Origin of the sequence: Streptomyces sp. NBC_01508 (genome assembly GCF_045040315.1) — a bacterium.
Lineage (GTDB): Bacteria > Actinomycetota > Actinomycetes > Streptomycetales > Streptomycetaceae > Streptomyces.
This window is the reverse complement of sequence record NZ_CP109419.1, coordinates 343332-401002: the sequence shown is the minus strand read 5'-3', so window position 1 is coordinate 401002 and position 57671 is coordinate 343332. Positions and strand designations below refer to the sequence as shown.

General features: G+C 71.9%; 47 protein-coding genes, 2 pseudogenes and 2 riboswitches (2 of these 51 cut by a window edge). Of the genes and pseudogenes, 32 read left to right on the top strand and 17 right to left on the bottom strand.

From position 1 onward, the window contains the following. Positions 1-704 carry the 3' portion of an NAD(P)/FAD-dependent oxidoreductase gene (locus OG700_RS01785; protein ID WP_405607789.1) on the top strand. 541 nt of this gene lie to the left of the window's left edge, so the window shows 704 of its 1245 coding nt (coding positions 542-1245); its start codon lies beyond the left edge, outside the window; its stop codon occupies positions 702-704. Between the two features lie 129 nt (positions 705-833). Here the strand turns inward: OG700_RS01785 and OG700_RS01780 are convergent, their stop codons facing one another. Continuing rightward, positions 834-2210, bottom strand: coding sequence for a cryptochrome/photolyase family protein (locus tag OG700_RS01780; protein WP_405607786.1), 1377 nt, complete (start codon positions 2208-2210; stop codon positions 834-836). A 342-nt stretch (positions 2211-2552) separates the two neighbouring features. On the opposite strand from OG700_RS01780, the gene OG700_RS01775 reads away from it, so the two are divergent. The 9 genes from OG700_RS01775 to OG700_RS01735 all read left to right on the top strand — a co-directional run bounded on the left by OG700_RS01775 (position 2553) and on the right by OG700_RS01735 (position 11302). Continuing rightward, positions 2553-3881 (top strand): polyprenyl synthetase family protein, encoded by a 1329-nt coding sequence (locus OG700_RS01775; protein WP_405607783.1) that lies wholly within the window; start codon positions 2553-2555, stop codon positions 3879-3881. Continuing rightward, entirely contained in the window at positions 3878-5461 is a 1584-nt protein-coding gene (gene crtI, locus OG700_RS01770) for a phytoene desaturase family protein (protein WP_405607780.1), read from the top strand. The genes OG700_RS01775 and crtI overlap by 4 nt, the downstream gene beginning before the upstream one ends. Then, positions 5458-6477, top strand: coding sequence for a phytoene/squalene synthase family protein (locus OG700_RS01765; protein WP_405607777.1), 1020 nt, complete (start codon positions 5458-5460; stop codon positions 6475-6477). The genes crtI and OG700_RS01765 overlap by 4 nt, the downstream gene beginning before the upstream one ends. Continuing rightward, entirely contained in the window at positions 6474-7523 is a 1050-nt protein-coding gene (locus OG700_RS01760) for a DUF5914 domain-containing protein (protein ID WP_405607774.1), read from the top strand. Before OG700_RS01765 ends, OG700_RS01760 begins: the two co-directional genes overlap by 4 nt. A 719-nt stretch (positions 7524-8242) precedes the next feature. After that, positions 8243-8800: an EF-hand domain-containing protein gene (locus OG700_RS01755; RefSeq protein WP_405607771.1), complete on the top strand. Its 558-nt coding sequence runs from the start codon at positions 8243-8245 to the stop codon at positions 8798-8800. A 139-nt stretch (positions 8801-8939) separates the two neighbouring features. Further along, positions 8940-9650 carry a TenA family transcriptional regulator gene (locus tag OG700_RS01750; protein ID WP_405607768.1) on the top strand — a complete coding sequence of 237 codons (711 nt, stop codon included), beginning with the start codon at positions 8940-8942 and terminating at the stop codon, positions 9648-9650. A 261-nt stretch (positions 9651-9911) separates the two neighbouring features. Further along, positions 9912-10034, top strand: coding sequence for a hypothetical protein (locus OG700_RS01745; protein ID WP_405607765.1), 123 nt, complete (start codon positions 9912-9914; stop codon positions 10032-10034). A 195-nt stretch (positions 10035-10229) separates the two neighbouring features. Next, positions 10230-10697: a MarR family transcriptional regulator gene (locus OG700_RS01740; RefSeq protein ID WP_405607762.1), complete on the top strand. Its 468-nt coding sequence runs from the start codon at positions 10230-10232 to the stop codon at positions 10695-10697. Positions 10698-10852: 155 nt separating this feature from the next. Then, positions 10853-11302, top strand: a complete 450-nt coding sequence (locus tag OG700_RS01735) for a DUF6234 family protein (RefSeq protein ID WP_405607759.1) — start codon at positions 10853-10855, stop codon at positions 11300-11302. Between the two features lie 4 nt (positions 11303-11306). Here OG700_RS01735 and OG700_RS01730 read toward each other — a convergent pair whose 3' ends face one another. From OG700_RS01730 to OG700_RS01690, 9 genes are all read right to left on the bottom strand, one after another. Then, complete coding sequence (locus tag OG700_RS01730) at positions 11307-12869, bottom strand: FAD-dependent oxidoreductase (protein WP_405607756.1); 1563 nt, start codon at positions 12867-12869, stop codon at positions 11307-11309. Beyond that, positions 12866-13573, bottom strand: coding sequence for a class I SAM-dependent methyltransferase (locus OG700_RS01725; RefSeq protein WP_405607753.1), 708 nt, complete (start codon positions 13571-13573; stop codon positions 12866-12868). The genes OG700_RS01730 and OG700_RS01725 overlap by 4 nt, the downstream gene beginning before the upstream one ends. An 82-nt stretch (positions 13574-13655) precedes the next feature. Further along, entirely contained in the window at positions 13656-14888 is a 1233-nt protein-coding gene (locus OG700_RS01720; RefSeq protein WP_405607750.1) for a lycopene cyclase family protein, read from the bottom strand. Positions 14889-15019: 131 nt separating this feature from the next. Then, positions 15020-16081 carry a hypothetical protein gene (locus tag OG700_RS01715; RefSeq protein WP_405607747.1) on the bottom strand — a complete coding sequence of 354 codons (1062 nt, stop codon included), beginning with the start codon at positions 16079-16081 and terminating at the stop codon, positions 15020-15022. A 10-nt stretch (positions 16082-16091) separates the two neighbouring features. Continuing rightward, positions 16092-16613 carry a membrane protein insertion efficiency factor YidD gene (gene yidD, locus OG700_RS01710; RefSeq protein WP_405607744.1) on the bottom strand — a complete coding sequence of 174 codons (522 nt, stop codon included), beginning with the start codon at positions 16611-16613 and terminating at the stop codon, positions 16092-16094. A 116-nt stretch (positions 16614-16729) separates the two neighbouring features. After that, complete coding sequence (locus OG700_RS01705; protein WP_405607741.1) at positions 16730-18316, bottom strand: ABC transporter substrate-binding protein; 1587 nt, start codon at positions 18314-18316, stop codon at positions 16730-16732. Between the two features lie 9 nt (positions 18317-18325). Continuing rightward, positions 18326-20413, bottom strand: coding sequence for an ATP-binding protein (locus OG700_RS01700; RefSeq protein ID WP_405607738.1), 2088 nt, complete (start codon positions 20411-20413; stop codon positions 18326-18328). Positions 20414-20674: 261 nt separating this feature from the next. After that, positions 20675-23896: an NACHT domain-containing protein gene (locus OG700_RS01695; RefSeq protein ID WP_405607735.1), complete on the bottom strand. Its 3222-nt coding sequence runs from the start codon at positions 23894-23896 to the stop codon at positions 20675-20677. Between the two features lie 342 nt (positions 23897-24238). Continuing rightward, positions 24239-25876 carry a hypothetical protein gene (locus OG700_RS01690; protein ID WP_405607732.1) on the bottom strand — a complete coding sequence of 546 codons (1638 nt, stop codon included), beginning with the start codon at positions 25874-25876 and terminating at the stop codon, positions 24239-24241. A gap of 301 nt (positions 25877-26177) precedes the next feature. On the opposite strand from OG700_RS01690, the gene OG700_RS01685 reads away from it, so the two are divergent. From OG700_RS01685 to OG700_RS01670, 4 genes are all read left to right on the top strand, one after another. Further along, positions 26178-26615 (top strand): hypothetical protein, encoded by a 438-nt coding sequence (locus OG700_RS01685; protein ID WP_405607729.1) that lies wholly within the window; start codon positions 26178-26180, stop codon positions 26613-26615. Between the two features lie 134 nt (positions 26616-26749). Continuing rightward, entirely contained in the window at positions 26750-29125 is a 2376-nt protein-coding gene (locus OG700_RS01680; RefSeq protein WP_405607726.1) for an APC family permease, read from the top strand. Between the two features lie 108 nt (positions 29126-29233). Further along, positions 29234-29989: a pyridoxal 5'-phosphate synthase gene (locus OG700_RS01675; RefSeq protein ID WP_405607723.1), complete on the top strand. Its 756-nt coding sequence runs from the start codon at positions 29234-29236 to the stop codon at positions 29987-29989. Between the two features lie 286 nt (positions 29990-30275). Further along, positions 30276-30686, top strand: coding sequence for an RNHCP domain-containing protein (locus OG700_RS01670; protein ID WP_405607720.1), 411 nt, complete (start codon positions 30276-30278; stop codon positions 30684-30686). An 84-nt stretch (positions 30687-30770) separates the two neighbouring features. On the opposite strand, the gene OG700_RS01665 is transcribed toward OG700_RS01670, so the two are convergent. Beyond that, positions 30771-33107: an ABC transporter permease gene (locus tag OG700_RS01665; RefSeq protein ID WP_405607717.1), complete on the bottom strand. Its 2337-nt coding sequence runs from the start codon at positions 33105-33107 to the stop codon at positions 30771-30773. Continuing rightward, positions 33104-33808: an ABC transporter ATP-binding protein gene (locus tag OG700_RS01660; protein ID WP_405607714.1), complete on the bottom strand. Its 705-nt coding sequence runs from the start codon at positions 33806-33808 to the stop codon at positions 33104-33106. The genes OG700_RS01665 and OG700_RS01660 overlap by 4 nt, the downstream gene beginning before the upstream one ends. Positions 33809-34023: 215 nt before the next feature. On the opposite strand from OG700_RS01660, the gene OG700_RS01655 reads away from it, so the two are divergent. From OG700_RS01655 to OG700_RS01640, 4 genes are all read left to right on the top strand, one after another. Then, positions 34024-35331, top strand: a complete 1308-nt coding sequence (locus OG700_RS01655) for a sensor histidine kinase (RefSeq protein WP_405607711.1) — start codon at positions 34024-34026, stop codon at positions 35329-35331. Further along, on the top strand, positions 35328-36026 hold the full coding sequence (locus tag OG700_RS01650) for a response regulator (protein WP_405607708.1): 699 nt from the start codon (positions 35328-35330) through the stop codon (positions 36024-36026). The genes OG700_RS01655 and OG700_RS01650 overlap by 4 nt, the downstream gene beginning before the upstream one ends. Positions 36027-36117: 91 nt before the next feature. Then, positions 36118-36513 carry a DUF1963 domain-containing protein gene (locus OG700_RS01645; RefSeq protein ID WP_405607705.1) on the top strand — a complete coding sequence of 132 codons (396 nt, stop codon included), beginning with the start codon at positions 36118-36120 and terminating at the stop codon, positions 36511-36513. Positions 36514-36730: 217 nt separating this feature from the next. Next, positions 36731-36859: a hypothetical protein gene (locus tag OG700_RS01640; protein ID WP_405607702.1), complete on the top strand. Its 129-nt coding sequence runs from the start codon at positions 36731-36733 to the stop codon at positions 36857-36859. A gap of 241 nt (positions 36860-37100) precedes the next feature. Here OG700_RS01640 and OG700_RS01635 read toward each other — a convergent pair whose 3' ends face one another. Both OG700_RS01635 and OG700_RS01630 read right to left on the bottom strand, forming a co-directional pair. Beyond that, positions 37101-37478, bottom strand: coding sequence for a DUF2255 family protein (locus tag OG700_RS01635; protein WP_405607699.1), 378 nt, complete (start codon positions 37476-37478; stop codon positions 37101-37103). A 299-nt stretch (positions 37479-37777) separates the two neighbouring features. Continuing rightward, positions 37778-37981: pseudogene (locus OG700_RS01630) on the bottom strand (MarR family transcriptional regulator); the annotation flags it as partial. On the opposite strand from OG700_RS01630, the pseudogene OG700_RS01625 reads away from it, so the two are divergent. Further along, positions 37916-38407: pseudogene (locus tag OG700_RS01625) on the top strand (MFS transporter); the annotation flags it as partial. The pseudogenes OG700_RS01630 and OG700_RS01625 sit on opposite strands and share 66 nt — an antisense overlap. A gap of 128 nt (positions 38408-38535) precedes the next feature. Here OG700_RS01625 and OG700_RS01620 read toward each other — a convergent pair. Together OG700_RS01620 and OG700_RS01615 are read right to left on the bottom strand one after the other, a co-directional pair. Then, positions 38536-39585 (bottom strand): hypothetical protein, encoded by a 1050-nt coding sequence (locus OG700_RS01620; RefSeq protein ID WP_405607696.1) that lies wholly within the window; start codon positions 39583-39585, stop codon positions 38536-38538. Next, the gene (locus OG700_RS01615; RefSeq protein WP_405607693.1) at positions 39582-40322 is read right to left on the bottom strand and encodes a YoaK family protein; all 741 of its coding nucleotides are present in this window, start codon (positions 40320-40322) and stop codon (positions 39582-39584) included. The genes OG700_RS01620 and OG700_RS01615 overlap by 4 nt, the downstream gene beginning before the upstream one ends. 185 nt (positions 40323-40507) lie before the next feature. Between OG700_RS01615 and OG700_RS01610 the strand changes: the two genes are divergently transcribed. Further along, positions 40508-41674 carry an IS701 family transposase gene (locus OG700_RS01610; protein WP_405621376.1) on the top strand — a complete coding sequence of 389 codons (1167 nt, stop codon included), beginning with the start codon at positions 40508-40510 and terminating at the stop codon, positions 41672-41674. Positions 41675-41857: 183 nt separating this feature from the next. Here OG700_RS01610 and OG700_RS01605 read toward each other — a convergent pair whose 3' ends face one another. Beyond that, positions 41858-43621: a serine/threonine protein kinase gene (locus OG700_RS01605; protein WP_405607690.1), complete on the bottom strand. Its 1764-nt coding sequence runs from the start codon at positions 43619-43621 to the stop codon at positions 41858-41860. Positions 43622-43821: 200 nt separating this feature from the next. Between OG700_RS01605 and OG700_RS01600 the strand changes: the two genes are divergently transcribed. The 12 genes from OG700_RS01600 to OG700_RS01545 all read left to right on the top strand — a co-directional run. After that, a complete protein-coding gene (locus tag OG700_RS01600) occupies positions 43822-43896 on the top strand; it encodes a putative leader peptide (protein WP_405621374.1) in 75 nt (24 codons plus the stop codon). Between the two features lie 571 nt (positions 43897-44467). Then, a complete protein-coding gene (locus OG700_RS01595) occupies positions 44468-45583 on the top strand; it encodes an LLM class flavin-dependent oxidoreductase (protein WP_405607687.1) in 1116 nt (371 codons plus the stop codon). Between the two features lie 146 nt (positions 45584-45729). Beyond that, positions 45730-46050, top strand: a complete 321-nt coding sequence (locus OG700_RS01590) for a small hydrophilic protein (protein WP_405607684.1) — start codon at positions 45730-45732, stop codon at positions 46048-46050. Continuing rightward, a complete protein-coding gene (locus tag OG700_RS01585) occupies positions 46022-47464 on the top strand; it encodes an ATP-binding protein (RefSeq protein ID WP_405607681.1) in 1443 nt (480 codons plus the stop codon). Before OG700_RS01590 ends, OG700_RS01585 begins: the two co-directional genes overlap by 29 nt. Continuing rightward, positions 47461-48120 (top strand): response regulator transcription factor, encoded by a 660-nt coding sequence (locus tag OG700_RS01580; protein ID WP_405607678.1) that lies wholly within the window; start codon positions 47461-47463, stop codon positions 48118-48120. Before OG700_RS01585 ends, OG700_RS01580 begins: the two co-directional genes overlap by 4 nt. 101 nt (positions 48121-48221) lie before the next feature. Then, entirely contained in the window at positions 48222-49700 is a 1479-nt protein-coding gene (locus OG700_RS01575) for an SLC13 family permease (RefSeq protein ID WP_405607675.1), read from the top strand. Further along, entirely contained in the window at positions 49697-50932 is a 1236-nt protein-coding gene (locus tag OG700_RS01570; RefSeq protein ID WP_405607672.1) for a glycerate kinase, read from the top strand. The genes OG700_RS01575 and OG700_RS01570 overlap by 4 nt, the downstream gene beginning before the upstream one ends. A gap of 117 nt (positions 50933-51049) precedes the next feature. Continuing rightward, a complete protein-coding gene (locus OG700_RS01565; protein ID WP_405607669.1) occupies positions 51050-51289 on the top strand; it encodes a hypothetical protein in 240 nt (79 codons plus the stop codon). 69 nt (positions 51290-51358) lie between these two features. Continuing rightward, positions 51359-51502: riboswitch (cobalamin riboswitch) on the bottom strand. Positions 51503-51549: 47 nt separating this feature from the next. Next, positions 51550-51694, top strand: a riboswitch (cobalamin riboswitch). Between the two features lie 131 nt (positions 51695-51825). Beyond that, positions 51826-54561: a prenyltransferase/squalene oxidase repeat-containing protein gene (locus OG700_RS01560; RefSeq protein ID WP_405607666.1), complete on the top strand. Its 2736-nt coding sequence runs from the start codon at positions 51826-51828 to the stop codon at positions 54559-54561. Then, the gene (locus tag OG700_RS01555; RefSeq protein ID WP_405607663.1) at positions 54558-55553 is read left to right on the top strand and encodes a hypothetical protein; all 996 of its coding nucleotides are present in this window, start codon (positions 54558-54560) and stop codon (positions 55551-55553) included. Before OG700_RS01560 ends, OG700_RS01555 begins: the two co-directional genes overlap by 4 nt. Before the next feature lie 145 nt (positions 55554-55698). Then, the gene (locus tag OG700_RS01550; RefSeq protein ID WP_405621372.1) at positions 55699-56856 is read left to right on the top strand and encodes a CbiQ family ECF transporter T component; all 1158 of its coding nucleotides are present in this window, start codon (positions 55699-55701) and stop codon (positions 56854-56856) included. After that, positions 56853-57671, top strand: the start of a protein-coding gene (locus tag OG700_RS01545) for an ABC transporter ATP-binding protein (protein ID WP_405607660.1). It continues 882 nt past the right edge of the window; 819 of the gene's 1701 nt are visible here — the first part of the coding sequence; its start codon is at positions 56853-56855; the stop codon falls past the right edge of the window. Before OG700_RS01550 ends, OG700_RS01545 begins: the two co-directional genes overlap by 4 nt.

The following is a 57671-nucleotide window of genomic DNA, read 5'->3' as shown; positions in this document are numbered from 1 at the left end:
AGACGTCCAGCCGCGTCTTCCACCTCGTGTGGCGCAGCATGCTGCGGGGCACGCTCTGCCTGCCGGCGGACGGGATCGGCGCCGTGCCGCGGCAGTTGGCCGACGCGCTGCCGGCGGACACCGTACGGTTCGAGTCCCCGGTCGACCGGCTCACCGACGACGGCGTCCTGCTCGCCGACGGCACGGAGACCGCCGCGGACATCGTCGTCGTCGCGACCGGACCGGGGCCTGCCGGTCAACTGCTGCCCGGCCTGGATCTGCCGCCGTACCGTGTCGTCACCACGTACTTCCACACGGCGCCGAAGCCGCCACTGACCGAGCCCACGCTGCTCACCGACACGCGGCTGCGCTTCCTGAACAGCTGCGTCCTGAGCGAGGTGGTGCCCGGATACGCGCCGGCCGGTTCCTCGCTGATCGCCACCTCCGTCCTCGGCGAGGACACGGAGGGCCGGGAGCGCGGGCTGCGGGACGCGCTCGCGCAGACGTACGGGACGGACACCGCCGGCTGGACCCTGCTGACGGCGCGCACCGTCCGCGACGCGCTGCCCGCGATGCCGCATCCTCAGCCGCTCACCCGCACCTCCCGCGTCGGTCCGGGCCGCTATGTGTGCGGTGACCACCGCACGACGGGGTCCGTCCAGGGCGCGCTGGCGTCCGGGGCGCGGGCGGCCCGCGAAATCCTGCGCGACCTCGGCCGGCCGTAGGTCCTGTCCGGCGGATCTTCGGGGATCAGCCCGGCGCGGCACCAGACCCCGCTCCCTCATCCGGCCTGATCCAAACGAAAGACCCTAGGCGGTGGCTTGCCCAGGGCGACGGCCGCCGGGCGGACCCCGTCAGTCGGTCAGGCCGCGTGCGCGCTGGAAGCGGTCGCGGCCCTCGGCCAGTTCGAGGAGCGGGTCCGGGTAGTCGTACCGGGACCGTTCCAGGCCGGGGAGCTTCCACGGCTCGTGGACGGCCGCGCCCGCCAGCCCGCTCAGCTCCGGTACCCAGCGGCGTACGTACCGCCCGTCCGGGTCGTAGCGCTTGCCCTGGGTCACGGGGTTGAGCACCCGGTTGGGGCGCGAGTCCGTGCCGGTACCGGCCATCCACTGCCAGTTGAGCTGGTTGTTGGCGATGTCGCCGTCCACCAGCAGCTCCAGGAAGTGGCGCGCGCCGATACGCCAGTCCACGTACAGCGTCTTCGTGAGGAAACTCGCGGTCAGCAGCCGGCCCCGGTTGTGCATCCACCCTTCGTGGCGCAGTTGACGCATGGCGGCGTCCACCACCGGATAGCCGGTGCGGCCCGCCCGCCAGGCCTCGATCTCCTCGCCGGCGGACTCAGCGGACCGCCAACGGTCGTGCTTGGTGCGGTAGTCGGCGACCGAGGCGTCGGGCCGGGCGGCCAGCACCTGGTGGTGGAAGTCCCGCCAGCACAACTGCCGTACGAACGCCTCGGAGCCCGTACCGCCCGCCCGGCGCGCCCGCCGCACCAGCTCGGTGGGGGAGAGGGTGCCGAAGTGCAGATGCGGCGAGAGCCGTGACGTGACGTCACCGGCCAGGTCGTCGTGGCCGGCCTCGTACGTCGCGAGTCCGTGGCGCTTCCAGTCGGCGAAGCGCTTGCGGCCCACCGTCTCGCCACCCGCGGCGAGACCGTCCGAGACGCCCGGCACGTCCGTGCGCGCCGGCACGCGGCCGGAGCCGACGCCGGCCGGTACCCGTACGGTCCGGGGTGCCGCGAGTACGTCGCGCAGGCGCTCCCGCGACCAGCGGCGGAAGTACGGGGTGAAGACCGCGAAGTGATCCGAACCGCCCGGCGTGACGGCGCCCGGCGGCAGCGCGGTGAGCGTGGCGTCGTGGACGTGCAGCCGGCGGCCGTCGGACTCCAGGGCGCGGCGCAGCCGTTCCTCGCGCCGCTGCGCGTAGCCGCTGACCCCGCCGGCGGTCCGCACCTCACCGGCTCCGGCCTCGGCGGCGACCTCGCGGGTCTCCTCCACCACGTCGCCGGCGCGTACGACGAGCCGGCCGCCGCGCTCGCGGAGCGCCGCGTCGAGATCGGTCAGACAGTCGGCGAGGAACGCCCGCCGGTTGGGCGTGGCGAACCCGGCCGACACGATGGCCTCGTCGAGGACGAACAGCGGCACCACCTCGTCGGCGCCCGTGACGGCGGCGTGCAGGGTGGGGTTGTCGTGCAGGCGCAGGTCGCTGGTGAACAGGACGACCGAGACGGTCATGGAGCCACTTCTCCTCAGGTGGATCACTCGTGCCCGGGGATTCTGTCCGTGCGGGGCGCGCGGATGCGGGAGCGTCGGCCGGGTTGCCCGGTTCGGCCCACCGCTTGGTGGCCCGGCGTTTGGTGGCCCGGCGCGCTCGGCCGAGGGCCGGGCGCCCGGTTCGGTCGGCAGCGCCGGTTCACCCGAATAGGCGCACCACTGACTCGGTTGCCCGGCGGGCGACCGACTGCCGTGGTGGACTGAGGGGCCATCAGAGCTTCGCCGGGGACAGCGCATCCGAACTCCCCGTCCGATCCGAATGAACGGTGAACTCAGCCGTCCGACGCGAGGAGAGGAAACGCGATGCGCCCCAGCGGGGCCGGGACACGACCCTCCGCAGGACGCCGGGACGCCCCGCGGCCGGACGGCGTGACACGCGACGCCGTCGACCGCGACGTGGCGGCGGCCGTCGAACGTGAACTCGCCCACGTGCTGCGGGACAGGGTCCGGGACGCGGCGGAGCTCGACGCGGTCTTCGCCCGCGACATCGCCGAACACGTCGCGGACTTCACGCTGCGCGGCGGCAGGCGCATCCGGTCGCAGTTCCTGTGGTGGGGCCTGCGCGCCTGCGGCGGGGGCGAGGCCGGGACGGGAGCCGTCCTGAGTATCGCCGCCGGGCTCGAACTCATCCAGACCTGCGCCCTCGTGCACGACGACGTGATGGACGGGTCCCCGCTGCGGCGTGGCCGGCCCGCCGTGCACACCGACTTCGCCGCGCGTCACGGCGCGATGACGAGCCCCGGCGCGGCCGCGGGTCCCGGCGCGCCGGCCAGCCCCGGCGCCGCCGTCCCCTTCGGTACGGCGGCCGCCGTCCTCGTCGGAGACCTGGCCCTGGCCTGGGCCGACGACACGGTGGCCGACGCGCTGGCCGACGCCGACCTCGCCCCCGAACGGCGGCGCCGGGTGCGCGAGGTGTGGCGGGCGATGCGTACGGAGATGGTCGCCGGCCAGTACCTCGACCTGCACAGCCAGGCGGCCGGCTCGCGCTCCGCGGTCCGGGCGATCCGCGCCGCGTGCCTGAAGACGGCCAGATACACCGTCGAGCGGCCCCTGGCCCTGGGCGCGGCGCTGGCCGGCGCGGACGAGGCCACCGTCGACGGGCTGTGCTCGGCGGGCCGCCGCGCCGGCCTCGCCTTCCAGCTCCGTGACGACCTCCTCGGCGTCTTCGGCGATCCCCGGCGCACCGGAAAGCCCAGCGGCGACGACATCCGGGAGGGCAAGCTCACCTACCTCGTCGCCGTGGCCCGCGCCCGCGCCGAGGCCCACGGCGACACGGCGTCCCGCACGCTCCTCGACGGCGCGCTCGGGGACCGGGGCCTGTCCGAAGGGGATCTGGACCGGGTCAGGGCCGTACTCACCGACACCGGCGCGAAGGATCTCGTGGTCGCCACGATCGACCGGCTCGCCGCGCAGAGCGTCCGTCATCTGGCAGACGTCACCGTCGATCCCACCGCGCGGGGGCGGCTCGGCGCACTCTTCCGCGCCGTCGCCGGCGTCGCCGCACCGGGCGAGTCCACGGGGGCCGACCCGTACGCGCCGTCCGGCCCACCGCAGCCGGCGGCGATGTCGGTGGACGCGGCGCCGGCACACGTGGCGCCGCTGCTCGACGCCGGCCGGGGGAGCGGCCGGTGAAGACACTCGACGGACCCACCGACCACGTCGTCGTGGTCGGTGCCGGACTCGCCGGCCTCTCCGCCGCCCTGCACCTCCTCGGCGCCGGACGCGCCGTCACCGTCGTGGAGCGCGGCACCCGGCCCGGCGGCCGGGCCGGCCGTGTCGAACGCGGCGGCTACCACATCGACACCGGCCCCACCGTCCTGACCATGCCCGACCTCGTCGAGGAGACCTTCGCCGCCGTCGGCGACACACTCGCCGACCGGCTCGACCTCGTTCCGCTGCACCCCGCCTACCGGGCGCGCTTCGCCGACGGCAGCGCACTCGACGTCCACACCGGCGCCGACGCCATGGCGGCGGAGGTCGAACGCTTCGCCGGAGCCCGCGAGGCGTACGGCTACCGGCGGCTGCGCCACTGGCTGGAGAAGCTGTACGCGGTCCAGATGCGCCGCTTCATCGACACCAACTTCGACTCACCGCTACGACTGCTCCACCCCGACCTGGCACGTCTCGCCGCACTCGGCGGCTTCGGCCGGCTCGACGCCCGTATCGGCGCGTTCATCTCGGACGAACGCCTGCGCCGGGTCTTCTCCTTCCAGGCTCTGTACGCCGGAATTCCGCCCGCCAAGGCCCTGGCCGCGTACGCCGTCATCGCGTACATGGACACCGTCGCCGGGGTCTACTTCCCGCGCGGCGGCATGTACGCCCTGCCCCGCGCCATGGCCGACGCGGCGGCGGACGCGGGCGCCGACTTCCGTTACGGCCACGACGTCACCCGGCTCGAACGGTCCGGCGGGGGATCCGTTGGCGGATCAGGCGGTGGCGCCGGCGACCGGATCACGGCCGTCATCACCGGCCGGGGCGACGACCAGGTACGCATCCCCTGCGACGCGGTCGTCCTCACCCCCGACCTGCCCGTCACCTACCGCCTGCTCGGCCGGGCGCCGCACCGCCCGGTACCGCTGCGGTTCTCGCCGTCCGCGGTGATCCTGCACGCGGGCACCGACCGCACCTGGCCGGGGCTGGGCCATCACACCATCTCGTTCGGACATGCCTGGAAGGGCACGTTCCGGGAACTGACGCACACCGGGAGCCTCATGAGCGACCCCTCCCTGCTCATCACCCGTCCCACGGCCACCGACCCGACGCTCGCACCGCCGGGCCGCCACCTCCACTACATCCTCGCTCCCTGCCCCAACACCCGTATCGGGCCCGGTGTCCAGGAGTGGGCGGACCTCGGCCCCCGCTACCGCGACAGCCTCCTCACCGAGCTGGAACGCCGGGGGCTGGCCGGACTCGGCGCCGCCATCGAGGAGGAGTGCCTGGTCACCCCCGCCGACTGGGCCGCCGAAGGGCACGCTGCGGGCACCCCGTTCGCCGCCGCCCACACGTTCGCGCAGACCGGCCCCTTCCGCCCGCGCAACCTGGTGCGCGGCACCGTGAACGCCGTGCTCGCAGGCTGCGGCACCACCCCCGGAGTCGGCGTCCCCACCGTCCTGATCTCCGGCAAGCTCGCCGCCGCCCGCGTCACCGGCCCCGGCGGCCCCGGCCCCGGCCTCCGTGCGACGGCCCGCGTACCCGGAGGACGGCGCACGTGACCGACCGCGAACTCGACGCCGCCGGCATCCGCGACCCCTACCTGCGCGCCGCCTACGCCCGGTGCCGCCGGCTCAACGCCCGCCACGGCAAGACCTACTTCCTCGCCACCCGCCTCCTGCCCGTCGAACGCCGCCCCGCCGTTCACGCCCTGTACGGCTTCGCCCGCTGGGCCGACGACATCGTCGACGATCTCGCATCACCCGCCACCCTTGTTGAGCGCGCCGACCAACTCGCCACCCTCCAGGAGCGGTTGGCGGCCGGGCTGTGCTCGGGCGTCAGCCGCGAACCGGTGATCAGGGCGCTCGCCCACACCGCGGCGGCCTACGGCATCGACCACCGGCTGTTCACCGACTTCATGGCCGCCATGCGCAGTGACCTGACAGTCACGGACTACGCCACCTACGACGACCTGTGCCGCTACACGCACGGCTCGGCCGCCGTGATCGGCCTCCAGATGCTGCCCGTGCTCGGCACCGTCGTCCCGCGCGAGGAGGCCGCCCCGCACGCCGCCGCGCTCGGTGTCGCCTTCCAACTGACCAACTTCGTACGCGATGTGGGCGAAGACCTCGACCGCGGCCGGGTCTATCTGCCCGCCGATCTGCTCGCCGCCCACGGAGTCGACCGCGAACTGCTGGAGTGGAGCCGCGCCACCGGCGCCCGGGACCGGCGGATCACCGCCGCGCTGAAGGCCGCCGTCGCCCTGACCCGTGGCGTCTACGGACGGGCGGCGCCCGGACTCGGCATGCTCGAACCGGTGTCCCGGCCGTGCATCCGCGCCGCGTTCGTCCTGTACGGCGGGATCCTCGACGCCGTCGCGGACGACGGGTACGCCGTGCTGCACCGCCGCGCCGTCGTGCCGCGCCGGCGGCGGGCCGCCGTCGCGGTCGACGGGCTGGTACGGGTGGTGGCGGCCCGGACCAGAGCCGCCGCGCGGGTATCCGGCACACCAGCCGCGACCAGTGCCGTACAACTGAAGCGGGCACGGCGGGACGCCGTGCGCGAGGAGGTGGCGTGAGCGCCCACGACGACGGTTCGCAGGCGCCTGGGGACGGCGGGTGGCGCGGGCGATACCCGCTGCGGCTGCGCCGCGACCCCGTCAACTGGGAACGCCAGCGGCCCAGTTGGCGCGAGGCCAGGCCGGCTCTCATCGACGCGGCGCTGCGGCGGGCGCTCGCCCGGCCGTCGGGCAACTGGTACGTGATCGGCGCCGCCCGTGATGTACGGTCAGGCCGCCCGCTCGGACGCACCGTCGCGGGCGTCGAACTCGTCGCGTGGCGCGACGAGTCGGGGCGCCTGGTGGCCGGCCCCGGCGCCTGCCCCCACCTCGGCGCGCCCCTCAAGGACGGCCGGGTGCACTGCGGCACACTCATCTGCCACTGGCACGGACTCGCCCTGGACGGCGGCCCGTTCGCGGGCTGGGAGCCGTTCCCGGCGTACGACGACGGGGTGTTGGCGTGGGTACGGCTCGACCGGGCCGGCGGCGAGCGGCCGTTGGACCGGCCGGTCCTGCCACCCCGGCCCGAGGCGGCCGACTCCGTCGACGCCGTGTACACCGGCTTCGGGGTGTGCGAGCCCGAGGACGTGGTGGCCAACCGGCTCGACCCCTGGCACGGCGCGTGGCTGCACCCGTACTCCTTCGCGGATCTCACGGTCCTGTCCACCCCGGAAGGCGACGCCGTGTCCGACGCCGGAGACGGCTTCGCCGTGGACGTCTCCTTCAAGGTGGCCGGGCGGGCCGTGGTGCCCGTCCGCGCGGTCTTCACGGCACCGGAGCCGCGCACGGTCGTCATGCGCATCACCGAGGGCGAGGGGCAGGGGTCCGTCGTGGAGACCCATGCCACCCCGCTCGGCGACGACGACCGCGGCCGGCCGCGAACCGCCGTCGTCGAGGCGGTCGTCGCCGCCTCCGACCGACCGGGCTTCGCCGCCGCCCGCGCCGTGGCCCCCGCCCTGCGCCCACTGATGCGCGCCGTCGCGGGCCGCCTGTGGCGCGACGACCTCGCCTACGCGGAACGCCGCTGGCACCTGCGCGCCACGGGCCGCTTCCCGGACCAGGGTTGACGGGTCCGAGTTGACGGGGCCGGTCCGCCCGGCGGCCGGTTCGTCCTCAAGCGCCGCACGGGCCGGGCGGGCTTGTCGTGCTTGTCGTTCGACGTCTGACCGATCCGACGCGGCGCTACGCAGCGTAGTCAACAGCGGGACATCTGCCATGCGTTCATGGCTGGCGCCGAGGTCCCGACGTCCCTGATCGCGTTGCGGCGTGCCGTCTATGCCGCTCGTTCGGCGTTGGCTGACCACGTCCGGTCGAACGGCCCGGTTTCGAGTTGGAACGAGGCGGCACGCGTGCGAGGCAACTGAGGCCGCGCTACGCGAAGCCATGGCGGATTGTGGCTTGGAGCGTGAGCATGGCCGGAGGAGACTACGCCTTGCGCTCATGGCGGCCGTTGCCCCGGGACCCGTGCTACTGGTCGAGACCGTCTGTAAAGCCGGGCAGGACCGGGCGATATCGGCGGGGCTGACGCCGTGTCGCTCGGGCTGGGTGGGGCCGCCTCGTGGATGTCGGGACGCTGTGGCCCGGACGCCGGCGGGCAGTCGGCGCCACGCCCTTGAACCGGGCTGAAACTGCCGAGCCAAGTTACTCACTCGAATGAGTGATGAAGCTTTGGTGCCGGCGTCCGGGAAGGGAATCGCTGCCATCCTGAGCGACGAGTCATTGCTCGTGCACCGGGTCGCGGTGGGTATTCGATTCGCCACCGCACAAGGGAAATCGAGGTCTTCGCATGCCGGAAAAGTCCATCATCCACAGCAAGGCCCGGCATTACTACAACGTGTTCCATCGCGAGCGCGACGGGTGGGTCAGCGAAACCGACGTGCACGCGTGGGTGGCACGGACGACCAGGGAGTTCGGACTCGCGCCAGGAACCGCCCCCGCCGACGCGCTGCAGAGATCAATTCTGGAGTACTGGAAGAGATTGCTCGTCCCTATGGACACGGACGGGGACGGCGTCGTATCACGCGATGAATTCCTGGCTGGGTTTGTCAGCCTGGAGAACAAGCTGGATGACTACGCGCGGATTGTCACGCCGTCCGCCAAGGTCTTCGTCGCCACCGCTGACGTCGACGGAGACGGCGAACTGGACAAGTCCGAGTTCAGACGCCTGTTTCAGTCCTCCTTCGCGCTGAGCGACGAAGACATCGATGTGTCGTTCACCGACATCGACACCGACAGTTCCGGCTCCATCTCAACTGACGAGCTGAGAGCGGCCATTCGCGTGTTCCACAGCAGTACTGATCCGAACGACCGAGGTCACCGCCTCCTCGGAGCCCTGCGTTCTTGAGCCGACAGAACCGGACGGCGTCCTCTCGTCCGGAGCCCCGCACCGCCGGTGGCTGATTCCACTCGGCAGCGGCGATCGGAGGGGCTCCGCCGGTCCCGCGTCGAGCCGCGCTCGGGAACAACACGCCAGGAGGGCGACCGTGACCACCCATCCACAGCCGACCGGGGCCCCACGGGTGACAGCGCACGCCAAGGACATCGTGGCCAAGACCGGTGTCCTGGACAATCCGTACTTCCGAACGCTGGTGGACGGAAGTATGTCGTTGGAGGACTTCCGCACAAGCCAGGAGCAACTAGGTTTCGCCGTCACCTACTTCGCCCGTCCGATGGCTGCGCTGGTGTCCCGGATCGAGCATCCGGCGGACCGCATCGGAATCCTGGGCAATGTAGTGGAGGAACACGGCGGATTCCGCTCTCAGGAATTCCATCACGAGACCTTCCGCCGATTTCTGGCCAGCATCGGCAGCGATACCGTACGGCTGAACGACCTGAAAATGATGCCGGCCGTCCACGCGTACAACAGCGTTCTCAGCGCGGTGTGCACGTTGGAGGACCTGCAAGTAGGAATTGGCTGCATGGGCGCGATCGAGTATGCCTTCGCCTCCGTGTCCGCCATCACGGGCGACGCGGCCGTGAACCGCGGCTGGGTCGCTCAGGCCGACCTGACGCATTACGGCCTCCACTCAGAAATCGACGAACAACACGCGGAGGACTTCTTCCTGCTGCTGGAACCCCACCACAGGGACCCAGCCGCACGACGCCGAATCGACCAGGGCCTCGGTCTGGGCGCATACGCGCTGAACCGCCTCTACGGCGATCTGTTCGAACTGGGCCGTTCACAGCAAAACTGATCACGGCGCCGCCGCCCCTCTGCCCGTGGGTACGGCTCCGCCGACATGTCGAACCGGTCCTGCGGAGTCCTCGCCGACGACTACCTTCCGCTGTATCGACCTGCGATGTTCCGTCAGGCGTCATGACAGAGCAGACACTGTTCATCCTGGCGGCCTCATCGGTGATGAGCGCCACGGATGCGGGGTCGTTCGCGAGACCGTGTCGCTCGTGCGGGGCGGTGTGCCGACCGGATCACGTCGTGGTCGATCCGTCGTCGCGCGGTGGCCGGCGCGCACCGCGCCCGCGCGATCGCCGTGTCCGCGCTTCCGGCCGCCGGCAGTCTTGAGGAATCGGGCCCGGAGATCACCGAAGGCGTCATGGAGCGGCTGCGCGACAGCGACTGATCGTCGTCCGGTGGATGCCCACGAGCCATCCCAGGATCGTTCCACCAGATCGGTCACGCCTCGCACCTGCCTCGGCTCGGGGCCCGGGTCACTTGCTTGCCCTCAACCGCACTTGAGGTCCTACGTTCTCCGTATGCCCCGCACAGAGTGCACAGCGTGCGGGCTCCGCACCGAAATGCCAGGAGGGGACTTCTCATGACGACCCAGCAGATCGCCGACGCCGAACTCGCCGGACAGCCCGCCGCGTACTGGACCGGCGTCGCGTACGAGGCGCTCATCGCGTACACCCGGGCCCAGCAGGCGGAGAAGGGCTACACCCAGCCCCAGTTCTGGCTTCTGCGCAACCTGTCGGCGAACGACATCTCCCCGGACGGGGAGGGGATGAGCCTGGCCGAGCTACAGGCAGCCATGACCTCCTACATCCGCCCCGAGGACGATCTGGCGGCGGAGGCCGGGGTTCTCGTGGAGCGTGGCTGGCTGACCCGGGACGCCGAGCACCGGCTGTGGCTGACCGAGGAGGGGGAGCGGGCCCGCGTCGACCTCGCGCGCAACGCGCCCGCGATCCGCGCCACTTTGCACGAGGGCGTCGACGACGCGGACTACGTCACCACGCTGAAGGTGCTCCAGCGGTTGATCCGCAACGCGGGCGGGCCGGTCGCCTGACAGACCACCGGACCCTCCGACTCGCCCCCGTACGGCAGTCGCCGCGACCTCATTTCGAACACGGCCCAGTGCCGCGACCGGCAATAGGTATCCGTGACCGGCAATAGGTATCCGTACTCATGTCCCCCGGCAGCCGAACCGGCAGGGTGTTCGATATGAGTGAGTTGCCCGTCGCGCCCCCGGCGTTCGACTCCCCGGTGAAGCCCCGCCCCGCAGGAGGCCCCGATGTGGGAGTCTCCTGCGCGCTGGTGGCCCTTGAGGTGATCGCGCTGGCCGTGATCGTCGCCCTGTGGCCGTTCTTCGACCATTTCGACCTGGACCCGGCCACGACCATCGAGCGGGCCTCCCTCTGGCGCTATCTTCCCGCCCTCGGTGGCGTCGGCGTGCTGGCGTGCGTGGCCGCCGTGATCGCCGCGCGTGGGCGAGCCACCGTGACCGCGGTGAGCCAAGGGTCGATGGCCGTGCTCATCACCCTCGCCTTCTTCGCCGGTGCGGCGCTGCAATCCCATCGGGACGAGAAGGACCGCCCCGCCCCCGCGCCGACGGGGCCCGTGGGCTGCCGCAGCGGCGGCGACAGCAGTGAGTGCGCGCGGTACGGCGGTTGACCCGTCAGGGGCGGCGGCTCCGTGTCAGCCGCACCAGTGCGCGCGCCGCGGCCGACCGCCCCTTGTCCGGTACGGTCCACAGTGTCTGACCGCGTACACCCCACCGCTCCAGCAGCGTGTTGGCGGCCAGGAAGCCCGTGGTCGCCGCGCGTTCCATGAGCGCCACCGGCAGATCCGTACGGACGAGGTCGCCCGCCACCACGACGCCCGGATCGGGTGTGCGGACGGTGGGGCGGTCGCCGTAACCGCCCACCGGGAACAGCGGGCAGTCCGACCGCCATTCGTGCCGCGCGTCGACGGTCCTCGCGTCCCGTGTCTCCGGATACACCCGGTGCAACTGCTCGACCAGCAGCCGCTGTCGGGCGGCCCGGTCGGCGCCGGGGGCGACGGCGTACGCGTGCAGCTCGATCACCGAGCCGCCGGTCCGCGCCGCCCACCGCGCCGCCTCGCCCTCCCAGCGGTCCAGCACACTCACGTTGTCGAGCCCGCCGAAGCCGCTGGTCCCGAGGAAGCCCGGCCGGTCGGCGGCCACCGGGCGGTCCAGCCACAGCCGCGAGACCAGGAACGGCGGTGCGTTACGCAGCCGGGCGATCCGCGCCCGCCACCGCGCGTCGCACAACTGGACCGAGTCCGCGACCACTTGACGCAGCCCACCGCTGTCCAGCGCGAGCACCACCGCGTCGTGGCGCCGGGGCCGCCCGCCCGCCGTCACCGTCAGACCCCCGCCGCCGGCCACCGGTGCCACCTCGTCCACCGCCGTACCGGTACGCAACTCGACGCCGTGGCCGGTGAGATACGACCCCAGCGGCTCCCACAGGGCCGCCGGGAAAGGCTCGTCCGGTACGTCGAAGAGCAACCCCTCGCTCGATCCCAGGAAGTAGATGTGGAACATCAACACCAGTTCGGCGGCGGACAGTTCGGCAGGATCGGAGAAGAAGCTGCGGGAGAACACCTCGAACGCCAGATGCCGCGCCGCCTCGGGAAAGCGGATCCCGGACAGGAAGTCCTGGGCACTGGCCTTGTCCAGTTCCTCGTACACCCCGGGCACCCGCACGTCCAGGAGTGGCAGCGCGGCCACCGGATCCATCCGGGCCAGATCACGCAGGCCGAAGGTGGGGCTGAGCGCGGCGAATCCCAGGGCGCTCCACGGCGGCGTACGGGGGACCCGCGCGAAGCTGTCGTACAGGCCCCCGCTGTGCAGCAGCGGGTAGTCCGGCAGACCACCGAGCATGCCGAGGCCGGGATCGGCCCGCCGGAGCAGCCCCCGGAGGTTGTAGTACTGCCGGAAGAAGGCGTGAAAGCCCCTGCTCATGGTGGCCGTCGAACCGTCGGTCAGCGTGACGGGCCAGCCGGCCAGCCGCCCGCCGAGGCCCTGTTCACGCTCGTACAGCGTGACGCCCACCCCGCGCTCCGCGAGCGCGGTCGCGGCGGCGAGCCCCGCGATGCCGCCCCCGACGACGGCGACGTCCGGCGCGTCACCGGCGCCGAACCGCCGCCGCCCCGGCGCCGCTCGGACCACCCGGGCGCGGCGGTCCCGGCCCCGGCGCGGGGCGGTTCGGCCGGTCACCGCGAGCGCCCCACGAAGGTGTGCGTGATGCCCGTCTGCCGGCCCGGCATCGGCAGCACCCGCACATCCGAGAATCCGGCGCGCCGCAGCCGGCCGCCGAAGGCCGACGCCGTGTCGAACTCGACCACGCCGCGCCACAGATGGCGGTAGAGGTCCGCGTCCCCGGCGAGCCGCCCGGCCGGCGGCACGATGCCCTTGCACACGGCCGTCCAGACCGCCCGGTCCACGGCGCGCCCGCCGAGCGCGTACTCGTGCGCACCGATCCGGCCACCCGGCGCGAGCAGGGACCGTACGAGAGCCAGTGTCCGGTCCGGGTCGGTGACGTTGCGGAAGAGGTACGCGGCGAAGGACCCGTCGAACGGACCGGCGACGCCCGCCTCGGCCAGCCGCTCCACGGGCGCGTGGACGAACGAGACACCCGCCGGCCACGACTTGGCGGCCGCGCGCTCCAGCATCCCGGCCGACGCGTCCACGGCGACGATCTCGGCGTGCGGGGCGGCGGCCAGCAGCGCGGCCGTCGAGGCGCCCGTCCCGCAGCCCAGGTCGAGCAGACGCAGCCCGGCGCCGCCACGGGACAGCCGCAGGCGGCGCGCGGAGCGCCTGAGGTGCGCGTGGTAGCCGGGGTTGACGGCGACCAGCCGGTCGTAGGTGAGTGCGGCGTGGCCGGACGCGGCGGAGAGTTCCGCGTCGTGCAGGAGCGTCATCTGACGTCGATTCCCTTCGGTCCCATCGGGCTCATCGGTCTCAGCGGTCCCTGGTCGGTCTCATCGGTCTCACAGGTCGTCCTCATCGGTCGCGGGTCTGCCGTCTGGGCAGCCACGGCAGTTCGGCGACGGTGCGCAGCATCGGCCCGACCGGGGTGCGCAGGCCGATCGCGAAGTCCTCGTACGGGCGGGTGTCGCCGTCCAGGAAGCGGAGCAGCCGCTCCATCGGTACGCGTCGGAACAGCCCCTCGAAGAACGCGGCACCGCCGACCCGGCCGCTGTCCAGCCCCCGCAGCAGCACCGCGTCCATCGCCCTGGCCCGCGCCGTGTAGGCGGGCGGCGGCTCGGGCACCCGTCCCGCGTGGTACGCGGCGGCGACGGCCCGTGCCTGCCGCTGGACGGCGGCGAAGGTGTAGCCGGTCGACGGGCGGGTGGCGCCCCCGGCGGTCCCGATACGGAACACCGAACGGCCGGCGCGGCGCGGGAAGCGGCCGTCCGTCATCGGGATGACGCCCTGCTCGGTGGCCGTCACCTGGAAGGCACCCAGCCCGAGCACCTGTTCGGTGTAGTGCCCGAGTGCCCGGTCGTAGCCCGTGTCGTCCAGCACCGTGCGGGAGAACTCGGTGTACTCGACCAGCGCCTCGTGGGCTGTCATCGGGAGGACGTATCCGAACGACAGCCCGTGCGCGGGCTGCGGAGTCCGGAAGTCCATCAGATCGGCGACCCGGGGATCGAACACGGGCCGCTCGGTGCGGACGAACCAGCCGCGGAAGTGCTGGAGCAGCGTAGTCCGCGCGGGCGGCAGGGCGCGGGGCGGACGCGAGTCGAACACCCAGCGGGACCGCAGCGTCAGCGGACTCCCGTCGGCGGCGACGCCCGTCACCTCGGCGCCGGCCTCCGCGCCGTGCGCGCCGTATGCGACATCCTTGATCCCGTCGATCCGGGCCGTCACGCGGCGCGGTGCCCCCGGCCGCCCGTCGAGCCGGCCGGTCAGCAGCGCCTCGAAGGCGCCGGACCGCAGCATCTTGTAGCGGAACGGCGCGGGCCGCCCCACGCTCGCGGCCCCGTCCCGCCCCCGTACGCGCAGCGAGTCCCACGAGGCGGTCAGCGCCCCGTCGAAGTCGCCGGCGGCGGCCTCCCAGAAACACCAGGTCCGCTCCGGGGGCCTCAGCGGCCCGGCGGGGGCGTCGACCAGCGTCACGTCGGGGATCGGCCGGCCAGGGGGCGGGGTGCACAGCCGGTACGCGAGAGAGAGCCCGGCCGCGCCCGCGCCGACGACGATCACGTCCGTGCTCAGGCCCGCCTCTCGCACCACCGCACCGCACCTCGTCTCCGCCTGCCGGTGTTCCGCCTGCCGGTGTCCCGGCCGTTCGTCAGCATTCCGCATCGGCGGCCGACTTGGACGCAGGCGGCGCGGACGGAGACGGAACGGCGCGACGGGAGCCGCTACGACGAGGCGGGCGGCAACGTCAGGTCGGTGCAGCCGTGTTGCTCCGCCCTGCGTTCGGCGAACACGGCCAGAGCCTTCTCGGCGAAGGCGTCCGCCGACTTGTCGATGTGGGCGAACTCGGTGGGATCGACCCTGAAGACGGCTCGCGGGCCGTCGCCGGGGCATCGGGCGGTCGCCCAGTAGGAGCCTTCGGAGCCGCCCGCGTCGCGCTTGAACCTGTCGCCCACGGGATCGTCCGTGTGCAGGCGCTTCGCGAAGGGACCGAACGCCGCCTCGAACTCGAACAGGGTCACCGCGTCGGCCTTCGTCTCACCCAGCACGCAGCGCTCCAGTGGGGCCGTCCCGCTCGCCGGGGAGTCCATGATCCAGTGCACGTAGTCCTGGTCACGCAGCGGAATCCCCTCGCACGTCCCCGTCGCGTCGAAACGCGACGAACGCTCCGCCACGGCGGCGGGACGCGGGATCCGCTCGCCGGCCTTCGCGTCGCAGTCCCAGTCGTCGGCCGCCTTGACCGCCGTGGCGGCGACGAGTTCGGCGACGCCGCGGGCCCGCTCCGTGTCCCGCGCGTCGTACGTGTCGTCGCTGTCGTCCACGCTCCCGTCGCCGGCCGTCACGACGACAGCTCCTGGCTTGTTGTCACAGGCGAGAACGACAGCCGTGTTGTCGAGGTCGGTGTAGCCGCGCCACCCGCCGCCGAGCGGCAGGGGCGGAGCGTCCCCCGGCACCTCGTCCAGCCGTTCGAAGATGTCGGGGGAGTCGCCGTTGGGCGCGGTGTCGAGGACCCGGCCGATCGAGAGGTCGAGGCTCGCGACCGCGCACATGTCGAAGTCGCCCTCGAATTGGCTCGCCCGGTGCTCCCGCGACAGGCGCCCGTCGTCCTTCCCGGTGAACCCGGCGGACTCCTCGTACGGGATCAGCCCGCCGCAGAACGTCTCAAGTCTCTCCTCGTACCGCCAGCCCTTGCCGGTGTCGCTCATGCGGTACCACCCGTAGCCCGCGGCGACCGCGAGCGCCAACGACAGTGCCACGTAGGGGGCCCAGCGGCGTATGACCCTCACTGGCTGACCCTCATCTCTGTGTTCCCTCCGTGCTCGATGGCGAATTGACCCGGTCCGGGACCGGATCCCGGAAGCCCCGGCGGCGGGCCGCCCCCGGCCGGCAGCGCAGCAGCCGCCCCACCACCAGGCGCCCGCCACGCAGCGCGCCGTGCCGGTGCAGGGCCTTGACCGCGTACGTGGAACAACTCGGCGTGTAGGGGCAGCACGGCGGCCGGTCCGGGCTGATCTCCGCCCGGTAGTGGCGCACGGCGCCGTACAGCGCACCGGCCGTCCGTCCGGCGGGGCGAGGCGCCGCCGGGTCCCGGCCGGCCGAGGGGCGCAGGAAGGCGAAGAACACGGCCGGGAGCGCGCTCAGCCACATCTGGGGGCAGCACTGGCGGCACATGACACAACTGTCGGCGGCCTTTTCGAGGCAGCCCGTGTCGTCGTTGTCGTCGTCGCGTGGACCGTCGTCCCCGCTCTCGTACCGCCCCTGCCGTCTGTGCCGTGCCTGCCGTTCGCGGGCCCGATCGGCCCTCCTCGACGTCGCCACCACGCCCCTCCCGTTTCTCGCGGGATGATACGTGTGCTCCCCCGGCCTCCCCGAACTCGCCCCGGTGGATGCCCGAATCGTCGCCGACGCCTGGGAATCCGCCGTTACCGCCGGCGTCAGGAGGGGCAGGCGTCCGGGTCCGCGCCCCGGTAGGTGCGGTAGACGGGCGACGGGTCCGGGCCGCCCGGTCGCGGCGGGTACTCGACCACGGGCACGGGCTTGCAGGCGGCCCACTGGTCGTTCGCGTCCGGACCCTCGAAGCCGTACGTCCCGGCGGCGCCCACCAGACACGAACTGCACGTGCTGCCGGAGATGCTGGGAAAGACCAGCGTGTGGTAGACGTCGTCCTTCGACGGCAGATACCGGGCCGCCCCCGGCGTCCGGGTGTCGTTCTCGTTGATCTCCGTGAACGTACGGTCCACGGCGTCGGCGAGCAGGGTGAACGCGTCGTGATACATCACGGCGTAACCGTCGTCCAGCGGCTTGACGCCCAGCGTGTGATCGTCCTTGACTTCGTTGAAGCCGTCGAGAAACCGGCCGAGCGCCTTCTTCGGCTCGGTCCCCTCGGCCCACCACGCGGGATCGACCGCGGAGGCGTCGACGATCCTGGCCTCCGCCTCCTCCAGCCACCGTGTGGGCGCCTTGGCGGTGAGGGTGGGTTCCAGCCCTATGCCGACCTTCAGGATGCGCAGCTCCGAGGTACGCCCGCAGGTGCCTTCCTGCGCGAGGCGTGCGACGAAGGCGGGCAGGTCCTGGTCGCGGCCGGCGAAGAAGACCGTGTCGGACTTCTCGTTGCAGATCTTCTGCACGGCGTCGGTGAACCGCTGCGGAATGCCCTCGGCGGTTCCCGACGAGCCCATGAAGGGGGAGCTGTGGCTCGACAGGTCGTACGTGTCGTTGAAGTGCCGCTCGAAGACGCCGCGCAGATTCTTCGAGTACACGTCCTCGTCGCGGTTGTCCCAGACCAGGAAGCCCTTGCGGTCCGCCGGGTTCCTGTCCAGATACAGCTTCAGCGCGCGGGTGAACTGGTCGTTGTTCGGCGAGGTCTTGAAGAAGTAGGTCGAGTTCATGTCGGCGGAGGTGATGACCGGCCCGACGGTGGGGATCTTGAGCTTGCTCAGCGCCGCGATCGTGTCCCGTGTCTCCGGTGTACTGCTCGGGATCCCGGTCACGCCCACCAGCGGCGCGCTTCTGTCCTTGGCGAGTTCCGCGAGCCGGTCGACGACGGGCTCCCACTGGTCGAGGTTGCGGCCGTCGGGCGCGAGCAGCAACTGGTAGTGCGGTCCGCCGAAGCTGTTGGCCTGCCGCTGCGCCGTCAGCGCGCCGGCAAGTCCCCGGCGGATCATGTCCGTTGTCATCGCACTGTGCTCGTCCGCGGTGAACGGCATCATCAACGCGATCCGTACGTACGGGATTTTCGGCCCGCTCGACGGCGACTCCCAGCCCTCGCGCACCCGGGCGTTCTCGTCGGCGACCGCCTGGATGAGGGTCGCGATCTGCGGGTCGGCCTCGAAGGCGCCCTCGGTGACACCGACGCAGTCGCCGCCGATCTCCTCCAGGTCGCCGCCGCACGGGCCGGGTCCCCGTACGAGAAGAACGAGGGCGGTGATCACGGCGGCGGCCAGTGCCCCGATGCCGAGAACGACGAGCCATTCGACCGGACCCCACTCGCGGGGATGACGACGGAACAGACGGACCAGCATGCTTCCTCCTCACTCACCGGGGATGGGCAACGGGCGCTTCTTGCGTGCCGCGACGGGCCAGCCGCGGGCGGCCTGGCCCAGCACGGCGTGCCAGGACCGGTGCCGTGGCGAGAGGTACGCCAACTCCTCGCCGACCGCCTTGCACATGTCGGGGTCCGGTTCGGCGTGCGGCTCCGACACGTGCCACAGGGCGTGCAGCAGCCGGTTGACGCAGCGCTCGATCTCGTCCAGCTCCGCGTACCGGCCGTCGTGCGCGCCGAGTGCGACCTGCGTCCGTTCGTCGATCCAGTCCCCGGCGGGCGGCGTCGGCGGTGTCGGTGCCGTCGCCGCGTACCGCAGACACAACACCCAGTGTGCGGCGGCCTGTTCGTCCTGCTCCGACTGGAACTCCTCGGCCAGCGCCGCGACGACCGTCTCGGCGTTCCCAGCCGCGAGCGTGTGCCGCAGGGCGTCCGCCTCGCCGCTCTCGCCGCGCTGGGCGTGGTGTATCCGCAGGAAGCGGTGGATCTCCTGCCAGCCGCGGCCGTCGTCGGCCCCGCGCGAGGTGCGCCGCGCCTCGTGCACGAGCAGGGTCTGCAACAGCGGGTCGGCGACCAACGGCTCGTCCGGGCTGGTGAGTCGCTGCCACTGCTGGTCTTCCAGGTAGTCGGTGGCCGAGTTGGCGGGAAGCTGATCGGGCCCCTGGAAACGCAGATGCGCCGCCAGGGCCTCCGCCGCCGTGCTGTCGCGGGCGAGGGAGAGCAGGGTCAGCCGGTCGCGCTGACGCCGGTCCGGAAGCAGCCGCTCAAGCAGCACCTCGGTGACCGCGCGGCCGTCCCCCGCGGTCAGTTCGAGCAGCCCGCGCGGCTCCACGCCCTCGCCCTTCCCCGTGGCGTCCAGGACCGCCGCGCACAGCGCGGTGGTCGCCGCGGGATGCCCGCCGGTCAGCGAGTGCACGGCGGAGGCCAGATACGGGTGGAGCGGCCGGGCCGGCCGGGCCGGCACCAGCAGGGGCAGGATGTCGTCCCGGCTCAGCGGGGCGAGCGGCACGGCGAGCAGACCGGCGGACGGGGCGCGGCCCCGGCGCGTCCAGCCGGACGATTTCACCAGGTCGGCCAGATCGCGCCGGATCGCCGCTGGGTCCTCCCCCTCGTCGTCCTCGTCGCCTTCCGGCAGCTCGCCGAGCCGGCCGGCCACGACGACCAGCTCCTCGTGGTCCGGGCGTTCGGGCAGCGCGCGGTTCTTGAGGAGCAGATCCAGGAAGGTCCGGCCCGCCGGGCGGTGGGCGTCGTCGAGCAGCACCAGCGGCCAGGGCTCACGGTTCCACCGCTGGAGCCTTCCGTAGGACGCGGCGACATCGTGGAGGAAGGCCGCCATCAGGCTCTGCTCGGCGAAGTCCCGGTAGTCGCCGCCCTGATGGAACCACTCGCCGAGCAGCGGCAGCGGATCCTGGCCGTCCGCGCCGGGCGGGAAGCGGCGCCCGTACCACTCGCGGGCCGCGCCCGGCTCGTACCGGGCGGTGTACTCCGCCACCACGGCTGCGGTGACCGCCTCCCGGTCGCGCTGCGCGTCGTCGGTCGCCGGACCCGCCAGCCGCCCCTCGACGGCGGTGGCCCAGGTGTGCCGCAGCGTGTCCTCGTCGCCGTCCGCGAGACGGCAGGCCAGCAGCAGCCGGGCGTGCAGCAGGCATGTCGCGTCCCGCTGCTCGGAGTTGTCGCGGTCCCAGCCGGAGACGGCGAACAGACCGGGCGTCAGGACCGGGAAGCGGCGCCGCAGTTCGGGTCCGAGGCCGCAGACCAGCTCCGCCAGAATCCCGACGAGGGTCGACGCGGTGGCGGCCGTGCCGTCGGCGGGGGCGTACGGCAGCGCCCCCGATTCGCCCGGCACCACCCGCACATGGGCCAGCGGGAGCCGGCTCCGGTAGTGCGCCGCCAGGTCCGCGAGGACGGCGCTGCGCCCCATGCCGTGATGCCCCGTCACCAGGACGACGGGCAGGTCGCCTTGGTGTTCCCGGGGCGTACGGGACCTCTCGTCGTACGTGAGTCCGGTGAGCCGGGGGACGAGTGAGCGCAGCAGCGGATCCCGGCCGTGGAGCGGTGACGTGTCCGGTGGGCGCATCTGGTCCCCTCACGCACCCTTCGTCCGTCGCCGACCGGCCACGTGCCCGGAGGCGGGCGGCACCGCTTCCCCGAGACACAACCGCTGATATCCATACCAATGAAGCCTGGAAACAGAGAACCTACTCGCCGGGTAAGCGCTCTCGCCAGGCCGACACCACACTCTGTCACCCGGTTGTGACAGGTGGGACACGGCGGCGCACGCGTTCAGGGACCGCGTGGGAACCCTCAGGACCGCATCGAGAACCCCTGGGGACCGGCGTCAGGGATGCGGATGGATGTCGAGTTCGACGCTCTCCGGAAGCGCGTCCGCCCCCCGGATCTCACCCGTGTACGAGAGCCGCACCAGGCGCAGCCGGCGCAGCCCGGCCAGGGAGCCGAGATCGAGCTCCGAGCCCTGCGACAGATGAATCTCCTCAAGTCCCGGAAGACGCCGGGCGATCCGCCGCAGCGGCACCGCCGCACCCGCCCTGGCCCGTACCGTCAGATGGGTGACCTGCGGGATCTCCGTACGCGGTGCGAACAGCAGCATGCTGAGCTGCTGCGGCGAGAGCGTCAGCCGCCGCAGATTCGGCAACTCGCCGAGGAGCGAGCCCCATTCGTCGGGCGTCACGCGATCGCTCGCGTCCTGGAGGCGCAGCTCCTCAAGTCCCCGGCAGTGCACGATCCCCGCGAGCTGTGCGGCTGCCGGCGGCAGGGACAGCAGCCGCAGTTCGGCGGCGCGCGGCAGGTCGGTCAGGCCGCGCCACGGCACTTCCGGCCCCACCAGCAGCCCGTCGAGCGTCGGGCAGTCCGACAACTTCAACAGCGGCTCGAACTGGGGGAGATCCCGCAGCTCCAGCCGCCGCAGGCGCGGCAGCCGGGTCAGTGGCGCGGGGTCCTTCACGTTCCGGCACCCCTGGAGCGCGAGCGTCTCCAGCTCGGGATAGACGGACAGCAGGTCCAGATCGTCCAGTTGGAGCGTGTTGTGCAGCCGCAGCTCGCGCAGACTGCGCGGGTTGAGCGCGGTGCGGATCTCCTCCGGGTCGAAGTCGCCGTGCAGCCCTACGCGTTGATAGCCGGACATGGTGCGCAGGGCGTCCAGCTCGGCGTGCGAGCGGACGGTGACGGTCTCGTCGGGCGCGGTCTCCAGAAGCGGCCGTACGATCTCCTCGGCGTACACCAGGGTGTCGAACCGGTCCCAGTGGTCAAGGAGTTGAGCCCGTACGGCGGACTGGCCGGTGCCCAGGAACTCGCGGAGCCGGGGGATCGCGGCGTCCCCGCCGATCTGGCATATGGCGTGGACGGTGGCCAGCTCCTCGTCGTCCTGGAGATCCTTCGCCCGAGGCAGCAGACCGAGGAGCAGCGGGCCGGTCTGGGCCAGCGATCTCGCCTCGCGCAGACTGCGCGGCGGGAGCATCCGCGCGGCCCGGTCCTCGATCGCCTCGCGCACCGTCGGCTCCAGCCGGGTGGCCTGTTCGAGGGAGGCGAGGGCGAGGAGCCGCAGCCGCGCCTGCACCGCCGCGTCCTTCTCGCGGTCGCCCCGCTCCCGCAGACGGGTCAGCAGGTCGGCGCGTTCCTGGTGTCGTGCCTGTGCGACGGCCATCTGAACCACGTCCTCCCACTGGTCCAAGTGTGCGTTGTTCACCAGCATGCCCATGTCGCGCTCCTCCAGCACCGCACGGGCACCCAGGAAGTCCTGAAAGGTCCGGTGGATGAAGCTCACCGCACCGGTGGCGGGCTCCCGCAGCAACCCCGAGCGCTCCAGCAGCAGTTGCAGGGCCTCTTCCGGTGTGCCGACCTCCGCCAGGCGCGGTACGGAGGGCTGGAGCCGGCGCACCACGTCCACCGCGTCCGCCAGCTCCAGCTGGGTCCGCTCGTTGCGCAGCAGCCAGTACGCGAGGCGCTGGAGCGGTTCCGTCGCCGACTTCTGGTCCAACTCCGGCCGGTGGCCCCGGCCGTACACCTCACGCTCCAGGTCGCGCCGCTCCAGCAGCATGGACAGTGCCGCCTCGTACAGCGAGGCGCGGCCCTGCGGCAGGAAGCCGCGGCGCTCCCGGTGCAGGGCGCACATCAGCGCGCACATCAGCGGGTTGGTCGCCAGCCGGCTCAACTCGGGGCTGCTGCGCAGCGACAGTGTCAGCGACTCGCCCAGCTCCTCGGTGGCCCTGGCAGCCGTGTGCCAGCGGCGGATGAACTGCCGCATGTCGGCGGGGCGCATCGCGGAGAGCGTGTACTCCTGGAAGTCCTCGCGGGCCAGCCAGTCCCGGTCGAGGGCCGAGGGGCGGGAGGTGAGCAGCCACAGATTGCCCGGGAAGACGGCGATCAGCTTCTTGAGCCAGGTCCTGGCGCGGGCCCGCTCGCCCTTGGGGATCTCGTCGGCACCGTCGATCAGGAGCACGCCGCGCCCGTGCTGCAACACCCGAGCCGCCCATCCGTCGGGTTCGGTGCCCACCAGCGGGCAGCCGATCCAGCGCAGGAAGTCGTCGGGCATGGGCAGTTCGGCGTCCTTACGTACCAGGGCGCGCAGCGGCAGCACGAACGGCACACGCCCGTACAGCTGCGGCAGGCCGCCCGGTACCCGGTCCTGCTGCGCCGTGGTGAGGGCCAGCCACTGGACGAGGGTCGTCTTGCCGGTGCCGGCGACGCCGCGCAGCAGCACCCGCTCATGGCTGGCGAGAAGCGCCTCGGCCGGGCCGCCGGCGCGCTCGGTCTCGCTGTCCCGGTCGCCGCCCGGCTCACCGCTCACCACGGGGACCGGATCGGTGGCGCCGCGGTACGGCATGGCCTCCAGGCTCAGATACGCGGACTCCAGCGGCCAGTCCTGGCCGTCCGGTTCGCGCAGGTCGACGCCGTAGATCGTGAGCCGGCCGTGGCAGTCGACGACGTAGCGCGCGTACGCCTCCTCGAACGCGGTGTCCTGGCGGCTGATGTCGGGCAGCCGCTCCAGCAGCCGGTCCAACTTGACGCTCTGCTCCCGCAGTTCGCGGCTCTGCTCGATCTGGGCGCGGGCCGCGAAGCCCGCCTGCTGGCTGAAGAGGCGCACCAGATGCACGCAGGCCGTCTCCAGCAGACGGTCGTGGAAGCGGGCGGCGTCGTCGCTGAGGAGCCGCCGGGTGTCGGGGCCCGCGCGCCTGGACAGCTCGGCGGCCAGCCGCTCGGGGCCGAGCGCGAAGGCGTGCACATCGTCCATGTCGAGATCGCCGAGGGCGTGCAGCGTACGGGTCAGGGCCTGGCCGACGGCGTCGTGCTCGTCGGCGCCGACGGGCGGATCGTGCGGCCCGGCGGCCCGTACGGCGCGGCGCACCAACTCCCGTGCCAGCTTGTGCAGATCGTCCTCGGTGAGGGTGCGGTGCTCCTTGGTGAAGGCCACCAGCCGGCGGATCGGGATCGGGCGGTCGCCGAACTCCGCCCCCGGCACCTTGTTGGCCGGCAGTAACAGCCGTTTGAGTACCGGCACGAGCACCGCGGACGCGATCCGCAGCCCCACCACACCGCCGTCCACAGCAGCCCCTTCTCTGAGAACCTGTCGGGTGACCTCTGATCGGGAAGGGTCCGCGGACTCGTACCCCCTACCCCCGTACCCTGCCTCAGAGTAGCGGCGGGAGACCCGCCCGGGTCAGGGCTCACAGAGGTCGCGCGGTGACCGTGCGCCGTCGCACTCCCCGCGCGAACAGCGGTCGCACTCCCCGCCGGTGCGGGCCGGTCGGGCGACACGGCGGGTGGATGGTGCCCCGGGGCCGACATGCCGGCCCCGGGGCACCGGGGGTGTCGCGGGCGCCGGCCGGTGTACGAGGGGGGTACCGGCGCCCGCGACGGCTCATGGTCCGCCTTTTCGGTCGGAGAATCAGGTTATGGGTGTCGTCCGGGTGCAGTTCTTCCATTCGACCCAGGGTCGGGCGCCGCCGTTCTTGGGTCCGGTGGCGTAGGTGGGGTCGCCGGTGATGGTCTGGTTCTTCTCTTCGTGGGTGATGTCGATGCCGAAGAGCTTGAAGCCGAGGGTGACTTGCCCTGCGGAGATGCCGAAGCCGATGCCGAGGGAGGCGTTCCACCAGTCGGTGTTGGCGTTGTAGTCGAGGCGGGAGAGTTTGCCTTTGTCGTGCATCAGGCGTTGCAGTGGTCCGGCGTCGCTGCCGGGTACTTCCGCGGCGTCGGAGGGGGTGGGGAGGGCGTCGGTGGCGGGGAAGTCGCCGCGGCCGCGCAGCCAGTCCTCGACCATTTTGCTGTCGTTGTCGTTGTCGAGGACCATTTCCGCGGACTCGGTGTGGATTTTGGAGTTGATGGTGCCGCCTCCGCCACCGACGTCGATGGTCACGGGTGTGCCGGGGACGTTGGCGCCGGCTCCCGCCTGGACGCCGGCGCCTTCGCCGTTCTCCTGGCTGGTGGTGATCACGAGTTTTTCGGGGCGGTGTTCCTTGCCGTCCTTCTCTTCCTGGTCGAAGGTGGCGGCGTCGTAGGTGACGGAGACCTGTTGCATGCGGGTGGCTTTGCCCTGGGCGATTTCGCCGCCTTTGGCGTCGACGCCGAAGGTGTAGACGAAGGTGATTTTTCCGGCGTCGGGGCCGGTGTTGGCGCGCATGACGACGACGTCCTCGGTCATGGTGCCGGTGCCGAACTCGCCGGAGATGCTGCCGAGGTCGGTCGGTTTGCCGTTCTTGTCCTTGCCGCCCTTGCCTTTTTTGAAGGACTTGCCGAAGCTCACCCCGCCCGACACCTCGGTGCTGGTCTTGGTGATGTCCACGTCCGGCGCCCGCTCCGGCGGCAGGTCGGGCTTCTTCTTGCCGGCGTGATAGCCGCAGATCATCTGGAGTTCGGAGCGTCCGGTGCGCGAGTTGCAGTCGTCCTGCGCCTTCAGGTACTCCGTGAACTTCTTCGCGTCCTCCAGATTCAGCTCCAGGTCCTTCTGCGGGTCGCCGGTCTTGTTGCCGTTGAACAGCCACTGGCCGCCGCTGCCGCTGCCCTTCATATAGCTGCCGCTCAGCGAGGCGCTGCCACCCCACTCCTTCAGTCCGGGGATACCGGCCGAGATGCTGGCCGTGACCCCGCCGCCGCTCTCGGTCAGCCGCTCCAGGGTGACGGTGCCGTCGGACCACTGCTGGAGCTTGACCTGCTCGGAGCCGCTGATCTTGATGAAAAGGATCTGGACGACGACCGTGGTCTTGGTCTGATCCTGGGCCAGCAGGCACTTCGCGGGCTGGAAGGGATCGTCGGGCGGGACCTCGGGCGCCCCGTCGCCACCGCCACCGCCCCCGTCTCCGCCGTCCCCGCCACCCTCGCCGGAGTCGCAGCCCTCCCCGCCGTCGCCCGCGTTGACGATGCGGCACACCGCGTCTTCCAGGGCCACGGATGTGTCGTCGGGGACGGTCAGCGCCAGGATCGCGGCGATGATCGTGGCGACCACACCGGTCAACGCGACGTATTCGGCGGCACCTTGACCGGCGTCACCGCGCCCGCGCGCTTTTCGGCGGTAGCCAGTGCCGTTCATCCGAGCTCCTCGCCCACGTCGACCCGTTCATCCGATGGGGCTGGAGAGTAGGCAGTGGTCCGGGCCCAGTCGCAGGGCCCCAGGACCCACTCGCGGGCCCAGCGGACGAAAGGCCCCCCGACCGGGCGGCTCAGCGCACCGATACGGGCGTGGGAGGTGTGGGAACGGGCGCGGGGCGGAGGGTCGCTGACGATCCGCGTACCGCCCCCGTGAGCGGTACCGTGGAGAACACGAGGGTTGCCGGACACCCCCACAGGGACGCCCGGCCCCCGGGAACGCCGTAGGTGAAGAGGTGCCCCGTATGGACTCGGATCGCGCTGAGCGGCTGACCGCGGAGCTGCGCTCCCGCGGTGTCATGGCACATCTGGTGCACGCGGGTGTCTACGAATTCGGCATCAGGGTCGTCCTCGACGACACGATCGAGGCCCTCTGGGACATGGACGGGGCGGCGGGCCTCGACGCGGAGATCGTCAACGAGGGGGCCCTGATCGGGTTCGTCCCGCACGTGCCCGGGTCGGAGGAGTTCACCGAGGAGCAGCTCGTGAACTGCATCGCCACCACGGACTACGCCCTGGACACCCTCCAGCGGCCCGCCGACCGCGCGGAGGGCCGGGATGTGTCCGTACCGCCCGTACCGCCAGTTCCGCCCGTAGGGTCGCCGGACCAGTCACCGCACGCGACACGGCCGACCCTGCGGCGACAGCGTCGAGCGCACTGGATCCGGCGCGGCAGGCGGTGACGTGGGCACTGACGTAAGCGCTGACGTAAGCGCTGAGGTGGGCCGCGACGCGGGCGGGCTGACGTGGGCGGCGCCGCCGGAACCCCGCAGCGTCACTCCCACCCCGAAGGGGAACATTCCGCCAGACTTGCGGCATGTCGGGCACTCACGGTAATACCTCGAACGCCAAGCGCACACGCAGTGCGGCGGTACCGGGCAGCATCCCCCTGCGCGCACTCGACGCCCAGCAACTGCGCGTGCTGCGCAGTGTGGGACGCGAATGGCGGCGGGTGTCGGCGGGGCCGGACGTATGGCGGCGCGCGCTGCCGGTCGATCCGGACCTGGGGAGCTTCCCCGCGCCGGCGCAGATCAGGCCCGCCCGTTTCGGACGGGTCGTCCCGGTGGCCCCGTTCGGTCCCACCGCCGCGGGGGCCGCGGCACTCCCGCCCGCCCCCGCCGGCCCGGCGGACGAGGGTCCACCGGCACCCGTCGACCAGCCCCGGGCCGTCTATCGGCTGCGACGCCTGTTGCTGGGGCCCGCGCTGGCCAGTACCGCCATCGCCCGTGAGCGGATGCGCAAACTGGTCGCCCTGCCCGTCCTGTCCGCCGACGCGCTCTCCTCCGTCGCGTACGGGCCGGAGGCGATGCTCGCCGTCCTGGTCCTCGCGGGCGCCGCCGGACTCGGGTACTCGATCCCCATCGCGGCCACCATCGTGCTCCTGATGCTGTCCATCGGCGTCTCGTACCGGCAGACCATCCGCGCCTATCCGCACGGTGGTGGCTCCTACATCGTCGCCAGCGACAACCTGGGGCGCGTGCCGGGGCTCATGGCCGCCGCCGGGCTGATGACCGACTACATCCTCACCGTGGCGGTCTCCATCGCCGCCGGCGTCGCCGCCATCACCTCGGCCGTGCCGTCACTCGAACCCTCCACCGTGCTGATCGGCGTCCTCGCCATGGTCATGCTCCTCGCCGGCAATCTGCGCGGGATCCGGCAGGCCGGCGCGATCTTCGCCGCGCCGACGTACGCCTTCGTCGTCGCGATGCTGGCGCTGATCGCCGTCGGCCTCGCCGACGCGGCAGGCCGGGACTTCCACCCCGTGCCCCACCCGCCGATGAACGCCACCGAAGGGCTCGGCATCCTTCTCGTGATGCGGGCCTTCGCCTCGGGGTCGACGGCGATGACCGGCATCGAGGCGATCTCGAACGCGGTGCCGGCGTTCAAACCCGTCGAGTGGCGCAACGCCCGCACCACGCTGACCTGGATGGTGAGCCTGCTCGTCGTCCTGTTCGGCGGGATCATCGCCATCGTCCACTACAGCGGGATCCTGCCGCGGTCCCAGGAGACGGTGCTGTCCCAACTCGCCCACCTCAGTTACGGCTCGGGCCCGATGTACGTCTTCACGCAGGCGGCCACCGCGGCCGTCCTGCTCCTGGCGGCCAACACCGCCTACAACGACTTCCCCCGGGTCCTGTCCCTGCTGGCCCGCGACGACCACGCGCCCCGCCTCTTCGCGCGGATGGGCGACCGCCTCGCCTTCAGCAACGGCATCATCCTGCTGTCGGTCGCGGCGGGGTTCGTGTATGTGGCGTTCGACGGCCGCACCGCGGCTCTCATTCCGCTGTACGCGGTCGGCGTCTTCCTCGCCTTCACCCTGTCGCAGGCCGGAATGGTGGTCCACTGGTGGCGCCTGAGGGACCGTCACTGGCGCAAGAGCCTGCTGTTCAACGCCACCGGCAGCCTGCTCTCCGCGATCGTCCTCGTCACGGCGGGCATCACCAAGTTCACCGAAGGCGCGTGGGTCGCGCTCGTGGCGGTCGGGTTGTTCCTGCTCGTCACGACGCGTATCCGTCGCCACTACGACACCGTGGCCGAGGCGCTACGGCTCCAACGGCACTCGATCGAAATCCCGCGTCTCGTCATCGCTCCCCGCGTCGAGGTACCGCCCCAGGCGGCCGAGGGAGTGGAAGAGGCGGAAGAGATGAAAGAGGCGGAAGAGATGAAAGAGGTGGATGAGGCAGAGGAGGCGGAGGAGATGGAGGAGGCCGATGAGGCCGATGAGGCCGATGAGGCCGACGATGTCGACGAGGTCGAGAGGGTGCCGGAGGAGGCCGAGGAAGTGCCCGAAGAGGTGCGGCACCTCTCCCTCGTACCGATCGAGACGCTGGACCGCGCAGGCATGCGCGCGCTGGCGTACGCCGCCTCGCTCCAGCAGCCCGTCCTCGTCATCCACGTCAGTACCGGCGTCGATGAGGCCGAACGCTTCCGCGACCAGTGGCGGCTGTGGGGCGACCATCTGCCCCTCCAGGAACTGGTCTCCCCGTACCGTGCAGTCATCGCGCCCCTGGTCAACTACATCGAGTCACTGCACCACCAGCGGCCCGACCTCACTCTCACCGTGATCCTCCCGGAGATCGTGATGTGCCAGCGGCGCTACAGCGCACTTCACAGCCGGACCGCCGCCCGCCTGCGCCGGGCACTGCGCCCCCTGCACAAGGTCGTTGTCACCACGGTGCCGTTCCATGTCTGACGCCGGTAATATGTTCCTGACATGAACAAAGGGGGCGAGGTGGCGACGAGTGCTTTCCCGTGTCCGGGCGATCCCGTCGTAACCGTCAGCCATGGCTCGGGAGTTGAGATGACCACGAAGTGGAACGCGAACCAGAGCGCGAACCAGAACGCGGATGACGGTGGCCGGAGCATCCGGGAACTGCTGCGGGGGCTGGAGGTGTTCGCCGGTACGCTGCCCGATTTCGACCCGGCGGCGGTGCCGGCCGAGCCGGTCGCCCTGTTCGTCTCGTGGCTCTCGGAGGCGCTGGCCGCCGGGGTGCGGGAGCCGCACGCCATGACCCTCTCGACGGTGGACGAGGCCGGTGAGCCGCAGGCCCGGGTGCTGATCCTGAAGAACGTCGACGCGTCGGGCTGGCAGTTCGCCGCCCACGGAGGCAGCCCCAAGGGCCGCCAGGTGGCGGCGCGGCCGAGCGCGGCGCTCACCTTCTACTGGCCGCTCCAGGGACGCCAGATCCGGGTACGGGGTGCGGTTGCGGCGGAGAGCGCCGAACGCTCCGCGGCCGACTTCCTGGCCCGTTCCCCCCGTGCCCGTGCCGAGGCGCTGCTCGGCCGGCAGAGCCGGCACCTCGCGGACCCGGCGGAGCGCGATCTCGCGATGGCCGCGTCTCTCGAACGCGTGGACAGGCAACCGGACTTGGTCGCCGAGGAGTGGCGGCTGTACACGCTCGTGCCCACCGACGTGGAGTTCTGGCAGGGCGACAAGGGGCGCAGCCATACCCGGCTGCGTTACGAACGTACCGAGTCGGGGTCCGGGGTGGGTTCGGTGGCGGATGCGGCGCCGGCGTCGCATCCGCGGTGGCGGAAGCGTCTGCTGTGGCCGTGAGGCCGTTCGCGGAACCCTCAACCGGCAGCCGGTACGGCCGCTCCGTCGGATATTCGGTTGCCCCGCGCCCGGCGGGCGGTTTTCATGGCTCAGGACAGAGCGCAATACGACAGAGGCGGTGTGCACCGGATGGGTACGGCCCGGCTGGAACCGATCTCGTGATCGAGGTGGGTTCATCTCGGAGCTGATCTCGATCAGCTCCGAGCGATACGAGCTCCCTCGAACGCGAGAACGGACGTGAGACCCAGTCGTCCTTTCCCGCGTCACCCGAGGAGTCGTACACACGATGTCCCGCGACAACATGTCCCGCGTCAAGAGATCCGGATCTCGCAACACCTCACGGCGTGCGCGCACCGAAGCGCGCGCCGAGTCCTTCCGGTGTCTCCAGTGCGGGCTCGATGTCCCCATGAGCGCGCCCGGTACCGATCACCGCAACCACTGTCCGAACTGCCTGTGGAGCCGTCATCTCGACGACACCCCCGGCGACCGGCAGGCGGACTGCGGTGCCCGGATGGAACCGCTCGCCATCTCCGTGCGTGGCGACGGTGAGTGGATTCTCGTCCACCGCTGCACGCACTGCTCAGTGATTCACGCCAACCGCACGGCGGGCGACGACAACGTCCTGCCGCTGACCCGGCTGGCCGTGCGTCCACTGGCCCAACCGCCGTTCCCGTTCGAACGGTTGAGCGGCCTGTAACCCCGTACGCGCCGGACGGGCCGATGAAGCCCGTCCGGCGCGTGCGGTCAGGACACGCCCCCCGCGAACGCCCCGCCCCTACCCCTACTCCGTACGCAGCGCGGTCACCGTACGCGTCCTGGCCGCCCAGCCGGCCGGCAGGAGCGCGCCCACGATCGCGATGAGCACGCCGCCGAGTCCGAGCGCGAGCAACGCGGGCGCGTCGTAGACGGCGACCACGGATTCGGGCAGTGCGAGGCCGGCACTGTGCCCCATGGCCGGCAACACCTCGGCGTGCAGGGCCATTCCGGCCGGTACCCCCAGGGCGCCGCCGACCAGCCCGGACAGCACGACCGAGGTGAGAACCATCCCCACGATCTGCCGGGGCGTCATGCCGAGTGCCTTGTGGATGCCGAGATCACGCACACGTTCGTGGGTGTCGAGCACGACACCGTTGAGTACACCGAGCCCGGCGACGGTCACGAGCAGCAGTGTCAGGATCGCGGTCAGCGTGTTGATGACGACGACCTGGTCACCGCCGTCGTTGGCCTCCCTGCTCTGCGCGGTGACGCCCAACGGCTCCAGCCGGTCGTTCAGCGCGTCGATGTAGCCGGCCACGTCCGTGCCTGACGTCACCGCGATGTGGTGGCCGGTCAGCGCCAGGTCCGGGACCGCCTTCTTGAGCGTCGCCGTGCTGGTGAACACCTGCATGCCGTCGAACCGGGGGTCCAGGACCTCCCCGACGATCCGGACGGCGACCGTCGAGCCCTCGGCGTCGAGAGTGATCTCGTCCCCGGCCTTCGCTCCGGTGGACGCCAGGAACTGCGTCGGAACCACCGCCTCGCCCGCCCCCTCGATCCAGCGCCCCGAGACCATCCGGTAGCCGCCCCACGAGGCGTCGCCGCTGAACGCGGTGACGGTGGTGGAGCCGTTGGCCCCGGCGACGGTCGCGTCCGTCTTGGCGGTCCCGTAGTACTTCGCGGTGCCCGGCTGCGCCTCGATCGCCGCCGTGACCGCCGCCGGATCCGGCGCGTCCGGCCGCCCGCCCGCCGGACCGCCGGGTCCTGGCCGCATGCCGGACACGCCGATCGTGACGTCGGCCGCGTTGTGGTTCCTGGCGCTCATCACCTCGTTGAGCGACGAGCCCAGACCGACCGCGAAGGTGACCGCCGTGGCGCCGAACAGGACCGCCGCGACCACCGCCGCCGCCCGCGCCGGACGGGCGAACGGCCGGGCCAGCCCCAGGCTGATCGCCCGTGGCAACGGGAGCCGGGCGGCCCGCCGGGCCGCCCACCGGCCCCGGCCCGCCGGTGGGACGCGTCCGACGGCGAGCGCGTCGACGGTACGCAGCCGTCCGGCCCGCCACGCGCTCGCCCACGCGGTCACGACGACCACACCCAGCACCCCGGCGCTCACGGCCATGTCGATCCACGGGGTGACGGACAGCCCGGTCGTACCGTAGGCGGCCTCGGTCTCGGACAGCACGGGGACGGCGAGCAGGTGGCCCGCCACGAGGCCCAGCCCGCTGCCGACCGCCGCCGGGACCAGCGCCTGCGCCAGGTGGGCGCGTACGACCTGGGACGGTGTGAAGCCGACCGCCTTGAGGATGCCGATCCGCCGCAGTCCCGTGCCCACCGTGCCGGCGACCACATTGCCCACGATGAGCACCGACATGACCAGACCAAGTACGCCGAACGCGATCAGGAACGGGACGAACAGCGCCGTGTCGCGGGCCGCGATCTTCTTGGTGGTGAGCCACGACTGCGCGCCGGCGAGCGCGCCCTCGGGCACCGACGCGGTCACCGCGGCGCGCCCCGCACGGACCTGGGCGGTGGTCGCGGCACGGTCGAACCGGTAGAGCATCTGGTACGCGCCGACCGTGCCGGACGGCGTCAACGCGGCGACCTGGGACGGTGCCACCCAGGCGTCCGCCGTACGGCTGGCCGACCGGGCCGTACCGACGACCTTCAGCGACGGACTGCCGGGCAGATCGGGGAAGTCGAACTCCATACCGAGGGGACCGTCGTCGGCCAGCACGATCTCGCCCGGCCCGGTGGCCCAACTGCCCGATACCAGCGTGACGTTGTCGACCGGGCCGTCGGCGTCCTTCCGGCCGGCGACCGTCATCGGCGGCAGCCGCATGCCCTCGATCTGCGGGGTGATCGACGCGGTGGGGAAGGGACCGGACGCCGCGTCGACGCCCGCCGTACGCCCCGATGCCGACAGCCGCGCGGCCGTGGCCCTGTCCGCGTCGAACTGCGCGGTGAGATGCGCGCCGTGCTGTCCGGCGAACGCGTCGTCGAAGGGCGCGCTCGACGCCATGAGCAGGGAACCGCCCAGGACGGACGCCGTCACCGCCATCAGCGTGGCCAGCCCGATCACGAGCGTCTGCACCCGGCGGCGGCCCACACCCGAGCGCACCACTCGGCCCAGGGCGCTCATCGGGCCGGCTCCGCCACGGTTGCCGACGCGAGGTCGGCGGTGATCCGGCCGTCGGCCAGCTGGATCGTCCGGGTGGTGCACGACCGTGCCAGGGCGAGATCGTGGGTGACCACGACGACGGTCTGACCGTCGGCGTTGAGTTCCCTGAGCAGCCGGCTGACGTCGTCGCCGGAGGCCGAGTCCAGCGCACCGGTCGGTTCGTCGGCCAGCAGCAGCGGCGGGCGGTTCATCAACGCCCGTGCCACCGCGACGCGTTGCCGCTCCCCACCGGAGAGCCGGCCGGGAAAGGCGTCGGCGTGCCGGCCGATGCCGAGCGAGTCCAGCAACTCGGCCGCGCGACGCCGCGCCGCACGGCGCCCCGTGCCCGCCAGCCGAGCCGGAAGGACGACGTTGTCGGCGACGCTCAGATCGTCCAGCAGGTTGAAGAACTGGAAGACCATGCCGATCTTCGCCCGGCGGTAGCGCGCCGAACCCGCCTCACCCAGCAGGTCGACGCGCACCCCGTCGACGGTCACCGTCCCGGTGTCGGGCCGGTCCAGACCCGCGATCAGGTTGAGCAGCGTGGACTTGCCGCTGCCGGACGGCCCGAGGACCGCGACGGCGTCGCCGGCCCGCACCGTCAGCGACGCGTCGACCAGCGCCGGTGGCCCCTCGTCGTACCTGCGGCTCACATCGCGTAGCTCGATCACCGGTGTGGTCATGGCGCGTCTCCTCGGTCGTCATATCTGGCGCGACCGACGCTAGGAGCGGCCCCGGCCGGGGCACGACGGCCGCTGGAGGTAACTCCCGTACCGCGCCGGGACGATGCCGAGGGGTGTCATCCCTGAGAGGTAGTCCACGGAGGTAACGGGATGGTCCGACCCGGTCATTGGGGCTGACGCCGTCACTACCGGTCGCGCGGGAGAATGAGCCGGTGATGAACGCACCCGTGGTGGACCGCCTCCGGGACGGCTTCGGGCGGCTGATCGGGTCGCCGGCCTGGCCGACCGGCCCGGTGCCGCGCCTCACGTGGCGCAGCCGGCTCTTCGACGCGGGGCTGGCGCTCGTCGTCGGCGTCGCCATGACCCATTACGTCATGGACAACCTGACGGGAATGGCCCACCAGTTCACGGACATCCCCCCACTCGAACAGCCGTCAGGGGTGGACGACTGGGTCCTCCTGATGAGCCTGGCGTTCATCGTCTCGGTGCCCCTGGCACTGCGGCGCCAGTTCCCGCTCACCGTGCTGTGGATCGTGATCGGCGCGACGGTGGTGACACCGCCGTACGCCGCGCGGCTCACCTTCTACTCGTGCGTCATCGCCGCCTACACGGCCGCCGCCTACAGCCGGCACCGGTTGCCGACCCTCGTGAGCCTGCCGGCGGCGGTGCTCCTGGTCAGCAGGGTGCGGGACGGGGTGGCGCCCACCGTCCCCGACCAGTACGTTCCGCTGCTGATCTCGGCACCGATCGTGGTGGCGGCCATCGGGCTCCGTACGTGGAAACTCCGGGCCGACGAGGGCCGCGTCCGGCTCTCCGCGCTGGAACGCGAGCAGGCTGACGCGCTGCGCAGGGCGGTCGAGCACGAACGGGGCAGAATCGCCCGCGAGTTGCACGACGTGGTGACGCACAACGTCAGCGTGATGGTCATCCAGGCCGGTGCCGCCCGCAAGGTCATGGCAGCGTCTCCCGACGAGGCCCGCGAGGCGCTGCTCACGGTCGAGGCGGGCGGCCGGGCGGCGATGAGTGAACTGCGGCATGTCATGGGGCTGTTGACGATGGACACGGAGGGGTCGGCCGGGCCGGACGGCGCGGGCGGCGCGGGCGAGCTGGCGCCGCAGCCGGGCCTGGATCAGTTGGAGACCCTGGTCGGACGGGTGCGGGACACCGGGGTGCCGGTCGAGGTCACCGTCGCAGGCCCGGCGCGTCCGCTGCCGGCCGGTGTCGAACTGACCGCGTACCGGGTCGTACAGGAGGCGTTGACCAACATGGTGAAGCACGCGGCCGGCGCGACGGCGGCGGTGGCGGTCGAGTACGGGGCGGACCACCTCCGGGTCGAGGTCACCGACACCGGCGGGACGCCGGGCCACTCCGGGGCCACCGGGGCCACCGCGACGACGGGCAACGGCCGCGGCCTGATCGGCCTTCATGAACGCCTCGCCGTCTACGGTGGAACCCTCCACGCGGGACCCCGTCCCCTCGGCGGATACCGCGTCCAGGCACTGATACCCGTGGAGACAACGTGAACGAGCCGACGCGCGTGGTGGTCGCCGACGACCAGGCGCTGGTCCGCACCGGCTTCAGGATGATCCTCAAGGCCGACGGCATCGACGTGGTCGCCGAGGTGGTCAACGGCTTCGAAGCCGTCGACGCGGTACGGCGTACCCGCCCCGACGTGGTCCTGATGGACATCCGGATGCCGGAGATGGACGGCCTGGAGGCCACCCGGCGCATCCTCACGGAGGGATCGACCCCGTGCCCGCGCGTGGTCATGCTGACCACGTTCGACCTCGACCACTACGTCTACGCGGCGCTCTCCGCCGGCGCCAGCGGCTTCCTGCTCAAGGACGTCACCCCCGAACACCTGGTGGCCGCCGTCCACACGGTCCGCACCGGTGACGCACTGCTGGCACCGACGATCACCCGCCGCCTGGTCGAGCGCTTCGCCCGCCGCGACGCCGAGACGGTCACCCTCCACCGCGACCTGGCGGCGCTGACCCCACGCGAACTCGAAGTCCTGCGCCTGCTGGCCGGGGGCCTGAGCAACGCCGAACTCGCCGCCCGCCTCCAGCTGTCCGAGGCGACCGTCAAGACCCATGTCTCGCGCATTTTGGGCAAACTCGCCCTCCGCGATCGGGCCCAGGCCGTAATCGTCGCCTACGAGACGGGGCTGATCAGCCCCAGCGCCCAGCGGCCCCGGACAGGGGCGGCTGACCGGTGATCCGTACGCGTCGAGTGCACGGGGCCAGACCTGCGGTGTCAGTGTCAGGTGCTGTAACTCGGGTGTGGATTTCGATGAAGGATCACGCGGAGTGCGGGAGTTGTGCGTAGCGGAGTTGGGGGAGGCCGAGGGGGAGAAGCTGGCCGCCATGGCCCTGCCCGGTTTTCGGCTGACGCCCGCGAGGCCGGTAAAGCCGGCAGCGGGCCTGTCCCGCCGGGGTGGCCCGGCGCTGCTCGATCCTGGGACGCCGCGGCCGCAGTGCGATGGGATACCGCTGAGTCTGTTCGCCGTCCTGGACACGGAGGTGCTCGCGCCGTGGCTCGGCGACGTCCTGCCCCACCGGGCCGGGCTGCTCAACTTCTTCTATCTGCAACCGGACCCGGCCGACGAGGATGCCATGAATCTCTTCTTCGACGGCGAGCAGTGGCATGACCCCCGGGCAGGGCGTGTCATCGCCGCCCTTCCCCCGCGCGCCGTCGAGGTATAGGCCCCGGCGTTCGCCGCGCCGCGCACACCGCTGCACGCTGAGCGTGTCGTGACCATGCCGGATCGCTTGGACGACCACATCGACGACCACGCGGCCTACTCGCGGATCTCCGGCAACTGGGAGCACTCGTCCGAGGATCGGGCGTTCGGCTGGCCGACGCTGGGGCTCAGCCAGCCGCTCCTCCCTCAGGGGCACGGCTCTCCGTTACGTCCACCTGGTGCAGCTCGACCACCCGGAGGACGAACTGGGGTATTCCGAGGGAGGGCTGCTGCACTTCACGATTCCCACACCGGCTCTCCGGGCGGGCGACTTCACCCGGGCGACCGGCACCCTGGAGATCACCTGACCTCGCCGGTTCGTGACGCCGCGCCACTACAGGCGGCCCGACCGGCAGCCCAAGCGCGTGCAACGGCAGGGTCGGGCGTCCATGGGTTCGGCGTAGTGCCGGGGGTGATCGCGGCCGAAACGACGCGCCACCGCGCCGCCCAGACCTGCGCCTGCTCCGACGGTGGCGATGGTGTTCATGGGGGTCCTTGTGATGGGGGTGGGGCTGGGAGTGGGGTGCCGCGGGCCGCGGTGCCGCGTGGTCAGCGCGGGACGAGCCTGAGCGTCGCGGCGCGGGCGACTTCGGCCACGATGGGGGTGACGTAAGTGTCGCTGTAGCGGCCGTACTTGCTGCGGTACGCGTCGTCGAGCCGGTCGTTGAGGGCCGGGTCGTCCTCCTCCACGAAGGTGACGTCCTTGTCCACGCCGCCGGAGCGGATATGCCCGGCGTGCTGCGCGGTGGCGGCGCGGAACCAGGTGCCCGCGCGACCGTGGAAGGCGCGCACATGCAGGTCGTCGCCGTCACGGACCACCCAGACGGTTGTGGGCTCGCGCGGCGTGTCGTGGCTGTCGAGAGGCGCGATCTCCAGTTCGTCGGCGTTCTCGATCCGGCTCAGTTCGTCCTGCGTCCAGGTGGCCATGGGACGGTCTCCTTCGCGGCGGTCTCGGTGTGACGGCTCGCTCGGCGCCACACTGGCAACCATGCCCCTCGGCGCGCGCCTCAACGAGCCGGGGGAGTTCCGCACAGGGCTGGAGCAGGGCCGTGTCCGGGCGCCGGAGCCGTTGCTCGCGCCCCGGCCCCGGATACTCCGTCCGGATGACGACCGGCGCGACCCGATTCAGCCCGTCCGGCGGTTGAGGACGAACCGATGGAGGACGAACCGGCCCACCGGACTGACCCGGTGAACCCTTCCGGCCACCGCGCCATGCCGCGCTGGTGACGCGGCCACGGCCTTCCGCCGAGCCGTTCGATGTCGGTGTTGAGGCGCTTGAGATACGCGGCGAACGCGGCGAACGCGGCGATGTCCTCTTCCGGCCAGTCGGACATGACCCGGTCCAGGGACCGGACGATGCCTGCCCTCTCCTCGTCCGGTTCCCGTGTGCCCTCTTCCGTGACGCGGAATATGCGGGCCATCCCACCGTCATTCTGGCGTCCGGTCTGTGGATGGCACCCGGCGGCGTGATGATGATGATCGTCTCCCCGCTCGGCGGCAGACTCACCAACGCCCACGGCCCGAAAGTCACCCCCCTCGGCGGAGTCCCGGTCATCGCGGCGGGCTACGGGCTCCCACTCGCGCTGATGGGATCCGCATGGGGAATCATGCCGGCGCTCATCATGAGTTCCGTCCCGCTCTCGGAGACCGCCGCCGCGAACAGTTTCCACACGCTCATGCGCTCGCTCGGCACCTCGCTCGGCGCCGCCGTGATCGGCCTGGCCCTCTCCCAGCCGACGATCGGCGCGGCCGGCCGGTCCCTCACGTCCGAGAGCGGCTTCCGTACCGGCCTGCTCATCGGCTGCGGCATCGCGGTGGTCGCGGCCGCGATCGCGGCGGTCATCCCGGCCGTACGCACCATCACGGGTGGTACGGACAAGACCCACGTGGGCGCCCCGCGCCCGAGAAGTCCACGGTCCCGGCCTGAGCCCGCCGGGCCCGGTCCGTCAGCACAGGGGCGGTTACGGCGTGAACGGTCGCGGGCTCACTGGATGGACCAGCGGTGCGGATGCCCGGGGTCGGCGGCGCAGGCGAAGATGTTCAGCTCGCCCCAGCGGCCCACCGTGACCTCGGTGGGTGTGGCGAACCGGTGGGCGGGCAGGTCCCGTTCCTCCAGGGGCTTCCAACTGCCGCTGCCCCCGTCCCACTCCGAACTGTCGATGGTCAGCAGCAGCTCCATCGGCGTCGCGCAGGTCGAGCACTTCATGACGTAGGCGTCGGTCAGGTGCCAGGACGCGAAACCGCCGGCGCGCCAGCCGGGCGGGATGGAGAGGTCGTACTGGTACATCGGCGGCCCCGCCGCCGCCCCGTCCGACGAATCTCCGCGCGCCTCCTCGGAGTCCTCGAACGCCTCCTCAAGTTCCTCTTCCCAGGCGTCGATCCGGGCGCCCAGCTCCTCGGGCAGGAGACCGGCGAACGGATACGTCACCACCTGTTCGGGAGACAGGACGCAGGGCTCCGCGACGTATCCCGCGTAGCCGACGACCTCCGGCCGCGGCGGCGCCGCCAGCACCTCGGCGACCTCCCACGACCGGCGCCAGCGCAGATCCAGCGACATGCCGTACCGGTCCGTGCCGTGCGCGTCGAAGGGACACCAGAACACCTGGAGCAGATCGTGGTCGCCCGGCCCGGCCAACAGGTCGGGGACGTCCCTGCGGTACAACTGGGCGACACCGATCATCGGGAGCGGATCCGTCTCACGCGCCCCCGGCACCCGGTACTCGCGCCGCAGTTCGTCCAGGAGCCGCCGGTCCTCATCCGTCCCCGCGACCGCCCCGCTGTCCCACGCGTCGGCCAGGACCCGCCGTTCCCGGTGAATGTCCGCGAGGCGCCGGCCCCGCCCGCGCCCATGGGCCTCGCCGCACACCGGCCACGCCTCGTCCACCGGCCACAGCAGCGGCCCGCCCACGGAACTGTCCGACGCGCCGGGGCTGCCCGGCCGCGGGTGCAGCCGGGTGGTCGTACCGCGATGGGCGGCCAACTCAGGGAAGAGCGCCTCGACATCGAGCGGACGCGGCGGTGTGGTCCTGGTCATGGACGCGACTCTAGGCCGTGTTCCGGAAGCAGCGCCGTCCGCCTCCTCCGGCGCGGGGGAACGGCCACGCACGCCAGGGCCGCCGACGCCCAGAGCAGCGGTACGGTCATCGCCCAGGGCGCCGAGGCCGCGTACACGAGCGCCGCGACGGCCGCGCCCGCGGCGAGTGCGACGAGCCGGGCCAGGGAGCCCAGGTCCGCGCGGCCGACGCCCCGGGGACCGGCGGCGCGCGCCACCAGTTGGGTGAGGAGGCCGGTGAAGTACGTCCCGGGCCCGCCGGCCGCGCCCGCACCGACCAGCGCGGCGGACTGCATTCCCATGGCCGCCGCGACCGTGACCAGCACGACATCGCGCCACGGCTGCGCGGGCGCTCCGCCGGCCACGCCCCAGCCGACGGCGACGGCGGCCAGGAGTACGACCTCGGCGGCGAGCCGGCGCAGCACCGCACGGGGCCAGCGCGTCCGCGGTTCCCACGGCCGCCGCCGGCTGAACGGCGCCACGGCCGCGACTCCCGCCACGTAACCCGCCAACGCCAGCAGCGGTGCGGCCGGTCCGCCCTCGTCGCCGGTCCCCGTCAGCGACAGGCCCAGCAGCACGAGATTGCCCGTCATCACCCCGGCGAAGACCCGTCCCAGCGCGATGAACGCCAGCACGTCCACCGCGCCCGAAGCGCCCGCGAACAGGATCAGCGCGGCCCACTGGGCGCGCCCCGGACGCACCGGTTCGGTCGGCGACACCCCCGTCACCCCCTCCGCTCTCTGAGGAGGCCACCAATACGGCGCCGGGGTCCACCCCGCACCACGCCGAGCCGGTCCTGCCGACCCGCTCACCCGTCCGGCCCACGGGCCGCCCCGGTCAACAGACCCTAGTACTGCAACCGCGTTTGCAGTGACGACGTGACGTCGTGGTCGTTGTGCTTGTCATGGGTGGGGACCTCGAAATCGGTGACGTGCGGCGGTGGGCGGTGGGGCTGGAAGAGGTGCACGAGCGGTTTGTGCACCGTTTTCAGCGTTCGGAGCCCCGCGAGTCGGCGCTGGCTTACATGCGCGGGTTGGTGTCGTCGCTGGAGCGGAAGAACGCGTGGACGGTCGCTGAGCGCGCGGGGCATGACCGGCCGGACCGTTTGCAGAGGCTGCTCAATACGTGTGACTGGGATGCCGACGAAGTCCGCGACGATGTGCGGGAGTTCGTGATGGAACATCTCGGTGACCGGCAGGCGATCCTGGTCGTGGACGACACCGGGTTCTTGAAGAAGGGGGTCCGCTCGGCCGGTGTCCAGCGCCAGTACACGGGCACGGCGGGCCGGATCGAGAACAGCCAGGTCGGCACGTTCCTGGCCTACGCCACCGAGGTCGGCCACACGCTGATCGACCGGGAGCTGTACCTGCCCGCGTCCTGGACCGAGGACCGGGACCGCTGCCGCACCGCGGCGATCCCCGACGAGGTCACCTTCGCCACGAAGATCGAGCACGCCAAGGCCATGATCGAACGGACCCTCGCAGCCCGGGTGCCGTTCGCGTGGCTGACGGCCGACGAGGCATATGGGCAGGTCAAGGGGTTGCGCTACTGGCTGGAACAGCGTGGGGTGTTCCACGTGCTGGCCACCCGTCGGACCGACACTGTCGTAACCGCCTCCCGCATGGACCATGTCGTGGAGGAACTGGTGGCGGGCCTGCCCCGACAGGCATGGAAACGCCGCTCGTGCGGGTCGGGCGCCCACGGCGAGCGGGTCTACGACTGGGCCCGGGCACCGATCCGGCCCTGGCGTGAGGAGGGCGTCGAGCACTGGGTTCTGGCCCGTCGCAGCGTCACCGATCCCACCGGGATCGCCTACTACGTGTGCTTCGCACCCGAGGGCACCACCTTGAACACACTGCTGGTGGTGGCCGGCCGCCGGTGGACGATCGAGGAATGCTTCCAGACCGCGAAGAACGAGTGCGGCCTGGACCACTACCAGGTCCGCAAGTACCACGCCTGGTATCGGCACATCACGCTGGCCATGGCGGCCCACGCCTACCTGGCAACGGTCCGTGCGCAGGAGCTGAAAAAGGGGGCTCACGATCCGCTGACCAGTACCTTGTCCCACTGAGCCTGCCCGAAATCCGCCGCCTGACCGCCCACCTCACCGCACGCCTCCTGCCCTCACTCGCCCAGGTCCTGCACTGGTCCCACTGGCGGCGACGAGCACAGCACCGAGCACGCGTCAGCCACTACAAACGACGAGGCCACAGCCCGTGACTAAACCATCGTCACAGCAAACACGGTTGCAGTACTAGTTGTCCTTGGGTTCCTCGGCGTTGCGCCAGATCCTCAGGTCGATGGTGACGTACTGGCCCGGGTCGCTCGCGCCCGACTTGCCTCGGTAGGTCGCCACCGCGATATGGCCCGCGTCGCTGATCACACACATCTCGGACCCGTTGGTGAGCTGATCGAGGGTGATCTGCTCGGTGAAGCGGGTCTCCGCGCGGCAGGTTTCCAGGGAGCCCTTCTGCGAGTTGTTCAGCAGGATGAGCTTCCCGTTGGTACTGCCGACCGTGCTGCCCTCGAACACTCCGGTGCTGATGTAGTAATAGAAATCTCCGTTGCCGTAGAGCACGTCCTGGGCCTCGGTCGGGCGCGGCGGGCTGCCGGCGAGCAGGAGTTCGTAGCCGGTCGTCACGTCGATGCCCTTGTACGAGACCGGCTTCGGGTCCGCCCGCTTCTGGTCCGCCCCCGAGGGCTCGCCGCCGCCCGAACCGCTGCTACCGCCCGACGACTTGGCCCCGCTGTCCTTGCCGGAGTCGTCCGGCAGCAGGGAGCCGATGACCCCCAGGACGACGAGCGTGCCCACGATCGCCCCGGCGACGATCAGTCCGGTCCGCTTCGGCTTCGGCTGCCGCGGTGGCACATAGGGAGCGTGGATGACGGGCGGCGCCGTGTGCTGGTAGCCCGGCGCGGGCGTGGGGTGCGTCGGATAGCCGGGGGGCGGCACCGCGCCCGGTACTCCCGGCACGGACCGCGTCGGCGCGGTGGGCGCGGCGAAGCCGGTCGGCGCGTACGGGTTCACCGCGTCCGGCGCCTGATGCTGCGGGGAGAACTGCGTCGGCGTCGGCGCGGCGGCGGGCAGCGGCGGCGGGGTCTTCGCCGGTTCGGGCAGTCGCAGCCGCTCGGTGATCGATCCGGCGACCGCCTGCGGCAGCCAGTCCTCGCCCTGGCGCGGTGCGGCGGGCGAGATCTCGTGGCACAGCTCGATGATCTCGGTCAGGGTCGGCCGCCCGGCCGGGTCGCGGGTCAGGCAGCGGGTCACCAGGGGCAGGAGCTCCGCCGGTACGCGGCTCAGGTCGGGGTCCTCGTGCACGATCCGGTAGAGCACCGCGTGCGAGGAGCCCTCACCGTAGGCGGGTGCGCCCATCGCCGCGAAGGCCGCGATCTGGCCGAGGGCGAAGATGTCGGTGGCGGCGGTGACCGTACCGGCCGACGCCTGCTCGGGCGCCATGAACGCCGGCGTACCCACACTGACTCCGGTCCCGGTCAGCGACGTGGCGTCGGCCGCACGGGCGATTCCGAAGTCGATCACGCGGGGGCCGTCGGAGGCCAGCAGCACGTTGGCGGGCTTCAGATCACGGTGCACGATGCCCGCACCGTGGATCACATGAAGCGCCTCGGCGACCCCGACCGCCAGCAGCAGCACACTGCGCAGCGGCAGTCCACCGTGCTGGGCGACGGCGTGCGAGAGGGAGGGACCAGGCACGTAGGCCGTGGCGAGCCAGGGCTGCGAACCGTCGGTGTCGGAGTCGATGACCGGCGCGGTGTACAGGCCCTGCACCCGCTGCGCGGCGTGCACCTCCTGCTTGAACCGCCGCCGGAACTCGGGGTCCTCGCTGAACTCGGGCCGGATCACCTTGAGCGCGATGGGCCGGCCGCCCGGCGTGTACGTGAGATACACCTTGCCCATGCCACCCGTGCCGAGCACGGCCACCAGGCGATAACCGCCCACAACGGCCGGGTCACCCTCCCCAAGTGGTTGAAAAAGGTTGGCGGAAGGTGTGTTGTTCATGGTGAGTCATCCCCTGTTTACGGCAGTTCAGCCCGTGCCGAAGCCCCGAAGTCAAGGGGGAGCGTACCGACTTTCGTCACGCGCCCTCACCGCCCACGGCAACAACACCGCAACAAACCCCCCGACCGCGGTTGCCGGGGAGGGGCGATTCCAGGACTTCGCGCATTGCCAGGCGCCTTCGCGTCGCCTACCTTTGCACCGTGCATCCAAGTGTCAGGCTGGTTTCGCGCATTCACGTCGACCTTCTGCGGTCGGCCAGCGCCCTGTGTCTTTGAACGCCGCCTGAAGCACTGTCGCTGTCGTAGTCGCGGTCGCCTTTCTTCGCGTCCGCGCGGATTCATCCGGTCCCGCCGTTCGCAGGCGACCGATCATCACGACGGTGGCGCTTCTTCCCGTTGTCTTTCTTTCTCCCGATCTTCCTCCCTCTCTTCTCAATTCACTCTGTTCGACCTGTGTTGACGCCTGCTGTTCGCCGCAGGTCACCATCCGTGCGAACGCGGCAGTCCTCGATTCACCACGCCAGAAAGGCACCGCCGTCCATGGGCTGTCGAGCAGCCGACGACCGATACGAGAAATTGCCGTACCGCCGCGCCGGTAACAGCGGCCTCGACCTTCGACCTGGCAGTTCGACCACACCGTCCGCGCGACCGAATTCCCGCCGCTGAGTGACGAGGAGTTGGCGTTGATCGACGAGTACGGCATCCACGGCACCGGCCTGTGTCCCCCGCGCCGTGGCCGACGCCGGGCCGCCCGGACGGCTCCGGCCATTCGGGCCGCCCGGACCGCCGTACGACAACCCATTGAGCGAGGCCGCGCGCCCGCTCGGCAGCGAATAGGAGTCCTGACATGAGCCAAGAATTCCTCTGGTACATCCCCAACACCGTCGAGCCCGGCCACCGCGGGGACGACACGACCGACGGGTGGGGCACGCTCGGCTTCTCCACCGAACTCGCCCTGGCCGCCGAGGCACACGGCTGGGGAGGTGCCCTCATCGGTACGGGGTGGGGCCGGCCGGACACCTTCACCGTGGCCACCGCCCTGGCCGCCCGCACCACCACCTTCCGGCCGCTGGTCGCGATACGGCCCGGCTACTGGCAGCCCGCCCACTTCGCCAGTGCCGCCGCCACGCTCGACCAGCTCAGCGCGGGCCGCCTGCTGGTCAACATCGTCAGCGGCCTCGACAACGCGGGGGCGTACGGCGACGGAGAGAGCGACCCGGCCCGCCGCTACGACCGCACCCGGGAATTCCTCCAGCTCGTGCGCCGGCTGTGGACCGAGGAGAACGTCACCTTCCGCGGCGAGTTCTTCGGCGTCGAGGGCTCGACGGTCAGCCCGCGACCGTACGGCGCGGAGAACGGCCGGACCCCGCGGCTCTACTTCGGCGGCGCCTCCGCGGCGGCCGAGGCGGTCTCGGCCACCGAGGCCGACGTCCAGCTCTTCTGGGGAGAACCGCTCGACGGCGTGGCCGAGCGGATCGACCGGCTCAAGCGGCTGAGCGAATCCCTCGGGCGTACGCACGCGCCGCTGGAGTTCGGACTGCGCATCACGACCCTGGTCCGTGACACCACCGAACAGGCCTGGCGCGACGCCGAGGCGAAGGTGGCCAAGCTGGCGGGCGCCGGTCCCGACTCGACGTTGAACGGCGGACGCCGTGGAGCCGTCGGCCAGCAGCGGCTCCACGACCTCGCCGAGCGCGGCGAGGTGCTGGACTCGTGCCTCTACACCGCCCCCGGCCGGGTCGGCGGCGGGGGCGCGGGGACCACCTGGCTGGTCGGCTCCCCGGACGATGTGGCCGCCGCCCTGCGGAAGTACGGCGAACTCGGCATCACCCACTTCGTCCTCTCCGACACCCCCTACAGGCCGGAGGTCGCCCGGATCGGCGACCAACTCCTCAGCCGGCTGCGGGAGCCGGCTCCCGGCGTTCCGGCCGGGGTCGGAAGTACCGGGCGTACGCCGGGGTAGGGGGCGGCCTGCAGCAGGGACGGCGACGGACGGCGGCGCGGCCGGCGGACCGACGGACGGGCGGGCGGTCAGGCACTCGGGCGGTCATGAAAGAATCCTCATCCTCGTTTCATGCTGGCCGTCGCCTCGGTCGCCACGATGGGCCCATGGCCTTCTCACCTCGTCTGGCGGCCCTGGCGGCCGTCGTCGCCGTCCCGCTCGGCATCGCCGCGACCAGTTACGCTATGACGGACAGCCCCCAGGCGCCCAAGGTGCCGCCCGGCGTACAGCTCGACAACTCGCCGAGTGACACCCGAAGTGACACACCGGGCGACCGGGGAAGCACCGGACCAGGGGCTTCGCCCACCGGCACACCTGCGGGAAAGCCCACCGGTTCGCCCGGTGAGACACCTGGCAACACCGTCGTACCGGGTCCGTCGGCCGCCGACGGTGACGACGATGACGACGACTTCGGTGATGACGGTTGATGTTCCGAGGGTCTCCGCCCGGGTGCGGATCCTGCTGTGGCTGCTGGTGGTGATGACGGTCTCCCTGGGGGCCGTCGCGGTCACCGTGCGCTCGATCCTCCACCGGGACGTGGAACACCGCATAAGCCAGCTGCTGTCACAGGAGACGGGCGAGTTCGCCAACTTCGTGACCCAGGGTGTGGACCCGGAGACCGGCCGGAGTTTCGGCGACCCTCGCAGACTGCTCAAGACCTTTCTGGAACGGCAGTACGCCGACCCGGACGAGGAACTGCTGGGTCTGCCCCGCTCCACCGCGAGCCGGCCCGACATCATCCGGCAGCGCCGTGACTTCCCCGACCACATCGCCCTGTGGCAGGACGAGGAGGCGCTGTCCCGGATCCTCGACTCCAAGGAATCCTCCGGCACCCTGCACCGTGCGCAGGGGGAGCTGCGCTGGGCCAAGGTCACCATCCGGCCGCTCGGCGACGATCCTCCCGGTGCCTTCGTCGTCGCGTTCCACGCGGATCGTGAACGGGCCGTCGCCGACAAGACGTTCTGGACACTGCTCGCCCTGTCGGGCATGGCGCTGGTGCTGGTCAGCGGCATCGGCTGGGCCGTCGCCGGGCACATCCTGGCGCCCGTCCGCGTCGTACGCAAGACCGCCGCGGAGCTGACCGAGCGGGATCTCACCCGCCGTATCCCCGTGGAGGGGCGGGACGACATCGCCGCGCTCGCCGAGACGTTCAACGGCATGCTCGACCGGCTGGAGCAGGCGTTCGCCGCGCAACGGGTCTTCGTGGACGACGCGGGACACGAACTCCGTACCCCCATCACCATCGTGCGCGGGCATCTGGAACTGATGGGCGACGACCCGGCCGACCGGGAGGAGACCATACGGCTGGTCACCGACGAACTCGACCGGATGAGCCGCATCGTCGAGGATCTGCTCCTGCTCGCGAGGGCCGAGCGGCCCGACTTCGTCCAGCCGGAACCGGTCCAGCTCGCGGAGCTGACCGCCGACGTCTTCGTCAAGGCGCGGACGCTGGGGGAGCGGGAGTGGCTGCTCGACACGGTCGCCGACCGCGAGGCGTCCGTGGACCCGCAGCGGATCACCCAGGCGATGGTCCAGCTCGCCCAGAACGCCGTCCAGCACACCGTGCCGGGCCAGCGCATACGGATCGGCTCGCAGGCGGACGGCGAGCGGATCGAGCTGTACGTCGCCGACAACGGACCCGGAATTCCGCCGCAGGACGCCGAGGTGATCTTCGAGAGGTTCCGGCGCGGTACGGCCCGCCGGGGCGCCCGCACCAGTGGCGCCGGACTCGGACTGGCCATCGTCAAGGCGATCGCGGAAGGCCACCACGGCCGGGTCGAGCTGCGCCGTACCGACGGCGGCGGCGCCACCTTCGTACTCATCCTGGAGACGGGCTCATGAACCGAATTCTGATCGCCGAGGACGAGGCGCGGATCGCCTCCTTCGTGGAGAAGGGGCTGCGCGCCAACGGCTTCACCACCGTCGTCGCCGACGACGGCGACTCGGCACTGCACCACGCCGTGTCCGGCGGATTCGACCTGGTGCTGCTCGACATCGGCCTGCCGGGGCGCGACGGCTTCACCGTCCTGCGCGAGATGCGCGAGGCGCGCGTCACACTGCCCGTCATCGTGCTGACGGCCAGGGACTCCGTACGCGACACCGTCGCCGGCCTCGAAGGCGGCGCCGACGACTGGATGACCAAACCCTTCCGCTTCGAGGAACTGCTGGCACGGGTGCGGCTGCGGCTGCGCACCGCGGCGCGGGCGCCGGAGGTCACCATGTTGCGCAGCGGCAGCCTCAGCCTCGACCTGAGGACGCGGCGGGCCCGGGCCGACGAGCGGACCGTGGATCTGACGGCCCGTGAGTTCGTCCTGCTGGAGATGTTCCTGCGCCACCCCGGCCAGGTGCTCTCGCGCGAGCAGATCCTCTCGCACGTCTGGGGCTACGACTTCGACCCCGGCTCCAACATCGTGGACGTCTATGTCCGGGCCCTGCGCAAGAAGCTGGGCGCCGAGCGGCTGGAGACGATCCGGGGCATGGGCTACCGCATGCCCTGAACGGGCGGGGTACGCGGGCTGACGCGCGGGTGCCACGCAGATGAAGCGACTTTCACCCGAGGCTCATTGAGACCTCACGGCCCGCACCCAGGCTGATCTTCGTGCCCCTCTCTCTGCGACAGACCGTCGGCCTCGGTGCCGTTCTCGGTCTCTGTACCCTGCTCGCCCTGCCCGGCGTCCTTTCCGGTCTCGGCGGCGACGCGCGCCTCACGCTCGTCGTCTTCACCCTCGCCACGTACACCTGGATCGCCACCTCGGTGGACGACACCTATGTCGCACTCGGCGCCGGACTCGCGCTGACCGCGACCGGGGTGATCAGCAGCGAGACGCTGTTCGCCACCCTCGGTGACGAGACGGTGTGGCTGCTGATCTGCGCGTTCGTCCTGGCCGCCGCCGTCACCAAGACCGGACTCGCGGGCCGTGCCGCCGCCTTCCTGGTCGGCGGGGCCGGCACCGTACGGCAGTTGGTCCATCTGACCACGGCCGGACTGGTGGTCACCGCCTTCGCCGTCCCCGCGACCTCCGGCCGCGCCGCCCTCGCACTGCCGGTCTTCCTGGCGCTCGCCAAGGCGCTGGGTCCTGTCCGGGCGATCTCTGCCGGGCCCGGACAGGACCCGGCCGGCCGGACCCGACTGGTGGTGATGCTGGCGCTGCTGTTCCCGACGGTGATCCTGCTCTCCGCCGTCGCCACCCTGATCGGCGCCGGCGCCCATCTGATCACCGTCGGCGTGCTGTGGGAGCAGACGGGGGAGGAGCTGAGCTTCGTCACCTGGCTGATCCTCGGGCTGCCGCTCGCCGTGGTCTCCTCCCATCTCGCCGCGGAACTGGTGCTCCTGACGACGACCCGCCGGGCCGACCGGAAGAGACCCGTCCGGATCACCGTCCAGCAGATCCAGGAGCACTCCGACTCACCCGTGGAAGGGCCGCTCACCCAGCCGGAGGCGCGCTGCCTCCTGCTGCTGGGGACCGTCGTGGTGCTGTGGTGCAGCGAACCACTGCACGGGGTGTCGCCCGCGCTGGTCGCGCTCATCGGCGCCGTCGTCGCCGCCTCGCCGGCGCTGGGCACCGTGGGCCTCAAGGACGGTCTGCGGACGGTGCCCTGGCCGCTGCTCCTGTTCATGGCCGCCACCATGGCGATGGGCATCGCGCTCTCCGAATCGGGGGCGGCTGACTGGCTGGTGGGCTGGGTGCCGGGCGGCGCCTCGATGCCGCCGTGGATGTTCCTCGCCGGTGTGGTCGTGATCAGTACGGTGGCCCACCTGGCGCTCCAGTCCCGCTCGGCCCGCTCCTCCGTACTGGTCCCGCTGGTGGTCGCCGCGGCGATATCCGCCGGCGTCAATCCGGTGGCCGCCGCGTTCGCCTCGACGGCCGCCGCCGGTTTCTGTCACACGCTCCCCGCCTCCGCCAAGCCCGTCGCGCTCTTCGCCGACCTGCCGGGCGGCACACCCACGTACACCCCGCGCGATCTGCTACGGCTGTCGGCCGTGCTCGCGCCACTCACCGCGGCCCTCGTGCTGCTCTTCGCCCTCGCCGTCTGGCCACTGCTCGGCGTGCCCGTCCAACTGGAGACCCAGCCATGAGCTACCGCATCGTCATCGCCCCCAGTGGGTTCAAGGAGTCACTTTCCGCGGCGCAGGTGGCCGAGTCCATCGCCGAAGGCGTCCGGCGGGTGATCCCCGACGCCGACATCGATCTGATCCCGTTGGTGGACGGGGGAGAGGGCACGGCTGAGGCGCTGGCCCTCGCGGGCGGCGGCCGGCTGGTCCCGTGCACCGCGACGGGACCGGTGGGGCGGCCCGTCAGCACACACTTCGCCCTGCTCGGCGAGAACGGCCCCGGTTCTGGCTCCCTTTCTGGTCGTGACCCCGGCCCCGGTCGTGCTTCTGGTCGTGCCCCCGGTCCCGTCACCGCCGTCGTGGAGATGGCCGCGGTCGCCGGTCTCTCCCTCGTACCGGCCGACCGGCGCGACCCCGGGAGCACCACCACGTACGGCGTGGGCGAGCTGATCCGGGCCGCCCTGGACCTGGGAGCCCGGCGCGTGCTCGTCGGCTGCGGGGACTCCGGTACGTCGGACGGGGGCGCCGGGGCACTCCGGGCGCTGGGCGCCCGGCTGACGGACCGCCACGGCCGCGAACTCCCGCCGGGCGGCGCGGCACTCGGGGAACTCGACCACGTCGACACGTCCGGGCTCGACCGGCGCCTCGCCGACACCGAACTCCTCGTCGCCTGCAACCCCTTCAACGTGCTGTGCGGCGCACACGGCGTGGCGCGCGTGTTCGGACCGCAGAAGGGCGCGACCCCGGCCGGCGTGGAGGTGCTGTCGGCGGCCCTGGAGCGCTGGGCGGCGGTCCTCACCCGGGACCTGTCGCCACGGATCGATCTGCGGACGGCCCCCGGCACCGGTGCCTCCGGCGGTCTGGGAGCCGGACTGGCCGCGGTGGGGGCGCGGCTCCTGCCCCGCTTCGACGTCCTGCTCGACCGGCTCGACCTGGACGCCAGGCTGGCCCGCGCCGATCTGGTGATCACGGCCGAGGGCGCGCTGGACCACCAGACCGTACGCGGCAAGATCCCCGCGGAAGTCGCGAGCAGGGCACACGCGGCCGGAGTGCCGGTGTTCGTGCTCGCGGGCACCATCGGGCCGGGCGCACACCTGGTACGGGCGATCGGCGTCGACGCGTACAGCGCGATCCTGCCGGCTCCGATGTCGCTGCCCGAAGCGATCGAGGGCAGCCGCGAGATTCTCGCCGACGCCACGGAACGGTCCCTGCGGATAGTGGAGTTGGGCACCCGGCTGGCTGCCCGGGCGGCGTGAGTGTTCGGCCGCGACATCCGGTTCGTACGCCCTTCGCCGCCGGTTCGGTCTTTCCGAACCAGGATCGGGGTGGTCGCTCCATCGTGCCCGTGACCTGCTGATACATACGGTCGAGCCATGTGCGGTGGCGACGCTGTCGATGTGCGAGCCGGTCAGCACCGGGGCCGCGGTGGGGTCGGTGCCCTCGCGGCGGCCGTAGACGTTGCCCATGGCGTCGACGCGGACGCTCAGCCCGGCCTGCTCCATCCACGCGACGACCATGCGCCACCCGGCCGCGTCGGCGTCGGTCAGGGCGAGGCGGTCGACGCCGCGCAGGCCGGTGCGCTCGTCGTCGTACGCCTCCGAGCGGGGCGGTGACAAGAAGACCCGGACGGAGCCTCGACGGGAGAGCGACGAACGGGCCGCCGTCCAATCGCGTGGTACGGCTTCCTGTACTGCTCTGCCGCTGGGCATTCGGGCTCGGCCCGGCCTCCAGCCGTGCCACACCGCTGCGCGTCAGCCCCGGAGTCCCACCGGGTTCCCCCACTCGGCAGTCGGGGAGGATACCCGAGCGCCGTCGACCCGCCAAGAGCGCCCGGCACGGGCCGTACCGGGAGACACAGGCCACCTTGACGCTCTGTGCGTACACGTGTTCCACTGCGCCTGATTACCGCTCGACACCCAGGGGAAGCCGGTCGAAACCCGGCGCTGACCCGCAACCGTAGGCCCGTCAACTCCTTGACGGGCGAGCCGGATTACCTGGGTGGGAGATATTCAGCGAAAGACGCCGTCGCGGACTACGGCGTGGTTCGGACGGCTCCCCGGCGTCTGCCGTGGGCCTTCGGTCACGCACGGCTCCGCCTCGGGTGACTCAGGGGGCCGTGGTGGAGACCGGGAACAGACCAGACCGTCGCGTGGCGGCGAGACTTCTCTCGCTGCTGTCCGCCCTGCTGCTGACGGTCGGACTCGGCACAGCACTCGTGACCACGGCCGCCCCGGCGGCGGCGGATCCGATCGGCGACTGCACCGCCACCAGAGGCGCGGTCGTCGCCGTCGACTTCGGCGACTGGGGCGGCGACGTCGTACGAGGCTGCGACACCACCCTGACCACCGGCATGGACCTGCTGCACGACGGCGGATTCACCACCACCGGCACGGTCCACGACGGCCCCGGCTTCATCTGCCGCATCGGCCACGACAGCTTCAAGGGCGGTGCGCAGCACCCCACTCCGGCCGACGAAGCCTGTCAGCTCACCCCGCCGGCCAACGCCTACTGGTCGTACTGGCTCGCGCCCGTCGGCCAGGACCACTGGACGTACAGCCCGCTCGGCGCGCTGAGCCGGCAGCCCAAGCCGGGCGAGGTCGAGGCGTGGGTCTTCGGCCCCACCGACATCGGCGGCGGCAGCGGGCAGCCGGGCTTCACCCCGGACGACGTACGGCCGGGTGGTGGCGGTGACCCGGATCCGGGTACCAGCACACCGCCCCCGGTGGAGCCGGGGACGGTCGACACCGACGCCGCCGCCGGCTGGCTCACGGGCCGGCTGAAGGACGGTGACCACATCTTCGACGAGGGCGCCGAGGGGCCGAACCACCTCCAGACAGCGGAGACGGCCTTCGCCCTCGCCGCCGCGAAGGGGCGCGGCGCGACGTTCGACAAGACAAAGGCGTATCTCACCGCGCACACCGCCGAGTTCGCGTATCCCCGGGGCATCGGCGAGGCACCCGACCCCAAGGGCGCCGCCCGGCTCGCGCTGGTCGCGGAGATCGCCGGGGACGATCCACGTGACGTCGGCGGGCACGACCTCCTCGCGGACCTCGCCGCGAACGTGTGCGTGGCCGGACCGGAGAGCGGCAGTACTCCCGGGTGCTCCGCCAAGGGCGACTTCACGGACGCCGGTACGACGGAGGCGCAGGCGCTGTCCGTCCTCGCCCTGCTGCGGGGCGACGTGAAGCCGCCGGCCGAGACGGTGTCCCGGCTGGCTGCTCTGCAATGTGCCACCGGGGGCGTCACCGGTGTGCTGATCCGGCCGGGCGAGAACTGCGAGGGGGACGCCGCCACCACCGCGCTGGTGGCGCTCGTCCTGGAGCGCGCGGGCGGCCACGACCGCGCCGTGACCAAGGCCCTGGACTTCCTCAAGAAGTCCCAGCGGGACGACGGTGGATACGTCGCCTACGTCGGGTCCGCCGCCGGAGATGTCGCCATCACCGCCGCGGCGTCGCAGGCGCTGCGCGCGCTGGGCGACGTGACGCGCGCCGACGCGGCGATGTCCTGGGTGTCGAGGCAGCAGAACGACGACGGCGGCTTCGGGTTCGAGGAGGCGATGACCGAGTCGTTCCTGTACCCGACCGTGCACGCGACCATCGGCGGCGCGGGAACCAACCTCGTCACGCTGACGACGAAGCCCAGCGAGCCGACCGAGCCCACGGACCCGCCGACCACACCTCCTCCGACGGATCCGGCCACCGACCCGCCGGGCGACGGTGCCGGCCCCGACCTCAAGAAGGGCACCGCCTACCTCACCGCCCCGGCCCGCCTCAAGCAGGGCCGCTACTACGAGAACATGGCCGGCTCAGGCTTCGCCGACTACGGCCTCACCATCGACGGCGCGTTCGCCCTCGCCGCCACCGGACACGACAACAACGCCCTGCGCGGCATCGTCGACTTCCTCGACGGCGAGGGCGAGGACGGCAGCACTCCGGGCCGTACCGTCAACGACTGGACGGGTGTCGGTACGACGCACGCCGCCGGCGGCTCCATCGGCAAGGCCGCCCTGCTCGCCGAGACGGTCGGCCGCGACCCGCGCGACTTCGCCGGCCAGGATCTGGTCGCGGCGCTCGGCAAGGCGGTCTGCCTGGCGCCGAGCCAGGCACCCGACCGGCGCTGCGCCGCCAAGGGCGCCTACGCGTACGCCCCTTCGGTCTTCTCGCAGACGCTCGGCATCATGGCCCAGCTCCGCGCGGGGGAGCAGGATGCCGCCGCTGCCCCGATCGCGTATCTGAAGGGGCTGCAGCACGACTCGGGAGCCTGGCCGAGCCTCGTTCCGCCCACCGGCGACTCCGAGGTCGACTCGACCGCCATGGCGGCGATGGCACTGGATCTGGTGAAGGACGACGAGGCGGCGGAAGCCGTCGACCAGGCGCTGGCCTGGATCGCCGGCGAGCAGTTGCCGGACGGCGGATTCCCCGGCGCCTCGGGCAACTCCGTCAACTCCGCCGCCCTCGCGGTGCAGGGACTCTCCCTGGACGCGCGGAAGTACGGCGACGAGATCGCCGCGGCACGGAAGTTCCTGGCCGCGCAGCAGAACGGGGACGGCGGGTTCAACGTCGCGGCCGACGGTCAGCCCGGCTCGGACGTACGCGCCTCCACGCAGGCACTCAGCGGTGCGGTCGGTACGTCCTTCGGCACGCTCGTCCGCGATCTGACCGGCACGACGCCGCAGCCTCCGATCGTCACACCCGACGACTCCGACGACTCCGGTGGCTCCGGAGGCGGAACGGGCGGGAACGACGGCTCGGTTCCGGGTGGACTGGCCTCCACCGGTGTCCAGTTGTGGGGGCTCGCGCTGAGCGCCGTACTGCTCTCCCTCGTGGGCTGGGGGACCGTCGTCCTCGCCAGATCCCGTCGCACGGCGGCTGGGGGACCCCGATGATCACGCGACTCACGCGACTGGGCACGCGGTTCACCCCACTCGCGTCGTTCGCCCGAGCCGTCGGCGCCGGCACGGCGGCGCTGGCGCTGACCGCCGCGGCGCTCGGCGCGACCAGCGGCACCGCGTCGGCCGCGTCCCGGCCGATCGGCCGGTGCACCACCTCCGCCGGGGTCGTTCTCGCCGTCGACTTCAGCCACTGGGGCGGCCCGATCCTCCGCTCCTGCGGCACCACCCCCACCACCGGATACGAACTGCTCAACCAGGGCGGCTGGCGCACCACCGGCACCGGTCACGACGGCCCGGCCTTCATCTGCCGCATCGGCTACAGCGGCCACGAGGGCGGCAGGCAGTACCCCACCGCGCAGCAGGAGGACTGTGTCCTGACACCGCCCGCCTCCGCGTACTGGTCGTACTGGCACGCCGATCCGGGTGACAGCGACTGGGAGTACAGCCAACTCGGCGCCATGGGCTACCGGCCGAAGCCGGGCAGCGTCGACCTGTGGATCTTCGGCGGCACGAACATCCAGGGCACCAAGGGCCGCCCCACCGTCACCCCCGACCAACTGCGCGCCAAGAACTCCCGCCCGACCGGGGGCGGTTCGGACAGCGGCAGCGGCACAGGCGGCGGTGGCGGTGGCGGAACGGGCGGCGGGGCCGCACCGGACCGGGGGAGCGGCGACCGGCCGCCCGCGCGCCAGGACACTCCCGGCGACGCCCCGTCGAAGGCGCCGAAGAAGACGCCGGCCGCGTCGGCGAGCACCGGCCCGACCCCGTCCGGGAGCGAGTCGGTGTCCGCCCCGCCGTCGAACTCCGCGCGAGCCGCGACGGATTCGGCGTCGGAGGACGACACCCGGGTCGTCGACGCGGGTCCGGCGGCGGACGCCGAACACGACTCAGGGTCGCTGGTGCCGGTGGCGTCCGCGGCCGGTCTGGTGCTTCTCGTGGGCGGCGCGGGTGTCGTCGTCGCGCGGCGCAGACGCCGTGCCGAATAGCCCGGCGCCGGCGCCGGAGGACGGCGTGCCCCGGAACCCGAGCCGAAGCCGAAGCCGTAGTCGCAGTCGCAGCCGCAGCCGCATCCGGAACCGGAACGCCCCGACCGCACCGGGCGTCTCGGGCTCCGCCAAATCCCTCTCCGGCATCACCCCGGACACCGGCGGCGGCCGCCGGCTGCCCCGCACCCTGCACCCGGTGGCCTGGTGGATCTGGGCGCTCGCCCTCGCCACCGCCGTCAGCCGCACCACCAACCCCCTGCTGCTGATCCTGGTCCTCACCGTCCTCGGCTACGTCGTCACCGCCCGGCGCACCGAGGCGCCCTGGGCCAGGGGCTTCAAGTACTACCTCTGGCTGGCCCTGACCGTCGTCGCGATCCGGGTCGTCTTCCGCGCCGTCTTCGCCACCGGCATCACCCCCAAGGACCACTTCCTCTTCGCCCTCCCGCACATCCCGACACCCGACTGGTACGCGGGCATCCAAATCGGCGGACCCGTCTCGCTCGAAGCCGTACTCTCGGCGGCCACCGACGGGCTGCGCCTCGCCTGCATGCTCTGCTGCATCGGCGCCGCGAACACCCTCGCCAACCCCAAACGGGCGCTGCGCGTCCTGCCCGGAGCGCTGTACGAACTCGGCGTCGCCGTCACGGTCTCCATCAGCGTCGCCCCTCAACTCGTCCAGAGCGTCCAGCGCGTCGCCAGGGCACGCCGGCTGCGGGCCGGACGGAACAAGGGAATCCGTGCCCTGCGCGGCATCGCCGTCCCCGTACTCGAAGACGCCCTGGAACGCTCGCTGCGGCTCGCCTCGGCCATGGACTCACGCGGTTACGGCCGGGCAGGCTCGGCCACCGCCCGCTCCCGACGTCTGACCGGCGCGTTCATGCTGCTCGGCATGTGCGGGCTGTGCGCCGGGGCGTACGGCCTGCTCGACGGCACCGCCCCCAAGGCGCTCGGCCTGCCCGCCCTGCTGGCGGGATCGCTCCTGTGCGTGGCGGGGCTGCGCCTGGGGGGCCGCAGAGTGACCCGTACGACCTACCGGCCCGACCCGTGGCGCCTCGCCGAGTGGTCCGTGGCCGGCTGCGGGGTGCTCTCCGCCGTCCTGCTCTTCGCCGGGGTCGGCTACGACGCCGCCGACCTCAACCCCTCCCTGTATCCGCTCACCTGGCCCTCGCTGCCCGTACTGCCGACCGCCGCGATCCTGCTGGCGGGAGCGGCGGGATTCCTCGCGCCCCCGCCCCGGCCGCCGAACCCCGCCCCGCCCCCGCTCCCGTCCCCGACCGCACACCGCACCGAGGTGGCCGCGTGATCGTCTTCGACGATGTCACTGTCCTGTACGACGACACGAGTGAGCCGGTCCTGCGCGGGGTCGATCTCACCGTCGATGAGGGCGAACTGTGCCTGGTGGTCGGCCACACGGGAGTCGGGAAGTCCACCCTGCTCGGGGCCGTGAACGGACTGGTGCCCCACTTCACCGGCGGCACCCTGTACGGCAGGGTCACCGTCGACGGCCGCGACACCGCCGCGCATCCGCCGCGCGAACTGGCCGATGTCGTCGGAGTGGTCGGCCAGGACCCGCTCGACGGCTTCGTCACCGACACCGTCGAGGAAGAACTCGCCTACGCCATGGAGCAGTTGGCCGTCCCACCGACGGTGATGCGCAAACGTGTCGAGGAAACCCTCGACCTGCTGGGTCTGGCCGACCTGCGCCACCGCGCCCTGTACGAACTCTCCGGCGGCCAGCAGCAGCGCGTGGCCATCGGCTCCGTCCTGACCCCACACCCCCGTGTGCTGGTCCTCGACGAACCCACCTCGGCCCTCGACCCCACCGCCGCCGAAGAGGTCCTGTCCGCGGTGACCCGCCTCGTACACGACCTCGGCGTCACCGTCCTGCTCGCCGAACACCGCCTGGAGCGGGTCCTCCAGTACGCGGACCGGGTCATCCACCTCCCGGGCGACGGCACGGTGGTGACGGGATCACCGGCGGAGGTCTTCCGTACCTCGTCCGTGGCGCCACCCGTGGTCGAACTGGGCCGGCTGGCCGGCTGGCACCCGCTCCCGCTCTCCATCCGGGACGCCCGCCGGGCCGCAGGGCCGATCCGTACCCGACTGGCCGGCGTACCC

What these genes read in the sequence shown, in the direction of transcription:
- OG700_RS01780 (WP_405607786.1), bottom strand. Translation starts at nt 2,210, where the DNA reads ATGACCGTCTCGGTCGTCCTGTTCACCAGCGACCTGCGCCTGCACGAC.
- OG700_RS01775 (WP_405607783.1), top strand. Translation starts at nt 2,553, where the DNA reads ATGCGCCCCAGCGGGGCCGGGACACGACCCTCCGCAGGACGCCGGGAC.
- OG700_RS01755 (WP_405607771.1), top strand. Translation starts at nt 8,243, where the DNA reads ATGCCGGAAAAGTCCATCATCCACAGCAAGGCCCGGCATTACTACAAC.
- OG700_RS01740 (WP_405607762.1), top strand. Translation starts at nt 10,230, where the DNA reads ATGACGACCCAGCAGATCGCCGACGCCGAACTCGCCGGACAGCCCGCC.
- OG700_RS01735 (WP_405607759.1), top strand. Translation starts at nt 10,853, where the DNA reads ATGAGTGAGTTGCCCGTCGCGCCCCCGGCGTTCGACTCCCCGGTGAAG.
- OG700_RS01725 (WP_405607753.1), bottom strand. Translation starts at nt 13,573, where the DNA reads ATGACGCTCCTGCACGACGCGGAACTCTCCGCCGCGTCCGGCCACGCC.
- OG700_RS01705 (WP_405607741.1), bottom strand. Translation starts at nt 18,316, where the DNA reads ATGCTGGTCCGTCTGTTCCGTCGTCATCCCCGCGAGTGGGGTCCGGTC.
- OG700_RS01700 (WP_405607738.1), bottom strand. Translation starts at nt 20,413, where the DNA reads ATGCGCCCACCGGACACGTCACCGCTCCACGGCCGGGATCCGCTGCTG.
- OG700_RS01690 (WP_405607732.1), bottom strand. Translation starts at nt 25,876, where the DNA reads ATGAACGGCACTGGCTACCGCCGAAAAGCGCGCGGGCGCGGTGACGCC.
- OG700_RS01685 (WP_405607729.1), top strand. Translation starts at nt 26,178, where the DNA reads ATGGACTCGGATCGCGCTGAGCGGCTGACCGCGGAGCTGCGCTCCCGC.
- OG700_RS01680 (WP_405607726.1), top strand. Translation starts at nt 26,750, where the DNA reads ATGTCGGGCACTCACGGTAATACCTCGAACGCCAAGCGCACACGCAGT.
- OG700_RS01675 (WP_405607723.1), top strand. Translation starts at nt 29,234, where the DNA reads ATGACCACGAAGTGGAACGCGAACCAGAGCGCGAACCAGAACGCGGAT.
- OG700_RS01670 (WP_405607720.1), top strand. Translation starts at nt 30,276, where the DNA reads ATGTCCCGCGACAACATGTCCCGCGTCAAGAGATCCGGATCTCGCAAC.
- OG700_RS01665 (WP_405607717.1), bottom strand. Translation starts at nt 33,107, where the DNA reads ATGAGCGCCCTGGGCCGAGTGGTGCGCTCGGGTGTGGGCCGCCGCCGG.
- OG700_RS01660 (WP_405607714.1), bottom strand. Translation starts at nt 33,808, where the DNA reads ATGACCACACCGGTGATCGAGCTACGCGATGTGAGCCGCAGGTACGAC.
- OG700_RS01655 (WP_405607711.1), top strand. Translation starts at nt 34,024, where the DNA reads ATGAACGCACCCGTGGTGGACCGCCTCCGGGACGGCTTCGGGCGGCTG.
- OG700_RS01635 (WP_405607699.1), bottom strand. Translation starts at nt 37,478, where the DNA reads ATGGCCACCTGGACGCAGGACGAACTGAGCCGGATCGAGAACGCCGAC.
- OG700_RS01620 (WP_405607696.1), bottom strand. Translation starts at nt 39,585, where the DNA reads ATGACCAGGACCACACCGCCGCGTCCGCTCGATGTCGAGGCGCTCTTC.
- OG700_RS01610 (WP_405621376.1), top strand. Translation starts at nt 40,508, where the DNA reads ATGGGTGGGGACCTCGAAATCGGTGACGTGCGGCGGTGGGCGGTGGGG.
- OG700_RS01605 (WP_405607690.1), bottom strand. Translation starts at nt 43,621, where the DNA reads ATGAACAACACACCTTCCGCCAACCTTTTTCAACCACTTGGGGAGGGT.
- OG700_RS01595 (WP_405607687.1), top strand. Translation starts at nt 44,468, where the DNA reads ATGAGCCAAGAATTCCTCTGGTACATCCCCAACACCGTCGAGCCCGGC.
- OG700_RS01590 (WP_405607684.1), top strand. Translation starts at nt 45,730, where the DNA reads ATGGCCTTCTCACCTCGTCTGGCGGCCCTGGCGGCCGTCGTCGCCGTC.
- OG700_RS01585 (WP_405607681.1), top strand. Translation starts at nt 46,022, where the DNA reads ATGACGACGACTTCGGTGATGACGGTTGATGTTCCGAGGGTCTCCGCC.
- OG700_RS01580 (WP_405607678.1), top strand. Translation starts at nt 47,461, where the DNA reads ATGAACCGAATTCTGATCGCCGAGGACGAGGCGCGGATCGCCTCCTTC.
- OG700_RS01570 (WP_405607672.1), top strand. Translation starts at nt 49,697, where the DNA reads ATGAGCTACCGCATCGTCATCGCCCCCAGTGGGTTCAAGGAGTCACTT.
- OG700_RS01565 (WP_405607669.1), top strand. Translation starts at nt 51,050, where the DNA reads ATGTGCGGTGGCGACGCTGTCGATGTGCGAGCCGGTCAGCACCGGGGC.
- OG700_RS01555 (WP_405607663.1), top strand. Translation starts at nt 54,558, where the DNA reads ATGATCACGCGACTCACGCGACTGGGCACGCGGTTCACCCCACTCGCG.